The following is a 57,671-nucleotide window of genomic DNA, read 5'->3' as shown; positions in this document are numbered from 1 at the left end:
AAAAATTGCGGTTGCAAATTCTGATTCTTTACGTCGTCAACGTGAGGCTGAAGCTGAACGTGTGGCTATAGCTGCTGAAAAAGTACAAAGCGCAAAAGCACTTCAGGAATCGTATGCTGCTGAGCAAGATGCTGAAACTGCAAGAGCAGAACGTGAGCGTTCATCTCAAATGGCTGATGTTATTGTTCCTGCTGAAATTGACAAACGCAAAGTAGAAATTGATGCTGAAGCTGAAGCGGAACGCATCAGAAGAAAAGCCAAAGGTGAAGCAGATGCCATCTTATTTAAAGCTCAAGCCGAAGCGCAAGGTCAGTTTGAAATCTTAACCAAACAAGCTGCTGGTATGGAACAAATTGTAAAAGCTGCTGGAAATTCTAGTCGTGATGCTGTATTATTATTAATTGCAGATAAGTTACCTGAATTGGTCAGACTTCAAGCTGATGCCATTAAAAACATCAAAATAGATAAAGTAACTGTTTGGGAGAATGGTGCAAATGGAGAAGATGGAAAATCATCTACTGCAAACTTCCTGTCAGGAATGTATAAATCAGTTCCTCCTTTACAAGAAATGTTTAATATGGCTGGAATGGATTTACCTGAATATATAAAAGGTAAAGACAAGAAAGAGGTTGAAGCCGATCGTGATGAAATTGATAAACCAGACGAAAAATAAATCCTTAATGTCAAATTGAGCGTCATCGAAATTTCAATACAAGATTTCTCGACTACGCTCAAAATGATAACTAAATAAAAAACCACCTGCAAGCAGATTTTTTAATTGAACTTTGTTCTCAATTACGTTGTTAAAAAACAATTCATATTTACGACTCAGTTTTTAGAATTTAATAATTTTAAATTTTATTTTTGACCTATGAGCGAAACAAGACACAATTGGACTAAAGAAGAAATTCTAGAGATATACAATACACCATTAATGGAATTGTTGTACAATGCTGCAACCATACATCGTGAACATCATGATCCAAATACGGTTCAAGTATCAACATTATTATCTATAAAAACTGGTGGTTGTCCAGAAGACTGTGGCTATTGTCCGCAAGCTGCAAGATATCATACAGATATTGAAGGCAATGATTTAATGACAGTTCAACAGGTAAAAGCTCAGGCCTTAAGAGCTAAATCTTCAGGAAGTTCTCGTGTTTGTATGGGAGCAGCTTGGCGTAATGTTAAAGATGGTAAAGAATTTGATCAAGTCCTTGAGATGGTTCGAACTATTAACAAACTAGATATGGAAGTGTGTTGTACATTGGGCATGATTACCGAAAATCAAGCACAACGTTTAGCTGAAGCCGGATTATACGCTTATAATCACAACTTAGATTCTTCCGAAGAATATTATAAGGAAGTTATCTCTACGCGTGGCTATGAAGACCGTTTGCAAACTATAGATAATGTTCGTAAAACCAATGTAACGGTATGTTCTGGAGGTATTATTGGTATGGGAGAACATGAAGCAGACAGAGCAGGAATGTTAGTGGCTCTATCTACACTTAATCCACAACCAGAATCAGTTCCAATTAATGCCTTAGTAGCCGTTGAAGGGACTCCTCTTGAAGACCAAAAACCAGTGTCTATTTGGGATATGGTTCGTATGGTTGCAACTACCAGAATTGTAATGCCAGAAACCCAGGTGCGACTTAGTGCTGGTAGAACAGAAATGACAAGAGAAGGTCAGGCAATGTGTTTCTTTGCAGGTGCAAATTCTATTTTTGCAGGTGATAAATTGTTAACCACACCAAATCCTGATGTTAATGAAGACATGGAACTATTTAAACTTCTTGGTTTAAATCCGCAAAAGCCATTCATCAAAAAAATGCAACCAGAATCGGTTGAGGCTAAAGATTCTCAATACCAGCCGCTTGGAGAAAAACCAAAATGGTCACGACCAAAACACACTATTGAACGTAACGAAGAAGCTAAATTAAAAGCTAAAGCAATTAAATAAAAAAAGTACTAATCTGTTTTAAACGACAGGCATAGTGAATGAAATATAACATGTCGATTATCGTTTCCATCATTTTTATAGTCTTAGGAATTCTTATTAAATACGGTAAGATGTATTTTTTAATAGCAGGTTATAATACCATGCCTAAAAAAAAGCAAGAAAAGTATGATATTGAAGGGATAGCTAGTGTATTCAGAAATACCATGTTCGGGATGTCTTTTATTATGATTATGGGATATTTCATTTCAAAATGGCTTGACAACCCTAAGATTGATATATATGCGGTTTTTGTCGCAATAATGATTGGGCTTCCTTACCTTTTGATTGTCTCTAACTCCAGCAAAAACAAGATTAAAAAAGATAATTAAGCTATTTTGGGACATCTAATTGCTCGTGTTAAAGTTTAAATTTTAACAAACAATTTAATTCGTTTCGCAACGTTTTCTTAACTTTGAACCTTATCATTTTCTGATGTCAACACTGAATCTTCAAGACATTCCTCGTGTGAAAAACATCTCTAAAGAGGAATTTATTTCAAACTACTATAAACCACAAAAGCCTGTGGTTATTGAACGCTTTATTGAAGATTGGCCAGCATATACTAAATGGAGTTTAGATTATATGAAAACGATTGCTGGTGATAAAATTGTTCCCTTATATGATGACAGACCTGTTGACTATAAAGATGGTTTCAACGATCCACATGCCAGGATGAAAATGAGCGACTATGTCGATTTACTCAAAAGTAAACCTACTAAGTATCGTATTTTCCTTTGGAATATATTAAAGGAAATTCCTCAATTACAAAAAGATTTCAGCTATCCGGATTTGGGTTTAAAACTCATGAAAAACTTACCAATGCTGTTTTTTGGAGGCAAAAACTCACATACCTTTATGCATTATGATATTGATTTGGCTAATATTTTTCATTTTCATTTTGAAGGTAAAAAATTATGCATCTTGTTTGACCAAAAACAAAATGACTATCTCTATAAAATACCTCACTCATTAATTACAAGAGAAGATATTGACTTTTCAAATCCTGATTTCAATACATGGCCAGCTCTTAAAAATGCTAAAGGTTGGAAGTGTGAACTAAATCATGGAGAAATTTTATACATGCCTGAAGGCTACTGGCATTACATGAAATATATAACTCCAGGATTTTCAATGAGTTTACGTGCTATCCCTAGACGTCCAAAAAATTTAGGAAAAGCAATTTATAATGTTCTAATTATGCGTCACTTTGATAATTTTATGAGACAAATCAAAGGGCAAAAATGGATAGACTGGAAAAACGAACAAGCAATTTCTCGCACGAATAAGAGTTTTTAAAAGAATTGTTTCAGTATTAAAACTTATATATATTTGCAAACTCAAATTTTAGACATTCACTATGAAAAAATTATGTTTTATTATCGCTTTAGTATCTGTTTCAATAGTAAATGCTCAGGCATTTAAAGGAAAAGGAGATCAAAAGTTTCAAGTTGCTGCTAACTTTCAAGATGAGGCTACAGGTCTTAATGTAAGTTATGATTATGGCTTAGGAGAAAACATTTCCGTTGGTGTATCATCAACCTATGCTTTAGGTATTGACAGTAGATTAGATGCTGATTTTGGTGATCGTTTTGACTTAGAAGCTAGATTTAATGCCAATTTAGGTAATGTGATTAATGTGGATGACAATTTTGACGTTTATCCTGGGTTGAACCTGAGCTTAAAAAACTTTGGAGGTCATGTTGGAGCGCGTTATTTCTTTTCTGACGGATTTGGAGTCTTTACTGAAGCTAATTTTCCATTGGCAAAATATAGCAATGATAAATCTGAAATTAGCTACTATATTCATAACCAATTTACGTTAAATATTGGAGCGACGTTCAGTTTATAGGACATATAAATAGAAGCGACAGTTTAGTGTTTACTTGAATTATTGAGGTTGTTGTTACCAAAAAGCACATTATAAGGTTGGTAAATTAATTACCTGTTTTATATTTTCTGTAAGATTAATTCACTTTGCAATCCAACCGATAAGTCTGTATCATATTTGATTATGATTAAAGATGTTTACATTCTATTATTTATGTTATTATCTAATGTGTAAGTCTTCTTTAAATGCACATTTATTATATTTCAAAGTGTAATTTATATTGATACGGGTATGATACGGGTATGATATTAATAAAATACAACTTGATGTTTTCGAAAATTAATAATTGGTTGAAAGTTGTTTTTATAAGTTTATTGTGCAGCGTTGGATTTTCTCTTGTTTTGTTGCTTTTAATGTAGTCTTTTACGGAATTAATTCTTGAATCTTATCGTAAACCAATTGGCTTTCCCAACCTCTGTAAAACAAATAATTGGCAAGTTTTTTTCTTCGCTTTTGAGAGTTAGTTTCTTTAATCATTTCGAGTTTTTTTTCAGCCAATTTATTAAATGTATGGTAATAGTCGTCTAAATTGATTTCTTTTAAAGCAATTGCAATAATGGTTTTGTTAATGTCTTTTCGTTTTAACTCTAATTGCAATCTTTGTTTTCCCCATTTTTTTATTCTGAATTTTCCACGAACAAAGGCTTTTGCAAAACGTTCTTCATTTAAAAAATTATGCTGAAGTAAATGCACAATAATTTGATCTCTAGCTTCTGGAATCATATTCATGTCATACAATTTTTGAGAGACTTCTTTATGACAACGCTCCTGATAAGCGCAATAATGCTCAAGCCGTTTTTGAGCTTCATCTACTGTATAGGTTTTCTTTGGAATCATTTCACAAAATTATAACATTTTGTTAATAAAAGTCATCGCTTAAACCGCTCATTTATAACTATTTTTGCATAAATTTGTAAGCTTACCAATTTGGTAATTAATTGAATTAATTGATTATCCCTATGAAAAGAAATTACGTTCATATCATTATCACATTTTTATGTGGTATTCTGTTTTCTTATGGACAAGGCTCTGAAACTTTTACGAGTCTTAATGCAACAACAGGAGGTTATACAAATAACTCTTACATTGGTGATAATGGTTTAACGTGGACATACGCTAATGCCAGAACCGTTAATAGCACTTATAATATAACTGGAAGATCTATAGGTTTTGCAGGAACTACTCCAATAACGAAAACAGTTACGACTACCACTGATGCTAATGGTGTTGGTGATTTAACCTATAGTGTTAGATCTTATTTTACAGGAGGCGACGAAGCTGATAGAACTATGGAAGTGTACGTAAATGGGACTTTATATGACTCATACACCCTTGGTTCCATGGGAACGGTGTACACTAGATCTTTTACTGCTAATGAAACGGGAGCCGTTTCTATTGAATTTAGGGCTCCATCTGGCACAAGACAAATTGTATTAGATGATGTATCATGGACAGCTGCTGCATTACCAACAAATACACAAGTAGAATTTGTTTCTGCATCATCAACCCTTCTTGAAAATGGCACTTCAATAGCTATTTGTGTTTCAATTATTAATCCAGATCCAGCACCTTCATCTGTAGATATTACCTTAGATCCTTCTAGTAATGCAACTAACGGTATTGATTATGATGATGGGACTTCAACAGCAATTTCATTTCCTCAAACATTAAATTTCCCTTCAAATAGTGCTACAAATGAGTGTTTTACCATTTTTATTTCTAATGATGACTTGATTTACGAAGGTGATGAAATTATCGTTTTAAATTTAACAAATCCCACAGGAGGAAATGCCATTAGCCTTGGTAGTAACACACAGCATATTCTTACAATTCTTGATAATGAAACGCCAGTAATTGCAGACGTTATCATTACAGAAATCATGTATAATTCTACTGGCACAGATGACGAATGGATTGAAATATGTAATACGACTGGAATTTCTCAGGTACTTAACGATTATACCATTGAAGTCAATGGTAACACTAGATTTGTCTTTCCATCTACAGGAACCGTAATCAATAGTGGTGATTGTATTACCATTGCTTTAGGTGATAGTGGTGATGCAACTTTTAATCCTGATTGCCCTTTTACGCCAGATTACGCTAACGCATCTAGCTCAGGAACTTTACCAAATTCTAGTGCTAATATCTCTATTGTAGCTAACGATGTTGGAACGACAATAGTTGATACAGTAACCTATAATTCTAGTGATGGAGGCAATACAACGTCCTTGCATGTTACAGATGATTCCCTTGATAATTCTGACACTGGCACCAACTGGCAAAATGTTATTGATGGTGGAAGTCCTGGTTTTAATACTTTAATTTCTCAATGTTCTACGTTACAACCTGAAATTAATGTAGAAGGTGATATTAATACTTTTCCTGATATTTCTAATAATGATATAACACCTAGTTTTTTTGACAACACTCAGTTTTCGAGTCTTGAACTAGGTACTCCTGAAACCAAATCGTTCAGAATTCAAAATATTGGTACAGCAGATTTGACAATCAGTAATATAGAAATTGTTGGTGTTGATGCAATAGATTTCTCAGTTACACTACCATCTGGTTTACCAATTGTAATTACTGATATTAGTACTAATCCAGCTAATCTCATAGTTTTTGATGTCACTTTTACGCCTTCCGTAGTCGGAGTTCGAAATGCAACTGTTAGAATTACAAACGATGATCCAACTGGCAGTGAAAATATTTTTGAATTTGCTATTAGTGGAAATGGGTTTTGTACAACAGCTGTAAATCTAGTCACACCTCTGAGTGGTCCGGACAATACGATAGTTACTATAAGTGGAAGTGATTTGGGAGGATCAACTTCTGTAAATTTTGCAGGTTCTTCAATTGCTCATACTGTGATATCTCCTACTGAAATTGAAATCACAATTCCAGATGGTTCTATCTCTGGAAATATTGTTGTAACAAATAATATTGGATGTCAAACCTCTGATTTATTTACAGTTATTGATAATACCATTAGTTCTTGTGAAGGAACCGCTGGACTAACACCTAGTGATTTATTTATATCTGAAGTTACTGATGCTCCTGTAGGAGCACATACCTATATAGAAATTTTTAATGGCACTGGAGCTCCAGTTAATTTAGCCGATTATGAAATTAGAGTTCATAATAATGGTTCTAATAATGCTGGTGGAGCTATTGTTGACTTATCTGCAGCCTATACTATGCCTGATAACTCAGTTTATGTGGTTGCCATTGGAGGTACTAGTGCAACAGACCCAGAAGGTGGCTATATTGCTAATGAGTTCTCTGCTATACCTGCTTTAAATGGTAACGACAATATTCGTCTTTATACCGATGATGGCACAACAGAAGTTTGGATTGATGTTTGGGGAGATACTGCTGGAGCACAATTTACAACAACTACTAGTGGTTATACGTATAGACGTAAAAACACTGGTATTACGGTACCTAGAATAGCTTCTTGGTATGCGCCAGACAATATGCAAAATGATTGGGATGCCTTAACTCCTGTTGATTACAGTGATATTGGCCTTTTTGATTTTTCAACTGGAATACCACCAACGATTACCTTAGAACCCGTTGCACCTGCTAATGCATGTGATACTGCAGCATCTTTTACAGTTGCTGCTACCGAAGGTTTTACTGGAGGATTATCTCTAGCGTACCAATGGTTTGTATCAATTCCTGGTATTGATGGCTGGTCTGCATTATCTGATGATGCAACATATAGTGGAGCTACTACTGCAACATTAAGTATTTCAAATACAGTTGGTCTTTATAACTACCAATATTACTGTCAGGTTAGAGAAAATTTAAATACTTGTTTTACTGCTAGCGAAGCTGTTAGAATCAAAACTCAAAGTACATCTTGGGTATCTCCTGGTAATTGGAGCAATGGTACGCCAGATATTAATACCATAGCAACTATAGATTTTAATTATGACACTTCTACTCACGGTGATATTAGCGCTTGTTCTTTAACCATCAATTCAGGGACTTTAAACATTAGAAATGGAGGTTATGTTGAAATAAATTACGATTTAACTGTCAATAGCACTTTAGATATTGAAACTGAAGGGTCTTTGGTAATGATAGATGATACTGGTATTGTAACCAATAATGGTACGACTAACGTTCGTAAAACTACTACAGATATGGAAACATACGACTATACTTACTGGTCTTCTCCTGTAGATTATTCCATTTCGGGTACAAGTATCCAAACTGTATTAGGTGGTTTTTTTACCACTAAAATTTACAGCTTTAACACCTCTCTCTTTTTTGATGTTCAGGATCCTGATGGAGTTCCTGGCGCTGATGGTTTTGATGATAATCAGGATTCATGGACTAATCATTATGGTTTTATGGAACCTGGAATTGGTTATGCTGCCATGAGTAATGGTGTTGGAGTTCATCAACGAAACATCACCTTTAACGGAACACTAAATACAGGTACTATTCCAGTTAGTGTGGCTTTAAGTCAAAATAATGCTGCTACAAATGACGACTGGAATCTTTTAGGGAACCCATATCCTTCTGCAATTTCTGCAGATGACTTTGTTGCTCATAATACCAATTTAGATGGTACAGTATACCTATGGACTCATGAAGATGATATTTTAATCACTAATCCAGGTCCTGATGCTTACAATTTTAGTTCTAATGATTATGCCATGTATAATACTGTTGGAGGTGTTGGTACAGCTTCAACTGGAACTGTAGTTAGCAACATACCTACTGGTTACATAGCTTCTGGTCAAGGTTTTTTTATTGATGCTGTTACTGCTGGTACAGTTGAATTTACGAATGCCATGCGCAGCAGAACCTATAGTAATAATGACTTCTTTAGAAATTCAGAATCTAATTCTTCTGCTTATACTGAAAAAGACAGAATGTGGATTAATCTGACAAATCCTGATGGTGCCTTTAGCCAGATATTAGTTGGGTATATGGAAGATGGAACTTTAGGTAAAGACAGACTTTATGATGGTATTCGATTAGAAAGTTCTAACTATATCGATTTTTATTCAAAAGATGAAACAAACCTATATAAGTACGGTATTCAAGGAAGACCAACATTTACTTTAGATGATGTAATTCCTATAGGTTATGATTCTGAAATACTAGGAGAGCTAACTATTTCTCTATATCAAACCGAAGGCATATTAAGCGAAGTAACAGTATATCTGAAAGATCATGTATTAGGGACAATACATGATTTAACAACTTCTGATTATACTTTTTCAACAGAAAATGGAAATTTCTCTAACCGCTTTGAAATCGTTTACCAATCTGAAGCACTCTCAATTGGAGAAAATGAGATTAACTCAAACCAACTCTCAATTATTGAATTACAAAATGGTAGTGTAAAGTTTTCAGTGGGTAATAATTTAATCATAGATACCATTGAAATAATGGATCTTTTAGGAAGAACGCTTTACAATTTTAAAGGTCATAATTCTACTGAAATATTTGAATTGCACAGTTTAAGTCAAACAGCATATGTGGCTAAAGTTACATTATCTAATGGACAAACGATAGTTAAACGTGCTATTAAACGTCACTAAAAATAATACTACAGATATAGGCTTCTACTATAACGTTGAGGTCTTTAAATTATAAGCTATATTTCAAAGACACGATCAGATTTCTGCCTGGAGCAGTTATACCTGAAGAATAGGTTAAGTATCGTTGATCTGTAATATTTTCTAATGCAGCTGTAATAGTTACCGCTTTAGACACTTGGTATTGGGTTCTTAAATTAAGAGTATACCATGAAGGCGCATAAGGATTACCGCTAGCATCTAATGCGTAAATATAATCTTTAGATTGTTCAGAAGGGGCTAATTGCTGAAAAGACAATTCATTATTATACTCTGCAAACGCATCAATTTGGAATTTATCATTCTGCCAAACAAAATGTGTATTTCCAAAGTTTGGCGCGACATGTCTTACAGGAAGTTCATAACCATTATCTTCTTGAGTACCTCCTATAATATTGTACTGGGAAACCAGCTTCAAATCTTTAGACACATTCACTTTAATGCCTGCTTCAAAACCATAAATACGCTCTTGTGAGGCATTTTGTATGGCTTGAACGTTACTTAATTCACCATCATATACAATTTGAGAATCTCCATCTACAGTAAAATCACTTCGTACTAATGCATTATCTAAAAAGGTATAGTAAGTTGCCAGATCTACAATACATATGTTATCAAAATTAAGCTTTAAGCCTAGTTCTGCTCCATAAGCATATTCAGCTTTTAAATTAGGATTAGGCACCACCACAGAACCTGGTTCAGAATCAAAAACTTTGCCTATATCATCAATATTTGGCGCTCTGAATGCGGTTGATGCGTTTAATTTCCATTGTATCATTTCACTTGGAATCCAGCTGATTCCAGCTGTTCCAGTTAAAGCACCAGTATCAATGTTTGCGTCATCAAAAGGCAAATTTAAAAAAGTATTATTTTCAGTAAAATCTGCATTAGCAACAACATAATTATACCTTAAGCCAGATTGAAATACAAAGTTTGGATTAGGCTTATATTTATAACTCGCGTAAGCTGCCACTGATTGCCAATCTGAACCATTAGGATATCTTGATACCGTTAAGGTAGATTCATTTGTTAAGATATTTTCAGTTGAACCTATTGATTTGACTTTATTATAAACGTATTCTAAGCCGTAAAAAAGCTCGCTTTTACGACTCAACTGTTTTTCAAAATCTACATTTAAAGAATAAGCATCTACAGCCTCTTCCCTAACGTTTCTTAAAATCGATTGAAAATCACGATCAAATCTACTTTCTTGAAAATTCTGGTAAGCGAGAGTTGCCTGAATTTTATCATACAAATTAGAACTACTACTTAATTTAGTAACCTGAAAATTACCCATAAACCAGCGTTGTGGCCCATAACTCCATTCTGCAGAACGCAATTCATCTCCTCTATATCTTATTAATCTATCATATCTTGAATAGGAAGAAGTAGAAGTATAATACAATCCCAAATCAAAACTCAAATTTTCTTTCGGTTCATACCTTACTTTTTGCAAAAAATTAATCTGATCATAGCCTGTAGGTACCTGAACTCTTGGGTTATCATTTTGCACAATAACATCTAAGCCGTTAATGGTTTCTGCATATTCTGGTCTCAAATAATCATCAGGACCATATTTTCCCATTCTCAAATCATCAAAATCGGTATAACTTATACTACTTAAGAATGCCCATTTTTTTAGACCAAAATTAAAATCTAAATGTCCCGTTTTTTCTTTGTTTGCCGAAGCATATCTTGCTATAGCATTTGCACTAAAATACAAAGAATCTTTATAAGATAATTGTGGTTTTTGAGTATAAAAACTCATAACACCACCAATGGCATCACTACCATAGACAACCGAACCTGCACCTAAAGTAATCTCTGTGTTTTGAATTGTAAACGGATCAATGGAAATGACATTTTGTAAGTTACCACTTCTAAATATGGCATTATTCATTCTAACTCCATCAACTGTAATTAAAAGTCTATTAGTAGAAAATCCTCTTATAATTGGACTTCCTCCTCCTAATTGACTTTTCTGAATATACACATTCCCTGTTCCTTCAAGCACATCTGCACTGGTTTGAGGATTTACAAACTGAATATCCGCAGAATTTATATTTACTATTGTTTGAGGGATATCACGTTTACTTTGCTCAAACTTAGAGGCAGAAACCACAACCTGATCTAAACCTTCTACATTAGGTTTTAACAAAACAATATTATTGTTTTTCAATATAGACGACTTTTTAGTAGTATGCTTAATGTAGAGGATGCTTTGAAAAAATAGTATTTCATTAGTATCAAACTGGTCTAATACAGCTTTCCCATCTATATCTGTAATAACGGATTTATCTTTATTAGAATTATAAATAGTAACTCCCACAACAGGCATTTGAGTCTCCTGGTCAAGCACTTTGATCTCCTGAGCATTGGTGCTAAAAACAAGACATAAACAAATTACTAGTGTTTTAATTAACTTCATAAAAAGTAAGGATATTTTCAATTGAATACTTGATTAAATACTTGCAGAGATTTAGGTTTTTTAAAACTGCCCAAATGTAATTCAAAATACAACAATACTAAATTTAAAAAAGATTGTCTTTGTTTTGAATTAATCTTAATTGTATTTAACTCATCAAAATTTATGCCTAACAACCGTTTTAAAAGTATTAAATTTTCTCCTGAAACGGAGTATGTATTTGAGCTTTGAGTTTCAAACAATCCATTTGAAAGGTTAAAATACGGAGCATCGATAGTTGTTGTTTCAGGATAGAACCCTAAATATTGAGTTAAGTTTAGTAAAAACAATAAGTGAAAGTTTGAAAATTCTTCTTGATAGTCTAACCATTTAAACGTAACTTCAAGATATTCATAGAGTTGAAGGTTTTGCTCCTCCTCTTTTAACACAGTAGCTAAAATTTCTGCCAAAAACATAGCTATAGAACTCTTAAAAACATTAGTGTGGATGCTTTTGTATATATAATCACTTTTGACCTCTTGAATATATTGCAGTTTTTGATTTACCTTAGAATTTTCTTCTATTTGAAGTTGAGACAATAATTGAAAGTATACTGCTTTAGATGACTTTTTACTACTTTTTAGGGCACCACGAACTAAATAGGAAACTAAACCTTTTTGCTTGGTAAAACATGTCACAATAAGATCATTATCGCGATATCTAACTTTAGAAATAACAATAGCTTTGTTTTTTATGAGCATCGTAAATATGCAGTAATATTACCTTACAATAAGTAATTTTAATATTTTGGTTTCAAAAGAATCTAAATCAGAAATAAAAATAAGGTAAACACCAGTAGCCACGATGTTATTTGCCATATTTTTTCCATTCCAAATAGCCGTTCCTCCATCAATTGCAAAATTGTAATTCGTACTGGATGATCTTTGATTAATACCAGATTGTGCTTCTGCAACAAGATTGCCTTCAATATCTGTTATTTTAATATTTACATTCTCTGTAATGTTAGAGATTTTAACTCCGTTATTAATATCATTTAAGTTATTAGATCCGAGAATATTATATTCTGGTCTAACAGGGTTTGGATAAACAAACGCTTCTTCTAGAGTTTCTTCAGGTTTAGTTCCTCCAGATGAGAATGAAAGCAGACCATTAGATGTTGCGATATAAACTTTTCCTGTAGATGGATCTATGGATACTTCATTTATATTATTAGTTGGTAAGGGTGAATTGTCTTTAGTGAACTGAAAAATTGTTTGCTGTCCGTCTGGAGAAAAATAAAATAATCCAGAATCTGAGGTCCCAACCCATTTATTGTTTGAACCATCAACAGCAATTGTTGTAATTAACTGATTAGAAAGTAATTCTTTAGGAATGCCTTCTTCTAAAATCACTATATTATTGATGACTGGATTGTCAAAAAAATTAGCTGGATTAAAGAGTATTCTTAATCCTTCTTCAGTTCCAATCCAAAGTTGGCCATTATTATCGATTGCTAATGCTTTAACATAAATAGAGGGCATGTTATTCTCTTCTCCACTTAAAAAACTTATCAACTCATCTCCTTCTCCATTTTCATTAAAACCAACAACTCCAAAAGAAAATGAACCTGCAAACTTATTATCTTGATTATCAACAACTAATGTTGTAAACCCAAGATTAGTATTGAATGGAGGTACAGGAATAATTGATGTAAAATCATAGGAGGTCCACTCTCCATTTTCAAACTTATTTAAAGGACGAGGATTACGAGCATTCAGAACCCATAAAACACCATTTCTATCAAATACTGATGACGTTATAAGTTTAAAATTACCTGCAAAAGGCGTCAAAGTACTATTCGCCTGATTATAGAGTGTCGTTGGTACCTCATTATTAAACTCGATTAATCCAGACCAATATGACCCAATGAACACTTGATTGTTATCAAAAGGGTTAATAGCTATATTAGATAGAAATAATGGGTTTTCAATAACAGAGGCAATACTATCATATGGTGTGTTTATCCATTCTTCATTTTTATAATGACTAACTCCTGCTCGTCTTATACCTCCATCAAAATTAAAGGTTCTTGAGTATCCACCAAAAACAGCCCAGATTTCATTTGGAGGTGTTTTAATTGAAAACACGTTATTATTTAGTGGTCCTTCTGGATAAATCTCATCAAAAGCACTTGTGTTACTAAACGATGTTTTTAATACTCCTCGACCAGGTTTACCATCATTGACAATACCTGAAGTCCCAATAAATATATCACCTTGATTATTTATAGTACTGGCAATAAACCGAATACCTAATGCCGCATCATTATTAACAGTAGCTATAAGATTAAATAAACTGTCATAAACATAAACCGCATCTTCAGTAGTAACAATTAGGTCTGAACCTATACTTCTCATATCATTTGGCAGTAAAGGATATTGAAATATTTGAACAAAAGGATCTACAAGAACATCAAAAACAGCTCTATTAAATGCAATCGCGTAAATTTTATTATCAACATGTTCAATAGCCTTAAAATCACCGCTTCTTATCGTATTCCATTGATTAAAATCGATAAGGTTTGGGTTTAACAGGTCTGCTTGCTTGATACCATTGCCGTTACTACAAGCTGCATAAACAAATCCATTATAGATAGTGGTTTGATTTACGGTTATTTGTGAACCACCTGAACCTATAAAATAAGTATCTCCAAATTCAAGTCGCTCTAAATCATATACAGATATCCCATAATCTGTAGAAATATAAAGTAACCCTTCATGTTCATAAAAATGATTGATATTTTTTTTATCTGGAGGTATGGTCACTTTATTCAAAATATCGATTACCGTTAATACCTCATTATCGCTTAATACAATATCGATTAAACCAGTATTATAACCAATAATTAATAGATTATTATCTTCACTATGATGCACACTGGATATACTACCTCCAGACAAACCTTCAATTGTACTTATTTTATCAATTTCATTAGTATTGTAATCAAAAGTAAAGACAGCATTTTCTGAAGCTGCATATAAGACATCCTCACTACTTGATAATCCTGTGATATTGAGGTAAGAAAAATGGCCTTCCCACAAACTAGAAAAATCTTGACCAAAAACTGGACTGGTAATTATTAAAAATAAAATAACTCTTAATTGCGGAATGGGCTTCATTAAAATAGTGCTTTGAGAGGCTTTAATATTAACCAAAAATAACATATTTTATTGTATATTCGACTTTCGTATTAAATTAAGAAATGTTATTTAGCAGTCCTATTTTCCTGTTCTTATTTCTACCTACAACTTTATTAGTCTATTATCTTATTCCTAGGAAATTCAAAAATATTTTTCTCCTTTTAATGAGTTTAGCATTTTACAGTTGGGGAGAATATAAACTTGTACAACTTATTATCCTTTCGGCTATTGTAGATTTCTTTTCTGCATTAATAATTGAAACTGGCAAAAAAAAAACAGGGTTATTCTTATCAATGCTTTTTAATATAGGGATTCTAATTTACTTTAAATATGCTGATTTTGCATTTACTAATTTAGTTGCTTTTCTTAGTAACTTTGATATCAGTGTCGAAAATGCTACCAGATTCTCTAATGTTGTCTTACCTCTTGGAATTAGTTTTTATACATTCCAAACTATGTCTTATACCATTGATGTCTATAGAGGTCATATAAAAGCAGATAGAAATTTTATAAATTTTGCTACCTATGTCACGCTGTTCCCACAATTAATAGCTGGTCCAATAGTTAGATACAAGGACATACAATTAGAACTTAAAAGTCGTAAAACTACAGTCTCACTGTTTACTGAAGGTGTTGAGCGTTTTATTATTGGTCTAGCAAAAAAAATGATAATTGCCAATAACTGCGCTTTTTTGGCAGATGGTGTTTTTAGCATGCCTAGTGATGAAATGTCTTCATTAATTGGCTGGCTGGGTGTAATTGCTTATAGTTTTCAAATATATTTTGACTTTTCAGGTTATTCTGATATGGCTATTGGTCTTGGAAAAATGTTAGGTTTTAATTTCCCAGAAAATTTTAATTACCCATACATTTCAAAATCAATCCGAGAGTTCTGGAGACGTTGGCATATCACCTTATCGCATTGGTTTAGAGATTACCTCTATATTTCTTTAGGTGGAAACAGAAAAAGCAACGCAAGAACATATATTAATCTTATTATCGTGTTTTTTATAACAGGCCTATGGCATGGTGCCAACTGGACATTTATTGTTTGGGGATTAATGCACGGTTTTTTTATAATAGTTGAACGAATTAGTTTTAATCAAACTCTAAATAAATGTCCAAAAATAATAGCTCATCTCTATGTTCTCTTTATCGTTTCAATTTCTTGGGTGTTTTTTAGAAGTGAAACAATAACAGATGCTGCAAATTTCATAAAAGCAATGTTTTCTTTTGAAACGCAAACTAATACAGAGTTTTTATATTTTTATTTTTCAAAAGAAACCTTTATAGTTCTCATTTTAGCCATCATATTCTCAACCCAATTACCCAGAAAAGCAAATCAATTTATTATGTCAAGACTTAGCAGTAACCCAAGTCTTTATACAATATCAAAATATTCTTGTTTAATTTTAATATTTATAGTAAGCTGTATTTATATATCAGTAGACTCTTATAATCCTTTTATTTATTTTAGATTTTGAAATACGACAGACAAATAAAATTACTGTTTTGCATCCTGTTTTTGGTTCTTTTAATTGTACCAAACGCTATTTTATTTTCTGATGACAGAAATAAACTTCCTGCATTTAATATTGACAATCCAATTGGTTCTGTTATACGTTTTAAAAATTCTTATAAGAATAATTTTTTCTTTAAACCTGAAATGGTCGATTCCTATTTAAAATTTAAATTAGACATTTTAGATGATGTTCCTCTTAAAAACACAGTTATCACAGGAAAAGATGGCTGGTATTTTTTAGGAAACGAATACAACCAGTTGCTTAATGATGGTTTTGGAAGCTATCCTTTTTCAGAATTTGAGCTTATAAAAATCAAAAATAGTCTTAAGCGTATTATAGATACGTTAACCTCTAAAGGAGTGGCTTTTTATATTGTGGTACCTCCAAACAAACACAGGGTTTATCCTGAAAAATTACCCTATCACATTAAACAAAAACCTACCAGGTTAGAAGTATTAAATTCCTATTTAAAAAAAGAGATTGATTTTGAAATATTAGATTTGAGAGACACACTTGTAGCTAATAAAGGAAAAGAATTACTTTATTATAAAACAAATACTCACTGGAATGATCTGGGAGCTTTTATAGCTTATCACAAAACACTTAATACTTTACAGCTAGACCTTCCTAAAGAAGACATTTCTAATTATACATTTGATTACAAACCTATTCAAAGAGGTGACATTACTGAAATGATTAATTTAAAACTAGAAGAAAATGCTATTTTCTTAAATAAAAAAATAAGTTCAGAACTCATCCCTTTAAAAACAGAACACCATCACCTTCATTTTAAAAACCCAAATAGAAATAAAAAACTAATCATGCATAGAGATTCTTTTTCGAATGCCTGGATTCAATTTTTTAATGAAAGTTTTGGAGAAACTATCTATTTTAGAAATTACTCTATTAGACCTGAAGTCATAGATAAAGAAAAACCAGATGTGGTTATATTTGAAATTATTGAACGGGAATTAAGTACTGTTCTGTTGAATTTATAAAGTAAAAAAGGTCTTCGTAAATGAATACCTTTTTTAGATACATTTTATGTATTATTCTAAACAACACCTTGTGCCAGCATGGCATCAGCAACTTTCACAAAACCAGCAACATTTGCTCCTTTTACGTAGTCTACATAGCCATCTTGTCTTGTTCCGTAAGTCACACATGATTGATGAATATCATCCATGATTTTATGAAGTTTAGCATCTACTTCTTCTCTGGTCCAGTTCATTCGTAATGAATTTTGGCTCATTTCTAATCCTGAAGTAGCAACACCACCTGCATTTGATGCCTTACCAGGTGAAAATAAAATTTTAGCTTTTTGGAAAGCTTCGATAGCTTCTGGTGTCGTTGGCATATTTGCACCTTCAGCTACAACTTTAACATTATTATTGATTAAAACCTGAGCTTCTTCTCCATTTAATTCGTTTTGAGTAGCACATGGTAATGCTATATCACAATTTACAGACCAAGGTCTTTTTCCTTCATGGTATGAAGCAGATGAATACTCGTTAACGTATTCGCTAATTCTTCCTCTCTTAACATTCTTCAGGTTCATGATAAATGCTAATTTATCGGCATCTATTCCATCTGCATCATGTATGTAACCACCAGAGTCAGACATCGTAACTACTTTTCCTCCCAATTGTGTCACTTTTTCACAAGCATATTGAGCCACATTTCCAGATCCAGAAATGACAACTGATTTTCCATCTACAGAATCACCTTTAGTTTTTAGCATATTCTGTGCAAAATAAACACAACCGTAACCAGTTGCTTCAGGTCGTATTAACGAACCTCCATAAGACATACCTTTTCCTGTTAAGATTCCGGTAAACTCATTTTGCAATCTTTTATATTGTCCAAACATGTACCCTATTTCTCTTCCACCAACACCAATATCACCAGCTGGAACATCTGTATTTGCTCCAATATGTCTGAATAATTCTGTCATAAATGACTGACAAAAACGCATCACCTCATTATCACTCTTTCCTTTTGGATTAAAATCTGAGCCACCTTTACCTCCTCCCATTGGAAGTGTAGTAAGTGAATTTTTGAAAACTTGTTCAAATCCTAAAAATTTAAGAATACTCAAATTTACTGATGGATGAAAACGTAATCCGCCTTTATATGGTCCAATAGCTGAGTTGAATTCAACCCTAAAACCTCTATTTACTTGTGTATTTCCTTGATCATCTATCCAAGGCACTCTAAAAATAATGGTACGCTCTGGTTCTACCATACGCTCTAATAGCATTTTTCCCTGATATTTAGGATTTTCTTCAATAAAAGGAATTACGGTCTCGGCAACTTCGTGCACTGCTTGTAAGAATTCGGTTTCATGACCATTTTTTTCTGTAACAAGATTTAAAAAAGCTTCAATTTTATCTTTCATCTATTAAATTATTAATAATCAATGTTGTTTTTTGTAACACAAAGATACATTATCTTTAAAATTTACGAATATTTTTTTTGATATTCTCAGTAGTAAAATTGGCAAAAAAAATATAATCCAGTCTAAAAATTGCATGAGGAACTACTTTTGTTTGGTAGTTAGGCCAGTTTTTATATATTTGTTAACAAATATGCCCTTGGTAATTAGAACTCTATGACGCTTAATTTTAAACAATTAACATTTGTATTCGTTTTTATGATGGGTATGAATGTAGTGTATGCTCAACTCGGCTTTTCACATGAAATAGGTGTTATTGCTGGTCCTGTAGCTTTTCAATCTGATTTTGGTGTCCGCAATGATTTCGAAACGAACTCTGGAAACACTGGTATTGGTATTGGTATTGTTCATTACATTAACTTTGCATACAGAGCAGATTGTAACTGTTATTCCACTGACACATTCTTTAATGATCATTTTAAACTTAGAAATGAGATTTCCTGGAACAAAACAACATTGAACCATTTTGGAGAGTGGGTAGATCGTGCATCTACGAATCTAGAGTACGAAAAATTACGACAACATTCTGGTATTGCTAACAACTTTGATATTGGTACGCAAATAGAATTTTTTCCTAAAAGTATTAGGTCATTTCAATCGTTTGGATATTCCTTTGCGCCATTTGTGAGCTTAGGAGTTCATTTTACCTCTTTCAACCCTTCTGTGGAAACTACTTTTGGTGACGGCAACATCAATAATGCGAATAATTTTTTCGGAGGTTGGGAAGGTGCTGCAGACCCTAACGTTAATGAAGATCCATTTTTATTTAATGAAAGTGGCACAGCCTGGTCTGTCGTTGGAAGTATTGGTACACGTTACAAATTAACAGTATTGTCTGATTTGATGATTGATTTAAGATGGCAATATTTTTTTAATGATAGAGTTGATGGTTTAGACCATAATTTACCTTCAAACAAAGCTAATGACTGGTTAGTTTGGTTAAACTTTGGGTACATTTACTATTTAGATTAAACTAGAAATAACTAATAACAAAAAAGACCAAGTTTTCACTTGGTCTTTTTTGTTAGAAACTTATCTTATTATCCTATTGCTTGTTTTAAATCTGCAATTAAATCTTCTTCATCTTCAATACCAACACTAAGCCTGATTAGAGACTCTACAACACCTGTTTTCTCTCTTTCCTGCTTAGGAATACTTGCATGTGTCATGCTTGCTGGATGACCTGCTAAAGACTCCACTCCTCCCAATGATTCTGCTAAAGTAAATACCTTTAGATTTTCTACAATTTTTATCGCTTCCTGATAACTATTCTCTTTAGTGGTAAAAGATACCATACCTCCAAAATCATCCATTTGGTCTTTAGCAACATCGTGATTTGGATGATTTTCGAAACCAGGCCAGTATACCTTTTCAATTTTTGGATGTTGTGCTAAAAATTCTGCTACAGCTCTTCCATTTTCGCAATGACGTTGCATTCTTAGATGCAGTGTTTTTATGCCTCTTAAAGCTAAAAAACTATCCTGAGGTCCACAAACTGCACCACTAGCATTTTGAATAAAATACAAACGATTTGCCAGATCTTTATCTTTAACAATTAAAGCTCCCATTACCAAATCACTATGTCCTCCTAAATACTTTGTGGCAGAATGCATAACAATATCTGCTCCTAAGTCTAAAGGTCTTTGTAAATATGGTGTTGCGAACGTATTGTCAACTGCCAGCAAAATATTATGCTTTTTAGCAATTGTAACCGTAGCTTTAATATCAATAATATTCATCATTGGATTTGTAGGCGTTTCCACCCAAATGAGTTTTGTCTTTATATTGATATAATTTTCAATATTTGATGCATTCTTCATGCCTACAAAATGAAATTTGACACCAAATTTCTTGAAGATACTAGTAAACAACCTATAAGAACCTCCATACAAATCATTGGTAGAAATCACCTCATCTCCTGGCTCTAACAATTTAATTACGGCATCAATTGCAGCTAATCCAGAAGCAAAAGCTAATCCATGATTTCCATTTTCAATACTGGCAAACGCATTTTCCAGAGCATTTCTGGTTGGATTATGAGTTCTTGAATACTCATAACCTTTATGACCTCCTGGAGTCGATTGCGCGTAAGTAGATGTTTGATAAATTGGAGGCATTACACTTCCATAAGCTGGATCATGTTTTTGTCCTCCATGTATTGTTTTTGTATTAAACTTCATAGGTCTTATTTTTATGAAAATATTAGGTCGTCATGAAACTAAAATCGTTTTAACTCTATACTGTGTGCAACAAATTTAATCTTTAATTCGTTGTATTCAATTGTATGTAATACCTTTATTGAATGTTTAACAAATTGAATAAAACTTTGAAAAAACACCTCCTTTATATTATTATTTTAAGTTTCTTTTTTTCTTGTAAAGAAGACGTTAAAATTGAATTTTCAGAAGCAAATATAGAAACCTCTGAAGATGCAGACATATCTATAAACTTTCCAAAAGCGACAGGCAACAAAGACGCTTCAGAACTCATAAACAGTACCATCCAAAATTACATTATAAGTCAAACGAACTTGAGTGAAGATTCATTAACCAATCTTACAATTGAAGATGCTGTTAAGCGTTTCAATACTGAGTTTAATAACTTTAAAAACGACTTTCCCGACAGCCCTCAAAAATGGGAAGCCTTTATTGATGGTGAAGTTACTTATCGTTCTCCTGAGGTGATATGCATTGCTATAAATACGTATTTAGATACTGGTGGAGCACATGGAAATACGAATATAAAATTCTTCAATTTTGATTCGCAAACAGGCAAATTATATTCTAAAGCAGACCTTATAACTGATGTACAGGCGCTTTCAGAAATAATTGAAAATACCCTTAAAAATCATGTTAAGTCAGATTCAGGTGAATCTATGGAAAACTTTTTCTTCGGAAAGGATTTTCAATTACCTGAAAGCATTGGCTTTAGTGACGAAGGACTTATCGTTTTATATAACCCTTACGAAATTGCGTCTTATTCCCAAGGCATTATAGAATTTACGATTTCGTTTGAAGAGATTAGCTCGTTTTTAAACATTAATTAATCAGCACCTCTAGATAATCGTTTAATAATAGGTTCAACCGTTAAACCTTGTCCAATAATTGAAAACACCACAATAATGTAAGTAACTACTAAAAATAATTCTCTGTGCATATCTTGAGTAAGACTTAAAGCCAATGCAATAGAAATACCTCCTCGTAGTCCTCCCCAAGTCATTATTAAATTGGTATGTTTTACGAATTCTAATTTTTTATCAAAGAACTTAATAGGCATCCATAAAGACACATACCTACTCAATAACACAAGAGGCACTGCTATTAAACCTGCTAATATATATTCGAAACTAAACGTAAGTACGAGCATTTCCATCCCAATCATTACAAATAGTATGGTATTAAGTAGTACATCTAACAATTCCCAGAATTTATCGACATACATTTCCGTAATTTGAGACATTGAACTTTTTCTAACGGTATCATTACCAACAATAAGTCCAGCAGTAACCATTGCAAGAGGTGCCGATAAATGCCAGTGATGTGCCAATAAACTTCCTCCCATAACTGTAGCAATGGTAATGATAACTTCAACTTCGTAATCATCAATAGACTTAAGCAACTTATAGGTGATGTATCCTAAAATAAGTCCGAGACCTATTCCTCCTAAAACTTCCTGTCCAAACAACTTAGCTATTTCGCCAAATTCAATTGCTGCATCAGGTTTTGCCGCAATAGCAAAAATGGTTAAAAAAACGACGACACCTACTCCATCATTAAATAAAGATTCTCCAACTATTTTAGTTTCTAATTTTTTAGGTGCTCCTGCCTTTTTTAAGATTCCCAAAACTGCAATAGGGTCGGTTGGAGATATTAAAGCTCCAAATAACAAACAATATATAAAAGCCACATCCAGACCTAATATTTTAAGTAAAAAGAAGGTTAGAGTTCCCACTAAAAAAGTTGATACCAAAACACCCAGAGTCGCAAATACAAAAACTGGCCAACGTTGAATTTTAAGTTGGTTAAAATTGGTGTGCAAAGCACCTGCAAAAAGCAGAAAACTTAGCATAATATCAAGCAATACTGTTTTAAAATCTATTTGAGAAATAAGCTCTTTTTCTCTCAATAATAAGGTATCATCAAATTGTCCTATAGCAACAACAACTATTGTAAACACAATAGTAATAAGCATTAAGCCTATTGTTATTGGCAGCTTTAAAAACTTAGCATTGATGTAGCCAAAAAGAGCTGAAAGAACAATTAAAACAGATGCAATAGCATAATAATCCATGAGCTTTGATTTTTTTTTTAAAAGTAACTAATTTTCTTTTTAAATCTAAGTACCTTGCACGAATTAAACCATCAACTTAGAGCATTTTACAACCATGAAAAAAGTGTATCATCTCAAAACCTGCAATACTTGTGACCGAATTATAAAAGGATTAGACTTCCCTAATGATTTCGTTTTTCAAGATATAAAATCTGAAGATATTACAGTAAAACAGATTGAGCAACTCGCTAAATTAGCAGGTAGTTATGAAGCCTTATTTAGTAAACGTGCCAAACTTTACAAAGAAATGGGATTAAAAGATCAAAACTTAAGTGAAGCTGATTATAAACACTACATTTTAGACCATTACACATTTTTAAAACGTCCTGTTATTGTTGTTGATGACCAAATATTTATTGGAAACAGTGCTAAAACTGTAGAGGCTGCAAAAGCTTTTATCCATGCCGATGAATAGTAGAAAATTTGCTCTCCTAGCCGTTTTTTTAGTTCAACTTTTATATGGACTAAATTACACTTATGCCAAGTCTGTTATTAATGAAGGCTTTGTTCAGTCTTTTGCATTTGTACTTTTAAGAGTTGTGGGAGCAACCATTCTATTCTGGCTTTTTAGCTTTTTTTTTAAAAAAGAGAAAATTGATAAAAAAGATTTTGTGACCATATTTTTTGCTGCACTTTTTGGTGTATGCATTAACATGCTTTTATTTTTAAAAGGTTTAGAGTTAACAACACCAATTCATGCTTCAGTAATTATGACAATTACTCCAGTAATCATATTGGTTTTATCTATTTTCTTTCTTGATGAAAAATTAACCAAATTAAAAGTTTTTGGGATTATTCTGGCGTTTTCCGGAGGTGTCTTACTTACCGCTTTAGGGAAATCTACAAGGGTTGGAGATAATGTAGCTTTGGGTAATTTATGCATTTTTATAAATGCTATTTCTTACAGTATCTATGTGATTATCATTAAAAGATTAACTGCCAAATACCATCCATTTACCTTTATAAAATGGCTGTTTTTATTTGGTGTTATTCTCACCTTACCTTTTGGATATCAAGAAACATTAGAAATTCAATGGCATACGTTTACACCTTACATCTGGTTTTCAGTGCTATTTGTTATTGTAGGAGCCACATTTGGAACCTATCTTTTAAATCCTCTTGCATTGCATTCTTTAAAAGCATCTACTGTTGGAACATTTATTTATTTACAACCTGTAATCGCTGGACTATTTGCCATCATAATGGGAGTTGATGCTGTAAGTCCTATTAAATTAGGAGCAATGATTCTCATTTTTTCAGGAGTGTATCTCGTTACTAAAAAACCCAAAGTCTTAGCTTAAATTTTTTGGGCTTTTTCCTGGTACTCTGGTGTCTTCCTTGGTTAAAAGTTTAAAGTGCTTTGTCTTCGGAAAAGCTTCAGATCGTTTTAATAAAAGTTCAGGTAAGACTGTTAATTTTCTTGAATTTAAATCTATCCAAGCACCTAACATATCACTTGACGCTAAGTGTCTTCCTTTATCATCATATAAATTGTGTTCAAACTTGAAAAACATACCATCTTCACTTAAGCCTGAAACTTCAACAGTAACCGTAATTGGTTTTCCTATAAAAGATTCTTTATAATAATACGTATGCTCATAAAACACCACTGGACCAATACTAAAACTTGATAGGTCTTTCATTGAAAAGCCATAAGTCATGAAAAATCCCATACGAGCATGGCTCATAAAATTTGTATAAGCTGAGTTTGCTAAATGACCATTAGCATCTATGTCACTCCATCGTATTTCAAATTCTTTTTTGTACATATTTTCACTTTTAAGTCTGCAAAGTTATCGTTTTTTATAAACCTAAACGATCCGCTTTAAAACGTTTTGATTTTCATTACCTTTGTGCAACTTTTTTAATTCGCATATGATACAATCAATGACTGGTTACGGAAAATCTGTAATTCAACTTCCAACCAAAAAAATATCCATAGAGGTAAAATCTCTAAACAGTAAAAATTTAGATCTTAATACAAGAATGCCTTCATTGTATCGTGAAAAAGAGCTAAGTATTAGAAAACTCATCGCTTCAAAGTTGGTAAGAGGTAAAGTTGATTTTTCATTATATATGGAAATTACTGGTGAAGAGACCTCAACACAAATCAACAAAACAGTTGTAAAACAATACATCAAACAGCTTAAAGATGTTGTAGATGGTGATGAAACCGAATTATTAAAAATAGCCATCCGTCTTCCAGATGCTGTCACTACCGAACGCGATGAAATTGATGAAGATGAATGGTCTCAAATTGCGGAAGAAATTGACAGTAGCTTAGAAAAAATACAACAATATAGAATTGATGAAGGCAAAAGTCTTGAAGATGAATTTATCACTCGTGTGCAAAATATTTCAGAGTTATTAGATGAGGTCATTGAAATGGATCCTGAACGTATTGATGGTGTTCGTGAGCGCCTTAACAAAGGGATTTCTGAAATTAAAGAAAAAGTTGACGAAAATCGTTTCGAGCAGGAACTCGTGTATTACATTGAAAAGTTTGATATCACTGAAGAAAAGGTACGATTAAAAAATCATTTAGACTACTTTCAAAAGGCATTAAAATCTGATGATTCCAATGGTAAAAAACTTGGTTTTATCTCTCAGGAAATGGGACGGGAAATCAATACGATTGGTTCAAAATCTAATTTTGCACCAATGCAAAAACTTGTGGTGCAAATGAAAGATGAGCTTGAAAAAATTAAGGAACAGTTATTGAACGTTCTCTAATTAGTTAGTGGGTAGTAAAATTAAAGCATACATTTAGTGTCAGAAATAAAGAATAAGAATAGAGGAAAGTTAATCGTGTTTTCAGCACCTTCTGGTTCTGGAAAAACCACAATTGTAAGACATTTACTCAAACAAAAGGAACTTAATCTGGAGTTTTCTATTTCAGCTACATCCAGAGAAAAACGTGGTGAGGAAATTCACGGTAAAGATTACTACTTTTTAGACATCAAAGACTTTAAAAACAGAATCAAAAATGATGAGTTTTTAGAATGGGAAGAAGTGTATCGCGATAATTTTTACGGAACTTTAAAAACTGAAATTGAACGTATATGGGGAAAAGGTAAAAATGTTATTTTTGATATTGATGTGTCTGGTGGATTAAGAATTAAGAAAAAATTTCCTGAAGAAACTTTAGCTGTTTTTGTAAAACCGCCAGATTTAAACGAACTGATTATCCGACTCAAAGAACGTGGTGAGGAAAGTCCTGAAAAAATCAGCATGCGTGTTGCAAAAGCACCTGCCGAACTAGCAACTGCACCATTATTTGATGAAATTGTTCTTAACAAAGATCTCGATAAAGCTTTGGATGATGCTTATAACCTTGTGTCAAATTTCATTAATTCATAATGTATGAAAATTGGATTGTATTTTGGAACGTTTAATCCAATTCATGTTGGGCATCTTACCATTGCAAACCATTTAGCAGAATACAGCGATTTAGATAAAATCTGGTTTGTAGTCACACCTCACAGTCCGTTTAAGAAGAAGAGTTCGTTGTTAGATAACCGTCAGCGTTATGAAATGGTATATCGTGCTACCGAAGATTATACCAAATTAGAGCCAAGTGATATTGAGTTTAGTTTACCGCAGCCCAATTACACCATTAATACACTTACATATTTGAAAGAAAAATATCCTGATTTTGAATTTGCACTCATTATGGGCGAAGATAATCTGAAGAGTTTTCACAAGTGGAAAAACTATGAACTTATTTTAGACAGTCATGATATTTATGTGTATCCAAGAATTTCTGAAGGTAAGATAGAAACACAGTTTGATAACCATAGTAAAATTCATAAAATTGACGCACCAATAATGGAACTATCTTCCACATTTATTAGAAAGTCTATTAAACGAGGTAAAAATGTAAGACCTATGCTTCCTGAACATGTTTGGGAGTATTTAGATGAAATGAATTTCTACAAGTAATTCAAAAGTGGTAATACGCATTTTCTAAATGTTCAATATCAAATTGATTTCCGTGTTTCACAATAGCAATAATATCAAAACGAACCTCAACATCTAACCGATTGGATGTTATATAATTATCGACCGCTTTTACAATTCTTTGAATTTGCTTCGGCTTTAAGAAGTCTTGCGGATTTCCAAAAACATTAGTAGAGCGTGTTTTTACCTCAACAATAGCAAGCACATCTTTCTTTTGAGCAATAATATCAACTTCTGCTTTTTGAAATGTATAGTTACGTTCAAAAATTTTGTAACCATTCTTCAGTAGAAATGCAACTGCTAAATCTTCTCCTTTCTTTCCTAAGTCGTTATGATTTGCCATACCATGTCTTCATTTTATATCTTGGAAACTTCCAATTTATAACCAACGCCATGAACATTCGTGATTTTTATTGATGAATCCTCTTTTAATTTTTTTCTCAATTTTGATATATACGTGTCTAAACTTCGACCTACAAAAACACCATGATCTTCCCAAACTCGTTTTGACAATTCATCTCTTTTAACAACATCATTAAGGTTATCACATAAAATCTCAAGCAGTTCACATTCCTTTTTTGATAACGCTATTTCCTTTTCTACATAAAGCAATTTACTTTGGTCTTTATCAAATTTATAATTTCCAATCTTATAATATATAGAATCAACTTGGGTTGTAGTTGTTTTCATTTTTTGGTTGTATAGAAACCCTAAAATCATAAGCAGTGGAATAATTAACCAAAGATAAATAAGTGAAGACTGTTTTTTATTTGTTTTAAATCCGATTTGAATGGTATAGCAATGAAGTGGCAAAATTCTTCCAGCACAAGGTATAATACGTTCTTCTTCTTTATATTTCATCTCATAACTATAAGCGACTTCTTTATCATTACATCGAATGACCTCAACAAGATAATGCTCAGGCAGTTGAGCTTTATTAATGCTCTCCTTTATAAAAAAGACAAGGCTATCGGGTTCTATAGAAAGTTTATTTTGAAAAGATAACGCATACTTTTCGGAATCGACTTTAATTACAGGTAAAATTAAAGATGTAGAATCCTTATGAGACAATAGCAGACGGTTTCCAATATCTCTTAGTGCAATCTTGGCGATTTCAGAATGTGAATCGTCTTTCTTACATGACGAATAAGCAAAGAGTATTGAAATCGTTAAAACTATATAAGCGTATCTTTTCATAAACACTACAAATAAATAGTAAATATGAGTGATATAGAACCTGTTCACATTTATTTTACACTTTTTTGACACTTTATTTTAGCCTTGGAGATCTTTTGTGCAGCAAGAAAATGAATACAAACCAAAAAGACTTTTTATTCGAATACTAATGTTGATTTACCTTTCTCCACCTTTAACTGAATCATTCTTCCTAAAACCATAGCTCGATTGTCGTCTTCATGACCTGCTGGCATGTTGAATGCAACAGGAAAATCATAATCTGCTAAAGCATCTAAAATGAGTTGTTCAACAGAAGTTCCCCAAAGCGTGGTGTTTTTTCTGAGTTTGGTCATATCACCAACAAGCACACCTTTACAATGTTCAAAATAACCTGCTCGCTTTAAACTTTGAAGCATCCTGTCAATATGGTATTTGTACTCACCTATTTCTTCAATAAACAAGATTTTTCCTGTCATATCGATACTGGTTTTAGACCCTAACATGGTATGAAGCATGGTTAGATTTCCACCTACTAATGGTCCATTTGCAACTCCTATTCTATTATAATCTGAACCCTCTAAAACATAGTTCACTGGATTTCCAAAAATAGTCGATTTAAATGTCGCTATCGTTTCTTTGATCTCATCTAAATCCTCAGTCAGGCTAACACACATTAATGCATGAATAGATTGATAACCTTCATTATGAATTTGATTATGCAAGGCTGTAATATCACTGTAACCAATAATCCATTTCGGATGTGCTTTGAATTTTGTGTAATCTAATTTATCCAAAATCCTAACAGTTCCGTAACCGCCTCTTGCACACCATATTGCTCTAATTTTCGGATCGTCTAATGCATTTTGAAAATCCTCACAACGCTCATCATCAGTTCCTGCAAAATGATTTGTCTGATTAAACACATGTTTACCAACAACAACATTCAAATCCCAACTTTTCAATAAAGCCACAGCTTGTTCTACTTCATCGGTTCTGTTTTTTAATATTCCAGCAGGCGCAACAATCGCTACAGTATCTCCAGTTTTTAAATAAGGTGGTTGTATCAAAGCAGTTTGGTTTTGTTGAATAGATACATCTTGAGCATGGCTATTTCCGAAGAAAAAAAGCACACAAGCCAAGAGTAAAAAATAATGAATTTTAGACATATTGTAAATGTACATTTTTTTTCTAAATCGCCTTCAAAATGTGTACTTTTGTGCCTTATTAAAACGAATACATTTGTCTTTGAGAACGAAGTGAAGAATCTGATTAAAATCGCTTCAGCTTCACTTAATTGTACACAATAAAAAAAATATGAATACTCCAAAACGATATACAATAACTGCGGCATTACCATATACTAATGGTCCGATTCATATTGGTCATTTAGCTGGTGTTTATGTGCCAGCTGATATTTACGCACGCTACAAACGTTTAACTGGAAATGATGTCGCTTTCATTTGTGGAAGTGATGAACATGGCGTACCAATTACCATTAAAGCAAAAAAGGAAGGTGTTTCGCCTCAAGATATCGTAGATAAATACCATACGATTATAAAAAAATCGTTTGAAGACTTCGGAATTACATTCGATAACTATTCACGTACATCTGCTAAAATTCATCATGATACAGCCTCTGAGTTTTTTAAAACTTTATATGATAAACACGAGTTTGTCGAGGAAGTTACTGAACAGTTGTATGATGAGGAAGCCAATCAGTTTTTAGCAGACAGATTCGTTACAGGAACTTGTCCAAAATGCGGAAATGAAGAGGCTTATGGCGATCAATGTGAAAGTTGTGGATCGAGTTTAAATGCAACTGACTTAATCAATCCTAAGTCAGCCATAACCGGAAATGCTCCAACGTTAAAAGAAACTAAACACTGGTTTTTACCTTTAAATAAACATGAAGACTTTTTAAGAGAATGGATTTTAAAAGGTCATAAAAAAGACTGGAAGCCTAATGTTTACGGACAAGTAAAATCGTGGATTGATGATGGTTTGCGTCCAAGAGCTGTGACCAGAGATTTAGATTGGGGAATTTCAGTTCCTGTTCCAGGAGGTGAAGGCAAAGTACTTTACGTTTGGTTTGATGCGCCTATTGGTTATATTTCTTCCACTAAAGAATGGGCTGCTAGAGAAGGAAAAGACTGGAAACCTTACTGGAAAGATAAAGACACAAAATTAATTCACTTTATCGGAAAAGATAATATTGTATTTCACTGTATTATTTTTCCAGCAATGCTGAAAGCTGAAGGGTCTTATATTTTACCAGACAATGTACCAGCTAATGAATTTTTAAATCTTGAAGGAAAGAAATTATCAACGTCTAAAAACTGGGCTGTTTGGTTGCCAGATTATTTGGAAGATTTTCCAAACCAGCAAGATGTATTGCGTTATGCGCTCACTGCCAATGCTCCAGAGAGCAAGGATAACGATTTCACCTGGAAAGATTTTCAGGCGAGAAACAATAATGAATTGGTGGCTATCTTCGGAAACTTTATCAATCGTGTGGTGGTTTTAACCAACAAATATTATGATGGTATCGTTCCTGAAGTTTCAGAGTTCTCAGACGTTGATTCTGAAACTTTAGCTGCTGTAAAAGCGTATCCTTCTGTGATTGAAAGTTCAATTGAACGTTACCGATTTAGGGAAGCAAGTCAGGAATTAATGAATTTGGCTCGTTTAGGAAATAAATATCTCGCTGACGAAGAGCCATGGAAATTGGTAAAAACTGATGAAGTTCGCACCAAAACCATCATGTATGTGGCATTACAAATCGCGAGTGCGTTAGCGACATTAAGTGAACCTTTTTTACCTTTTACTTCTGAAAAACTAAAAGGAATTCTTTGTCATTCTGCACTTGATACAGAAACCACATGGGCTGATATTTCAACAAAAAACATGCTAATTCCATCTGGACATAAAATTGGTAAAGGTGAATTATTATTCTCGAAAATTGAAGATAAAACCATTCAGGAACAACTCGATAAATTAGAAGCCAGCAAAAAAGCTAATGATGCTGCTAATAAAGCAATTGAACCTCAAAAGGAGACCATCTCTTTTGATGATTTTACCAAACTTGATTTGCGCGTTGGAAAAATTTTAGAAGCTGAAAAAATGCCAAAAGCAAAAAAGCTGCTGGTTCTAAAAGTCGATACAGGCATTGACGTAAGAACCATTGTATCTGGTATTGCTGAAAGCTTTACAGCTGAAGAAGTTGTTGGAAAACAAGTGACTGTTTTAGTGAATCTAGCACCAAGAGCTTTAAGAGGTGTGGACAGTGAAGGTATGATTTTAATGACTGAAACTCCAGAAGGTAAACTGGTATTTGTCAACCCAGATACTACTGTTAATAGTGGATTGCAGATAAGCTAATAACGCTCTAAAATTTCGGTCTAAGTCAATAATTAAATCTTTTGTATCAATTACATTTAAGGCGGTTTCATAATTTTGAAGAAATTCGAGATTATGAAAAACCTTATAGTAATAGCATTAGCAATTTGTTTAGTGTCTTGCGGATCTTCAAAAACTGTAAGAGCATCTAAAAAAGTAATTAAAGGCAATTGGAGCTTAAGTTCTGTAGACTACAGCAAAACGGGTTCTTATAACGTCACACTATTTAACGATACTTCTAAAGATTGTTTTATAAACAGTACGTGGGAATTTATTCCAAATAACAACACAGGAACTTATTCAATAACAAATAGCAATTGTAATACAAGCACACGTCATTTTGTATTCACTATTCAGGAAGTTGATGAAGACACAGGGCTTTATGATTTTTTATTAAAGCCTACAAATGACAAAAATAAATCTGAAAGTAATCAAGGCTTTCGGTTAAAATTAACAACATTATCAGATACCCAAATGCAATGGCAACAAACTGTCAATGTTGATGGTTCGCCCTTTCTAATTAACATGAACTTTATAAAACTATAAACATTATGAAAACAGTATTAAATAAAATAGGAATTGGTGTCTTTACACTATTACTAGCTTTTAGTCTAGTAAACTGTAAAGCCACTAAAAATGCAAATAACAAACAAAAAGGTGCTGTTATTGGTGCTGCTGGTGGAGCCGTTTTAGGAGCTATTATTGGTAACAATGTAGGCAAAGGCGGAAACGGAGAGCTTGGAGCTGTTATTGGAGGTGTTGTTGGTGGTGGTGCAGGAATTCTTATTGGTAACAAAATGGACAAACAGGCTCAAAAAATTGAAGAAGAAATTCCTGGAGCCACAGTAGAACGTGTAGATGATGGAATTGTTGTAACATTTGACGAGAACAGTGGTGTTTATTTTGACACTAATAAATACAACATCAATAATGCGTCTCAGGAAACATTAAATAAACTGGCAAATGTATTTGTAGAGTTTCCAGACACAAACATTCTTGTCGTTGGTCATACAGATAATGTTGGTGCCGAAGATTACAACATGACTTTATCTAAAAACAGAGCCTATGCAGTGACCAATTACCTTGTTGGTAAAGGGTTGAATAGTGGCAGATTTACAACCAATTGGTTTGGTGAATCACAACCTATGCATGACAATTCAACAGCAGAAGGTAGAGCTAAAAACAGACGTGTAAATGTTGCTATTTTACCTAATGAACAAATGGTTCAAGAAGCGAAACAACAAGCTGGACAAAACTAAAAAATTATTTAGAAATCATTCGACAATTTCAGTTGAGTTAAATATATTACAGACCTTATACAAAATATGTATAAGGTCTTTTTTATGATAGCATATATACAACAAAACACAAAACTCCCAAAAGACAGTATTACAAATACAGTTCATCTACTGAATCAAGACTGCACCATTCCGTTCATCTCCAGATACCGAAAAGAAGCCACTGGTAATTTAGATGAAGTTCAAATTGGTGATATTGTAAAATTTAAAGCCCTTTTCGAAGCTCTAGACAAACGAAAAACTACCATTCTAAAAGCTTTAGAAGAGCAAGATGTATTGACGTCAGAATTGAACGCAAAAGTAAATGCTTGTATCGATAGTACAACTCTTGAAGACTTATACCTTCCTTATAAAAAAAGCAAAAAAACCAAAGCCGAAACAGCTCGTAAAAATGGATTGGAACCTTTAGCGAAAATCATCATGAGCCAAAATGCAAACGACATTGCATCCATTGCATTAAAATTCGTAAAAAAGGATATTGAAACACCTGAAGAAGCTTTAGAAGGCGCGCGACATATTATTGCGGAATGGATTAACGAACGTATAGATATTAGAAATAATCTTCGACATCAGTTTGAGCGTTATGCTAAGATTTCAACAAAAGTTGTGAAAACTAAAAAAGAGGATGAAAACGCACAAAAATTTAGAGATTATTTTGAATGGGAAGAAGCATTGAGTCGAATTCCATCACACCGATTACTAGCCATTTTAAGAGCAGAAAACGAAGGTTTTATAAGAGTAAAAATCGAAATTGATAATGAGCGAGCTCTAAATCATATTGAACATAGAATCCTTAAAAGTCAAAATGCTTGTACTGAACAAATTGAACTCGCTATTTCTGATGCTTATAAACGTTTGTTATTTCCATCCTTAAGTAAGGAAGCGCTTCAAAAAGCTAAAGACAAGGCTGATGACGCAGCCATTTTGATTTTTGCAAAAAACCTAAAACAATTATTGCTTGGTTCACCTTTGGGAGAAAAACGTGTTTTAGCTATAGATCCAGGAATTAGAACAGGTTGTAAGGTGGTTTGTTTAGATGAAAAAGGGGATTTAAAACACAATGAAACCATTTATCCGCATCCTCCAAAAAATGATCAGAATGGAGCTATAAAAAAGATTAGCTTTTTAACTGAAGCACATCAGATTGAAGCCATTGCCATTGGAAACGGAACAGCTTCACGTGAAACTGAAGCCTTGATTAGAAGAATTAGGTTTAAAAAAGATGTTCAGGTTTTTGTCGTTAGTGAAGCTGGAGCAAGTATTTATTCGGCATCAAAAATTGCTCGTGACGAATTTCCTAATTATGATGTAACGGTTAGAGGTTCTGTATCCATCGGAAGGCGATTACAAGACCCTTTAGCCGAATTGGTAAAAATTGATGCCAAATCTATTGGTGTCGGTCAATACCAACACGATGTAGACCAGACTAAACTCAAAAAGGAATTAGATGTTGTGGTTGAAAATTGTGTGAATTCGGTTGGTGTTAATATCAACACAGCAAGTCACAGTTTATTGAGTTATGTTTCAGGTATCGGTCCTAAATTAGCTGAAAACATTGTCAACTATAGAAGTAAGAACGGTTCATTTACAACAAGAAACGACATAAAAAAAGTACCACGTTTAGGCGATAAGGCTTTTGAGCAAGGCGCTGGTTTTTTGAGAATAAAAGAGGGTAGAAATCCGCTAGATGATTCTGCAGTGCATCCAGAAAGCTATGCTATCGTTAAAAAAATGGCAAAAGATGAAGGTGTAGCTCTTTCAGAATTAATTGGAAACAAAACCATTCTTCAAAAAATCAATCTAAACAACTATTGTACAGATACTATTGGGTTATTAACACTCAAAGACATTATAAAAGAACTTGAAAAACCTGGCTTAGACATACGTGAACAAGCCAAAGTATTTACATTCAATCAAACACTAAAAACTATAAACGATTTAAGAGAAGGTCAGTTATTACCAGGAATCGTCAACAATATTACTGCATTTGGTTGTTTTGTTGACATTGGAATTAAAGAAAGCGGATTAATCCATGTGTCTAATTTATCTGATGGTTTTGTAAAAGATGTAAATGAACACGTGCATCTGCATGAACAAATAGTTGTAAAAGTTTTGGATGTTGATATCCCAAGAAAACGGATTCAATTAAAATTGCATAAACTCTAAATGCTAAAAATAGCATATCATTCTGTTTACAAACACTCTTTACCAGAAGGGCATCGGTTTCCCATGCTCAAATATGAGTTATTGCCTGAGCAACTAATTTATGAAGGAACATGTTCGCAGGATCATTTTTTTAAACCTAAAATTCCACTTGACGAACATATTCTGAGAGTACACACGGAAACTTATGTTCAGGATTTAAAACAATTAACCTTAAACAAAAGAGCTGCTAGAAAAATTGGTTTTCCGTTAAGTCATGCTTTAATTGAACGTGAAGTCATCATTGCAGATGGCACTATAAAGGCCAGTGAGTTTGCTTTGCAACATGGTATCGCTATGAACATTGCTGGTGGCACTCACCACGCCTATACAAATCGTGGTGAAGCTTTTTGTTTGTTGAATGATCAGGCTATTGGTGCACGATACCTTCAACATAAAAAATTAGCTGATAAAATTTTAATAGTAGATCTTGATGTACATCAAGGCAATGGTACTGCTGAAATTTTTGAAAAAGACACATCTGTATTTACATTCTCTATGCATGGTAAAACTAATTATCCGTTCAAAAAGGAAATAAGTGATTTAGATATTGCTTTAGAAAATAATACCGATGACGACACATATTTAAACACACTTTACAAGATACTGCCTAAATTAATTCAACAAGAACAGCCTGATTTTATATACTATCTATCTGGTGTTGATGTAATTGCCACTGACAAACTTGGTAAATTAGGCATGACTGTTGAAGGTTGTAAAGCTCGTGATTGTTTTGTTTTAGAAATATGTAAACATCACAACATTCCTGTGATGTGCAGTATGGGAGGAGGTTATAGTCCTGATATTAAAACCATTGTTGAAGCACATGCTAATACCTTCAGATTGGCACAGAACATTTTCTTTTAAAAGAGATTTAATTCAAATACGCCTCTACCATTTTATTTATCTGTTTATCTGCTTATCTTTGTTTAAAACAAGACGTTATGTTATCAAAAACTATTGAAACTGCATTAAACAAACAAATACGAATAGAAGCAGAATCCTCTCAAGTGTATTTAGCAATGGCTATTTGGGCAGAAATAAAAGGCTTAGAAGGAATCTCTAATTTCATGTATGACCAATCTAATGAAGAACGAGAGCACATGCTTAAACTAGTCAAGTTTGTAAATGAACGTGGTGGACACGCACATATTTCAGAATTAAAAGCACCAAATATCACCTTTAAATCGTTTAAAGAAATGTTTCAAAAATTGTTAGCACATGAAATCTTTGTTTCTGAAAGCATTAATGATTTAGTTCATATTTCTTTGGAAAACAGAGACTATGCGACCCATAATTTCTTACAATGGTATGTTTCTGAACAAATTGAAGAAGAAGCTACCGCCAGAACCATATTAGATAAGGTAAATATGATTGGTGATGATAAAGGTGGCTTATACTTATTTGATAGAGATATTCAACAATTAACTGTTAATTCAGCGGCACAGGAATCTGGAGTTTAATTGTTAAAATTTATTTAGATTTAATTTAAATAATTATTTTTGCACTATTGATTATCAGCAAATTCGATGGGTAAAAAGAAAAAGAAAAAACTCAAGAAAGAACATGTGAAAGTTCTTCAGTCTTCTGGGTTTAATACTTCAGGTAAAGTAAAATCTAAGTGCTGTAAGAAATTCAAAAAATCTGAATTTAAACGCTGTGAAAAATGCCCATGTTTTGATTTAATTGAAAAAGTGGCATGATTAAGAGGTTTTTTGAATTCTTTCATTGTTCAAAATTTATTTTTGTATCATACCACTCATTAAATTTTAAAGCTTTTTTTCTTAATTTCCTGTCCTCTCATCATCCTTGCTCATTCTTATTTTTTTGATACCTGCATACCTGTCTATTTATAATCATTACATTTGTAATATTAACTTTTCAAATCAAAATTATGTACAGTACTCTTCAAATGATTCATTCTTATTGGGCTTATTTAGTTTTAACCATGATTATTGTAGCCAGTTTTAATGCGCTAGCAAAATATTTTGGCGGAAAGGAATTTCATGCGATAGACTTTAGAATAGCGTTATTCACTCTTATTGTATCACATATTCAATTATTAATCGGTTTGATACTCTATTTTGTATCTCCTTTTGGAATTAAAAACATTAGTGCTAATGGAATGGGAGGTTTAGACTCATTTGGTAGATTATTAGCTGTAGAGCATCCATTTGTTGGAATACTTGCTGTTGCATTTATAACCATAGGCTATTCAAAACATAAAAAGAAACTCACTTCAAAACCTAAATTCAAAGCACTTTCTATTTTTTATACGCTAGGTTTGGTATTGGTATTATCCAGAATTCCTTGGTCAAACTGGTTTTAATCTAAAAATTAACTACAAAAAAAGGAGCAAAGTTGAAATTTGCTCCTTTTTTTGTAACATACTAATTAATCTTATTGTTCTTCAACTTCTCTAATGATATAGACATATACCGGAAAGTGGTCACTAAACCCATCTGTAAATCCGCCATCAGCAAAACTTCGTAATGGATAACCTTTCCATCGTCCTCTAGGATTCGTAAGATATACCTTATTATAAATTCCAGATTTATAGAATCTAAAAGAAGAATAGTCATCCTTTTCAATAAGTGGTTTCGTAAACATGATTTGATCAAACAAACTCCATGCATCTCTGTAAGCAGTTGTTCCAAAACCATCTTTTCTAAACATGTCTTCATAAGGATTATAAATGCCTTTCAAACCAACATCTTCTTTATCGCCTTTGGCCTTTAAAACTTTTTTAACGCTATCGTTAGTTGGATCGTCATTTAAATCTCCCATGATAAAAATCTTAGCATAAGGATCTATAGATTGTAAAGAGTCTGTAAGTCGTTTAGTTACCGTTGCTGCCGCGACACGATTTGGTCTGCTTTTAGCTTCACCTCCACTTCTAGATGGCCAGTGATTTACAACCACATGAATAAGTTCTCCATCTAGTTCTCCAGAAACAAGTAATTGATCTCTTGTTTCTTTACGTTCACGAGTTTTATTATCGTAGATTTTGACCTCATGAGAACTATGACTTATCGGTCTGAATAATTTCTTTTGATATAATAAAGCGACATCAATACCTCTCACATCAGGAGATTCGTAATGAATAATACCATAATCTCTCCCAACTAACAAAAGATCATTTACCACATCAACCAAAACTTGTCGGTTTTCAACCTCACAAACTCCAATGATTGCAGGAGAATTTCCAGTAATATCAGCACCAATATCAGCAATAACTCTAGCCATATTATGTACTTTTTTGAGATAGACTTCTTCTCTGTTAGTGTTCATTTCCATAATTGGACTTCTCTCGTCAAATTTGGTAGTGTCGTTTATGGTATCAAATAAATTCTCTAAGTTGTAAAATGCAACTGTATGAATTTTAAAGCGTTTTTCTTTTTTTTCTTCTTGTGAAAACCCACTTATTGTGAATAAAAAGCACAAAAATACTAAAGGAAAATGTTGTAATTTCATAGTGTAAATATTATGTTATTGTTATATCTAATCAAAACTTGCGCCAAAAGTATGTATTTATTATAAATAATGTAAATTTGCACGCCTTAAATAACTATTATTTAATGCACATTAATTATTAACTAAAGATTAGGCATGAAAAAAAGTTTATTGATTTTTTTATTCGGAATTTTTTCTGCGTTTACAACTTATGCTCAAGAAACTATTGTTAAAGGTAGTGTACTTGATGGTACAACAGGAGAACCTATTCCAGATGTAACAATTACCATTGAAGGAACGTCTATTATGACCTCTACTGATGCTAATGGTGAATTTCAATTTAAGACGATTGTTCCCTTAGGAGAACAGGTTCTTAAAATCGAAAAATTAGATTACGTTACAAAACGTTATCCTATTGTTGTAAACGAAGGTCAAACCGTTGATATTAGCGGAATGACATTAGAATACGATTCTAGCGATAAAAAAGATTTGTTTATTATCTCTATCTCAGATGATAATTTAAACAGTGAAGATGATGGTTTAACAGATAACGTATCTGGTTTACTTCAATCATCTAGAGATGTATTTTTAAATGCTGCTGCATTTGATTTTAGCGCCACATTTTTTAGACCTAGAGGTTTAGATAATGCTAATGGTAAAGTACTTATCAATGGTGTGGAAATGAATAAGCAGTTTAATGGTAGACCACAATGGGGAAACTGGGGTGGAATTAATGATTTGCAGCGTAACCAAGTATTTACTATGGGTATGTCTGCAAACGATTACACCTTTGGTGATCTTGCAGGTACAAACAATATTATAATGAGAGCTTCCAAATATAGACAAGGTGGACGTGTATCGTATGCAAGTGCAAACAGAAGCTATACTGGTCGTATTATGGGTAGTTATAGTACTGGTCTAATTGATGGTGGCTGGGCGTTTTCCGTACTGGCATCAAGACGTTATGGTGATGAAGGGTTTATAGATGGTACACTTTATGATTCCAATTCATTTGTAGCTGTTATTGAAAAACAATTAGGTGATAATCATAGTCTTAACTTTACATCTATTTATGCTCAAAATAGACGTGGACGTTCTACAGCAATTACCGAAGAGGTAGAAAACCTTAAGGGAAGAGAATACAATCCATTTTGGGGAGAACAAGATGGTGAAATTAGAAATTCAAGAATTAGAGAAATTGATGAACCAATCTTAATGCTAAATCATTTTTGGGACATTTCACCAAAAGTAAAATTAAATACTAACGTAGCCTACCAGTTTGGTGAAATTGCAAATTCAAGAATAGATAATAATGGTTCTCGTTTAGATGCAATAAATAATGGACAATATGGAGGAGCTCGTAATCCTACTCCAGAGTATTACCAGAACTTACCTAGTTATCATCTTGATGATCCTAACCCAACAGCTTATGATTATCAATTAGCGTATTTGGCACAGCAAGAATTCATTAATGATGGGCAATTAGATTGGAATGAACTTTATTATGCTAATTCTATAAATAATTATTCTGTATATGCACTTCAATCTGATGTGATAGAAGACAAACAATTATCTTTGAATACTATACTTGATGCAGATTTGGCCGATAATATTAGATTAAATGCTAGTATACGTTATAGAACATTAAACAGTCAAAACTATGCACGTATTGACGACTTATTAGGAGGACCTGGTTATTTAGATATTGATTCTTTTGCTGAACAGCAAACTGGACAGCAAGAGTTGGGAGAAGCACAGAGTGATATTAGAAATCCTAATAGAGTCGTTACAGAGGGAGATCGCTATAAGTACAACTACGATATAGACTCAGATGTTATTAGTGGTTTTGCTCAAGTTCAATTCAAATACAATAAGATAGATTTTTATGCAGGCGCAAATATTTCGCAAACTACATACCAAAGAGATGGAAAGTATGAAAATGGCTTTTTCCCTGGTCAAGGTTATCAAGAGGGTTTTGGTGATATTAGTTCGTTTGGTAAGAGTGAAAAATTAGAATTTTCAAATTATGGTGTTAAAGCTGGTTTTACCTATAAAATTACAGGAAAACACTTAATCGATGTTAACGGAAGTTATTTTACTAAAGCACCAAACATTAGAAACTCATTTGGTAATGCAAGACAAAGTAACCAAACCGTAATTGGATTAGAAAGTGAGAAAATTCAATCTGTTGATGCTAGCTATATCTTTAGATCACCAACTTTAAAAGCTAGACTCACTGGGTTTTATTCAGGATTTCAAGATGGTACAGATATAGGTTTCTTCTTTACTGAAAATTCAAGTAATTTTGTGCAAGAAGTACAGACTAATATAGAAAGACGTCATATTGGTGCTGAGCTAGGAATTGAAGCTCAAGTTACACCAACTATTAAATTAAAAGCTGCGGCTTCAGTTGGCCAATATACGTTTGCAAACAATCCAGATTTATATTATACAGCTGCAGATTTTGAAAATATAAATGGAGACAAAACCGTTTTAACTTATGGTGATGGAACAACTGCTTTAAAAGATTTACATGTATCTGGTGGACCTGAACGCGCATTTCAAATAGGATTTGAATATCGCGATCCAGATTACTGGAACATTGGTGTAACATCTAACTTCTTTTCTAATGCTTATGTGGACGCGAGTGCTTTAAAACGGTCTGCTTCATTTACTCAAGATGTTGATTTAATCCCTACTGATCCTATTTCTGGTAACGTAATTGTTCCTGAAAATGGTAACTTTAGTGGTTATACAATTAATGATTATGATGAAAACGTTGCAAAAGAATTATTAAAACAAGAACAATTTGATGACTATATGTTAGTTAATATAGTAGGTGGAAAATCTTGGAAAGTAGGTGATTATTTCCTAGGATTTTTTGCAACAATCAACAACGTCTTCAATCAAGAGTACAGAACTGGTGGTTTTGAACAATCAAGACGTGTAGATTACAGAAGCCAACTCGATGAACAAAATAATGATAATGGTCCAGTATTCGGAAATCGTTACTTTTTTGGTAACGGTACAACATACTACCTTAACGTGTACGTAAGATTTTAAAAAAAGCTATTGAATAACAAAATAAAACATTAAAAATGAAAACTTTAAAAATTAATAAATTAATACTGCTACTTATAGGTTTAGTAGTAGTTAGTAGCTGTGTTCAAGACGATGATTTTGACACACCAAACTTAACATTTCAAGAACCAGATATTACAGATGTAAGAACAATAGCGTCTTTAGCTGGTGACTTAGCACAAGAACAAAGTGCCAATGATGGTATCTTTGAACCTCAACCCTTAAATTATTCAAATGAATCTGATGTAGTTTCATATGAGTTTAATGAAGATGATGAGTATATTTCTGGATATATCGTATCATCTGATGAAGCTGGGAACTATTTTGAAGAATTAATTATTCAAGATGACTTTGAAAACCCAACTATTGGGATCAAACTTCTTATCGATGTAAACCCACTATTCACTAAATATGAAGTTGGAAGAAAAGTGTTTATAAAAATTAATGGTTTAGGCGTAGGGATTACTAATGGTGTATTGACACTTGGAGCCATAAATGGTAGTGAAGTAGACAAAATTCCTATGTCTCAAGAAACTGCAGTCATTCAAAGATCTAATGAAGTCGCTACCATTGTTCCATTACCTTTGGCTTTTTCTGAATTTTCTAATGATAAAACAAATTTAATGGTGCAATTGCAAGATGTTCAGTTTAACAGAAACCAAGTTATTAATGACTCATTTACTTATGCTTCTGGAGAACTAGATCAATTTGATGGAGAACGTATTTTAGAGAGTTGTGCGACTTCATCATCTGTGATATTTAGCACAAGTACTTTTGCTGATTTTAAAGGCTTAACTTTACCTTCAGGACAAGGTAACATTAATGCTATTTTATCTAGAAATTTTGAAGGTGATGCTTTTATAGTTTCAATAAATACTCCCGAAGACATTAATTTTGGTGGTGAAGAAAACAGATGTGATCCAGATTTCTTTGAGTGTACTACTCCTTCTGGTGGTGGTTCTAATATTTTCTTTGAAAACTTTGAAGGGTTTGGCAATTATACTTCTGAAGGATGGACAAATATTAATGTGAGTGGTACTGACACAGATTGGTTTATCAGTAGTTTTAACAATAATAACTATTCTCGTATTTCTGCTTTTAACTCTAATAACTCTGAAGCTGATGTATGGTTGGTAACTCCAGATATCGATTTAGACGCAACTACTGGTGAAGAATTATCTTTTAAATTAGAAGCAGCATATGATACTGGAACTATTTTAACTGTTTTAATTTCTGAAGACTATACAGGAGATGTGACTACTGCAACATGGCAAGTATTAGATGTTACAATTCCAGTTGGTCCTTCCAATGGTTTTGGAGGTTTACAACCTGTTGGCCCTGTTAATATTTCTTGCTTAAATGGTACTGTCAATGTAGCGTTCTTTTATGAAGGTTCAGATCCTAGTGCAACTACGCGATATCACTTAGATGACGTAAAAGTTACAGGCAACTAATTTATTAAACTTTAAAATTAGAAGCCACATCTTAAATAGATGTGGCTTTTCTTTTATCAAACTGTTTTATATGACAACATTTGATTCTATTTTTTTTAGCGTTTTTAAACACTATAAAACAACGTACAAACAAAAAGCCAATAGTATTGCTATTGCTTATCTTTCGCTCTTGCAAATCGCCTTAATTTTAGTTTTAGGCGTATTCTTCTCTATCTTTTTAGAACAAATACACGTCAATACATTTTCAGCATCTAAAGGATGGACGCTATTTATAATGACAAGCATCTTTATTTACTTTAGAAATTGGATTGTATACAGTGGTAGAAAACGAAAAGTATTAAATGCTAAAACTAATAAAAGTAAACAAACAACTTATAGTATTTGGTTATTATGGTTGCTATTATTGGGCTGTATTTCTTTAGCTGTTATTTTATTAAACGCATAAAAAAAAGCCTCTATGTATAGAGGCTTTTTTTATGGGTATGATCGTTATTAATTTTCTCTTTGGATATAAATCCAAGCGCTTCTTGTTTTACCATTTTGATATTCCATAGTATAGAAATATGTACCAACTGGCAATTCATCACCATCATCTGTTTGCCCAAACCATTCGTTAGTATAATTCTTTTTAGAATATACTAAGGTTCCATTTCTATTAAAAATTTCCAATTTGGTAACTCCATAACTACTTAAATCAAAGGTATCATTAATCATATCTCCATTTGGAGATATTCCTTGAGGTATCACACAGTTTTCTAATTCAATCACAGTAATGGTTTCTTCATTTGAACAACCAGTATCATTAAATACTACTTCAATGGTATAATCACCAGCTTCAAGAACTGGAAGTGTCAATCCATTTTCATCTGCTATTAAACCGTTATCTAAATACCAATTGATAGTGACTTCACTTTCATTATAGTTTTCAGGTGTTGCCGTAATTGTAATTGGTGATGTTGCATTAGGACATACTTCATAATCAATAGTATCTGTAAATGTTGTTTCAGGTTCTGTACCAATAACCAAGTCAAAACTGTTAGTTACATAACAATCAGGATTAATTATTGTTTCAACTCTAACAAATACAGTTGCTCCCGAACTATCATATGGACTAGCTAAAGCTCCTGTAGCGCTATCTGCATCAGCTTGAGAAGTATGATATGTTACAATAAACTGTGATGCATCTTGACCATTTAATACTTCTGTATCATGATTAAAAAGATCAAAAGAGGCAATACCATCGTCATCATTATCACATCCAATGAGCTCAACACTGTTGGCAGTATGTGTCGGACTTGAAATAGATAGTGTAAAACTCGTCGTTTCAAAACAACCTGTACTATTATCTTCAATTCTTACATATATTGTTTGAGGGTTAGAAGTATTGATATAAGGCGACATTAAGCTATTGCTTCCTGAGTCGGCATTGGTTTGAGACTCATGATAGGTAATTGTAAAATCAGCAGCATTTTGTGTTCCCAGGACAACACTATCGTTATCATTTAAATTAAATGCAGCTTGATTAGTCGTAGAACATTCTGAAAGGTCATCTGGAGTATTTGCTATAACTGGGTTAGGTAAAAACTCAATTAACACTTCATCATCAATAATACAAGTAGGTGAAAAAATAATTTGAACAGTATATGTCCCTTCTTCAGTAACGGTAAGTGTAGACCCTATCTCTCCATCAATAACAAAACCATCTTTATACCATACATGATTGACATTTGGAGCTGAAGTATCTAAAATAATCGGTTCATCTTCACAAACTGCATTTCCACCTGCAATTGTGATATCACCACCTAAATCTACTTCTCCAATATCAAAACTACCTGCTTTTAAATAAACTCCTGAATCCCAAGAACTATCTCTTGCATCTGCTATAACTAGTTTTATGTGGTATGTTTCTCCAATATTTACAGGAGAAAAAGCGGTAAACACTGCTGTTCTACCATCAAATGAAATTGGAGGTAAGTTATCAGGTATATACTCTCCAAAATATTGCTCGTTTATAGCAGGACAAGATCCATTATCTGGATGAATGTTAGTCACTAAAATTGGGTCTGTAGTTCCTGGCACAACTGCGAGATTGGTAGTTACACCAGCTTCATCTGTCAATAAGAATGCAAAAGCATCTGAGAAATCACATTCAAAAGTACCCATATCATATTCTTCAGAAGCCATAAGAAAATCAAAACTCAATTCATTATTTAATGGTACAAAATCAAACTCGACAATGGTAGCATTATTAGAATCTTCTCCTATCAAGCCTTCTAGAAAAGGATCTCCTGGCCATGCAGTACTTCCTGATGATACAAAATTAGTATTTGGTCCAGCAGCTTGGCTAGCATCTCCTGTGGTTAATAATAATCCTTCTTCAAATGGGAAGCCACCATCTGGATTAGAAAAATAGCCAATACCATTATCTTCTCCAAAATCGGTACCTGTTGAAAAGGTAATATTTGAGATTTGGGCACAAGGACTGTTAATTAGCACTTCTTCAACTAATTGTGTAACAGTATAAGTCGATTGATCTACAAGTACATTTCCAGAGCCAGGTCTAATACATAAATCAAACGTATAATCAACTGGTTCATTATCTGCTGAAAACACTCTAACGTAGTAAGTATTTCCTATAGTTAATACTGGTGTTACACTTGCTTCGGCATCAGAACAATACAATTCTACAGGACCATTACAAGTGCCTTCGTAAACAGCATGATCTATGTTTTCAAAGAAACCTCCACTATCAATATTTAGTAAAGAAATAATTTGAATATCGTTTAATGCTGTAAATTCAAACCATACATCATCATCAGCATCACCTGTACAACTTCCATTAGGTACACCAGAAGGTGTAGCTTCCAATAAAGTTCCTGAAGTTATTAATGCACAACTATCATCAGCATTAACCTGAGCAACAGTGGCATTACACGGATTGTCATTATCAGGCGGACAAGCCAATAACTGAATTGCTGAGCTGTTGATGACACAATTCACATCTTGATTATTACTCAAAGTTATAATTACGTCTACTCCAAAAGGAAATGGACCTACTTGATAAACTCCTGTAGTCAAGACATCGTCAACAGTTGTTGTATCAATATTATTAGAAATTGTTAATGACGTTGCATCACCTAAAGTTGAAACGTTAACGTCAACTAAAAACTGTTGACCGTTATCACAATCATCAATAACTTGGTAAGTTGCTGCTGGATTGATACATGTAGCACATGCCACAGTGAAATCTACACCATCAGGAAATGCTCCAGATTCACAACTTACTGAACCATCTGATGTAATTTGTATAGTAATAGTATCTCCTGGCGATTGAAATGTTAAGCCTGATATATCTCCATCATTTCCTTCTCCATTATAAATTTCACCTTCAGGTGTTCCACTTCCATCTGTAACTAATAAGAAATCGAATGGATCTCCTTCTATTTCTCCTGAATTAATTGTTAAATTAAGAGGTGATCCGTCTGAACTTGTATATGTTAAAGTAACTGAGTCGTTATTACCATAACATAGAAAACCTGCTACTGGTCCTGAAGCACAATCCACTACTGTATCTAAACATAGTTCTTGAGTTAGTGCGTTACTTGATACTTCACAATTTACATCATCATCATTACTAGCTGTAATGATTACTGGAGTATTATTAGCATAAGGACCAAAAGTTAAGACTCCTACTGCACTTGTTGTTTGTGGTGTGCTTCCTTGATTATCTGATACAGTTAATGAAGTTGCTGAACCTAAATCGGTAACATCTACATCAACAAAAAATTCTGGACCAACAGCACAATTTGAAACAACACTGTAAGATGCTACGGGATTTACACATGTTGCACATGCTACGGTAAAATCTATACCATCAGGAAATGCTCCAGATTCACAACTTACCGAACCATCTGATGTGATTTGAATTGTAATGGTATCACCAGGTGATTGAAACGTTAATCCTGATATATCACCATCATTTCCTTCTCCATTATAAAGTTCACCTTCTGGTGTTCCACTTCCATCTGTAACTAATAAGAAGTCATATGGAGCTCCTTCAATTTCGCCTGTGTTAATTGTTAAATTAAGAGGTGATCCATCTGAGCTTGTATATGTTAATGTTACTGAATCATTATTACCATAACACAATGATTCTGTTATTGGTCCTGCTGTACAATCTACTACTGTATCTAAACAAAGTTCTTGAGTAAGAGTACCACTCATCAATTGACAATTTGCATCATCATCATTAGTTACTGAAATGACAACTGGAGTATTATTTGCATATGGTCCAAAAGTTAATATTCCTGCTGCACTTACTGTTTGTGGAGTACTAGCTTGATCATCTGAAACAGTAAGTGATCCGGCAGAACCTAAATCTGTTACATCTACATCAATAAAAAATTCTGGAGCAACAACACAATTTGAAACAACAGTATAGGTTGCTTCTGGATCAACACATGTATTCTCTGTTATAGTTAATGTATAAGCAACAGATTGTGGAGGTGCCCATGTTGATATCACGATATAGTAGGTTTGACCACCTGTTACCGAGAAGTTATCAATTAAAATATCATCTGTAGAGAATGCATTAACAGCACCTGTTTCGCACTCTATCCCTATGTTAGCACAATCTGTATATATAAAAGCACCTGCATAGTTAGCCGAGAGATTTGATAATTCAATATCTATAGATGTATCTGCTGTTGGTGAATATGCGTATACAACATCATCTCCATTGAGATAGCCAGATCCTGAACCACAATCCGTTCCTGCTGTACCACTATAATCATCTCCATAATTTGAAGTATCATCTGTGGTAACATATGGCAATGGAGTAGTAACCGTTATAGCAGATTCACAAAGCTCTCCTGGGCCACCTATTCTATATCCAAAAGGTCCAACCCAAATACTTGTTCCATCGGCACCACAATCTGCTTTAATATAAAATTCATAATTAGTGCCTTCCGTTAAACCTGTAACTGTGTAAGGTGTCGTCAATACTGGAATTCCTGAGTCAGCATCAGTAGGCACAGGACCTCCTGCAACTTGATTAATAATTTCCCAAGCGGTTTCAGTGCCTCCTGCAATCCAACTTAAATCTGCAGTAGTTGAAGTTAAATTAGTAGCATTTAAGCCTGAAGGAAAATTACAAGTAGAATTATATACCTGAACATTATCAATCAACCAGTACCATGCCCAAACATTACCGTCATTATATGTAAAACGTATTTGCATTGCTGCATTAGAATAAGCCGTAATATCAATATGCTGCTCATCTGGATCATTAAACGCTCCTATTGTTGCGGTTTGATTCAATACTTCTATCCAGTTAGTACCATCAAAAACTTCTACAACAGCAAAATCTGCTCCTATGTTTTGATAAAACTGATCAAAATCTAAGAAAAGTGCTGTAGCTCCAGTAGTGTCAAATGCTGGCGAAGTAAGCGTTTCAATAAGTTCTGCTCCTGCTCCATTAGCATCACTATCAACAATAGCAGCATTGGAGCCATTTAAACTATTAGCGCCTCCTTGTTGGCCAGAAACCCATGAATCTCCTGTAGCACCTCCTGCATCAGTTATTGTCCATGTCGCAGGAATTTCAGTATCAAAATTTTCTTGAAGATATGTTTGTGCCTTCAAACTAGTTGAAAGTATAAACAGCATACCTATAAATATAATTTTTTTCATTTGATTTAATTAAGGTGGTTAATCATTTTCTCTTTCTATAAAGCATAAAAAGCCCTGTAATAAAACAGAGCTTTATGGTTAGTTGTTAGTCATGATAAGTACTAATTATTTTGCTTGTGGTCCTCCACTAACAATGATAAATTCTGATCTTCTATTCATTTGATGATCTTCTTCTGAGCAATTTGAACCACAATCTACTTTTGGTTCACTTTCGCCTTTACCCATTCCAGATATTCTAGATTTATCTATTCCTTTAGAAATCACATATTGAACCGTTGTTTTAGCTCTTCTATCTGATAATCTTTCATTGTATGATGCCGAACCTCTATTATCTGTGTGAGATGTTGCGTTAATAACCATTTCTGGATATTTATTCATAACCTGTACCAATTTATCTAATTCAAAGGCTGCTTGAGCTGTTATATTTGATTTATCGAAATCAAAATAAATTGGATTAAGATTTACTGTTTCTGGTCCTACAATAACTTCAATAGGTTCTAGCATTATTTGAACTTTCTCTTCTTCATTTTCAGAAGCATTGATTGTTAATTTTTGACTCACATAGCCATCCATAACAACTTCTAATGCGGATTCCTTTCCAGCTTCAACGATAAAATCAACGGTACCATCAGAATTAGTTACTTTAGATAAAACTTTATTTCCCTGATCGTCATACAGGGTCACACTTGCTGCGTTTACTGGTTCTCCTGTTTCAGAATCTACTACAGTTCCAGCGATTAGTACATCATTTAATGGTTGTAATCGTTTTATAGCATAAATATCATCACTCCCTAAACCACCATCTCTGTTTGAAGAAACAAATCCTTCTTTAGTTTCTTCGTCTAAATTGAAAGCAAAATCGTCTGCATTGCTATTAATTGGAATACCAATGTTACGTACTGGTCCTGTTTTTCCATCGACAACTTTGGTATGAAAGACATCAAGACCTCCTAAACCTAAATGACCATTAGAAGAAAAGTATAGGGTGTTATTACTACTGATAAAAGGAAACATTTCTTGTCCTTGAGTATTAACTTTTTGACCTAAGTTCATCGGCTCTCCTAGAGAACCATCGTCGTTAATATCTACTTTATATATGTCAAACATTCCAAAACCACCAGGCATATCGGAAGAAAAGTATAATGATTTACCATCTGGACTTACAGACGGGTTTTTAACAGAATAGTTTTCGCTATTGAGATCAAATCCTTCAACATTACTCCAAGTACTTCCTGATTTTGTAGCTTTAAAGAGGTGTAATAAGCTGTATCTTACTTTTGTAATAGAATCTTTTTCGTATTCTTTTTCAAAGTAACTTTCTCTTGAAAAATACATGGTTTTACCATCAGGTGAAAATGACACAACTCCTTCATGATATTTTGTATTCACCTTATCTTCAACCATTGTGGCTGCCTGGTAAGTTCCATCGTCATTTTTTGTTAGCTCATAAATATCTAAAAATGGTTCGTCATTCCACCCATAAGTTCTACGTGATGTGTTTCTTGCAGAAGTGATATAAAGTTTTCCGTTTTTTAAAGTTCCTCCAAAATCTGAATATTTTGTATTAAACCCTAAACTTTGAATATTAAACTTTTTACCTTTTTCTAAAATTTTTGGTAAATAATCTGGATTGTTAGTATAAGCTATAGCACGATCATCACTTGGACGCATTTTAGCAAACCTTTGCATCCATTCATTTGAAAGTTCGTATTTTCCATTAGCTTTTAGCATTTCTACGTACTTAATTATTAATTCTGGATCTTGAGATGTTTCAAGTGCTTTATAGAACCATTTTTCAGACTCTTCAGAATTATAAACATTGTAATAAGATAATGCTAATTGCTTGTATATGTATTCACTTTCGTCACCATCTTCGACTAATTTATTATATTCTTCAGCTGCCTTAACAAATTCTAATCTATTAAAATGCTTATCAGCTTTTTTAGTTTTTCCACTCTGTGCAGTTAAGCTTAAACTGCTTATAAGAGTAATAATTATTAGTATTCTTAAATTTTTCATTTTATTTAGCTTAAATGGATTAGAAATATCTTGGTGAACGTGAAACTTTTCTTGGGAAGTTCAAATCAAATAACAGCATGAATTCGTGTGATGCAGGAGCATATTTTTTAATATCAGAAGTAATAGCATCGTATGCGTATCCAATTCTTATAGTTGGAGTTATTGCAAAGTTAACCAGTCCTGAAAACGAATCGTCTAATCTGTAAGAACCTCCTATTTCAAATTTCTCAAAAAACAAAGCGTTTAAGTTAACATCATACGACGTAGGGGCATCAAATGACGACTTTACTAAAAATGAAGGTTTTAACTTTGTATTAGGAGATAATTGAAACACGTAACCACCTGTTAAAAAATAATGTGTTGCTTCAGTACCTAAATTATAACCGTCTGCATCTAAGTGTACCGAATTTAAAATATTAGGCACTGAAAAAGATAAGTAATAATTATCTGTATAATAAAAGAATCCAGCACCAACATTAGGAGTTGTAGAGTTAATGTCCTGAAATAAAGGGTCAGTCTCATCTATTAAATCTATACCATTCAATCCAATATCGTGAAATGTAGCACCTGCTTTAATACCAAATGCTAAACGGTGTGCTCCTCCTAATCGTAATGTGTAAGAAAAATCTGCGTATGCATTTGTTTCTTTTACAGGACCTATTTGATCTGCAATTACAGACAAGCCTATTCCTACTTTTTCACCAACAGGAAGATGACCAAAAAACGTACCTGTTTCTGGAGCACCATCAATACCTGTCCATTGGGTACGATATAATAATCCAAACGAAAGGTTTTCTCTAGATCCTGCATAAGCTGGATTAATCACATTCATGTTGTACATGTACTGTGTATATTGTGGATCTTGCTGTCCATACATTTGTGTTGCAATGAGAAATACAACAATAATATAAAGTTTTTTCATCTGATAATTTTTAGTTGTTTTTTAGTTGTTGGATTAAATTTGTACAGTATTTATCAGCTTTTTTTAAGACAAATACTGTACGTCTTAATATTAATTAGTTGGTTTTAATTTTCTCTTTGAATATAAACCCATGCTGTTCTTTGTTTACCGTTATCATACTCCATAGTGTAAAAATAGGTACCAACAGGAAGCTCGTCACCATCATTACTTTGCCCATACCATTCGTTAGTATAGTTTTTCTTAGAATATACTAAAGTTCCATTTCTATTAAAAATTTCTAATTTACTCACATTGTAACTACTTAAATCAAAGGTTTCATTAATCATATCTCCATTTGGAGAAATACCTTGCGGAATTACACATGTATCCAATTCAATAACTGTCTGCTCAACTAGATCTGCTATACACTGAGTTTGATTGAATACGACTTCAATTTCATAGAGCCCAGCTTCTGTTACTGAAAGTTCTAAACTATTTTCACCTGGAATCAAACCTCCTTCGAAATACCATCTGATGGTTACATCACTTTCATTATAGTTATTGGCAGTTGCTGTAATTATAAGTGGAGCAGTTGCATTAGGACATAATTCATAATCAATACTTGTTGTAAATGTTGTATCTGGTAACGGATTTACTTCAAGCTCTAACATTCCTGTAGAATAACAACCTGAAGACACAATACTTTCAATTCTTACAAAAAGGGTTGTTGAAGTGCTACTGTATAAAGAAGAGCTATCAATTGCTCCTGTATCTCCATCTGCATCAGCTTGTGTTTCGTGATAGGTTACATTGTAATTAGCAGCATTTTGTGAACCAAGTACATTTCCGTCTTGAGAAGCTAAGTCAAACAGGGTCTCTCCATCTAAATCGTCATCACATTCTGAATACACCACATTATTTACTGTAGGTGTAGGCCCTGAAATATCCAAATTAAAACTTGATAATACATAACAAACTGGAGCTGTAGCATTTTCAATTCTTACATATATCATTTGAGGATTAGATGTATTTGTATATGGAGATGATAAAGCTCCTACTCCATTTTCTGCATCTGCAAAGGAGAAATGATAGGTGACATTAAAGTCTGCAGGATTTTGAGTACCTAAAACAAATTCTGTTTGCTGTTCTAGATTGAAAGCTTCAACACCATCATCCGAAGCATCATCACATGTAACAAGGTCAGTTAATGTAAATGATGAATCTGGTGATAGATTGACTACAAGATCCATAGTAGTAGTTGCATAACAATCAAAAGCTAAAATACTTTCTACTCTAACAAAAATGGTTGCTGCTGGACTGTTGTATAAAGTAGAGGTATCTATTTGATCCATAGAACCGATACCATCATCTGCTCCTTGTTGGGATGTATAATAGGTTACAGTAAAATCTGCTGCACTTTGCCCATCAAGAATATTTACATCTCTAGATGGTAAATCAAAACCTGCAATACCATCTTGATTAGTATCACATTCTGGATACACATCTGAGGTTGCGGTTGGTGTGGTGCCTGAAACATCTAAATTAAATGAAGTTAACGCAAAACAGCCTGGCGCATCAGCATCTTCAACTCTAACATATATCGTTTGAGGATTAGATGTATTTATATAATCTGTTAAAGGTAAAGGGTTCAAGCCTTGTCCTGCATCAGGAGGACTCACGTGATAAGTCACATTAAAATCTGCTGCATCTTGAGTGCCCAGAATTGCTGCTGTTTGATCTTGTAAATCAAATTCTTCAAAGCCATCTGCTGATGCATCATCACAAGTAATCATATCTGCAACTGGATTTGCAACAGCTTCTTCTCCTAAAGTTACAAGCACTGTAATTGAATACGAGAAGCCTTCACAAACGTCGCCATTAACCTCGACGAAATAACCTCCAGATTCTGTAACTGTTAATACTGGATCTGTTGCACCTATTATTGGAATATTATCAGCATCGTACCATTGGTAAGAATCTGCATAAGGAGAACTTGCTTCTAAATCAATAGAATCAATACCACATAATTCTATTGGTGCACTAAATCCAACATTCATTGGGTCTTCAGCCACTTCAGTGCCTTGGTATAAGATTTCTGCATCACATACTATCTCACAGTTTGTACCATCAGTGGGACCTGAATCTTGAGTAAAGGTATAGACTCCATCATCTTGAGAGTAATTTGTGATTAGAATTAAATAAACATCACCAGCCTGCACACCATTTAAGGTTATCGTTTCAACACTTACAAAGGAAAAACTACAATCTGCTACGTTCTCAGGTAATAAATTATAACAACCTTCTGGCTGATCATTAAATGGTCCCCATACTATGAAGTCAACGTCATTTCCAGTTCCATCTAAACCTGTTTGTTCAAGAGTAAACACATAATCTCCTGCTTCATCAAAATAAATAGAATTCCAGATAGGATCTGGTTGAGAACCTAAACAATCATAGTCTAAATATGGAGGTGCAATCTCATCTCCGATAATACTAGGGTATTCTAAATCACTTGCACATATTGGCAATGCGTCTAAACAGAACGTTGGCGGTCCTAATGTATTAATACATAAGTCAAATGTACTTGTTTCACTAGCGTTTCCTCCAGAAAACACTCTGACATAATACGTATTTCCTACGACTAAACTAGGTGTTAAAGCATTGTCATCTCCTGTACAATATAGTTCTGTTAAATTATTATTACAATCTCCTTCATACAGAGCATGGTCAATATTAGTAGTACCTCCATTAATATTGGTAATAGAGATTATTTGTTGTTCTCCTAATGCAACAAACTCAAACCATACATCATCATCAGGGTTTCCAGTACAACTTCCATTTGGAACACCTGAAGGAGTTGCTTCAACTAAAGTTCCTGGTGTTGTTAAATTACAACTCTCGTCGGCATTGACGACAGCTACAGTAGCATTACAAGGGTTATCATTGTCTGGAGGACAGGCTAATAATTGAATCGGGCTACTATTTATTACACATTGTGTGTCTTGGTCGTGACTGGTAGTAACTATCACATCTACTAGAAATGGGAATGGACCGATTTGATACACTCCTGGAGCAGTTACAGGAACTGTGGTAGCATCAATATTATTAGATATTGTTAAAGATGTTGCATCACCAAGCGATGTAATATTAACATCTATTAAAAATTGGTTACCACTAGCACAATCATCAATTACTTGATATGTCGCTATCGGATTTACACATGTTGCACATGAAACAGTAAAATCCCATTCTAACCTAGCTTCCGATTCACAACTTACAGAACCATCACTATCCACTTCCATAAATATAGAATCACCAACAATCGAATCGAATGTAAGACCTGCGAAATCAAACACTCCATCTGTATCACTGTTAAATAGTACGTTTCCTGTATTATCTGTACCGTCATATATGGTTAACTCATCGAAACCTGCTTCTATGGTTCCAGAACTAAATGTTATTCTTATTGGACTTCCGTCACTAGAAGTGAATGTCCAGTTTGTTGTATCATTATTTTGGTAACAATAATTTATTTGTGTAGGTCCTTGAGTACAATCTATATTAAAAACAGTTTGAATAGTTGTTGTAAAATTAATAGGCCCAGCCCAAATACTAAAAGTTCCTCCTCCACAGTCTGCCCTTACCCAAACTTCATAATCTGTAGAAAAATCTAGTCCTGTCTCGTTAACTGTTGTTGCTCCAACTGGTGTTCCTGACCCACTTGGCTCACCTGTTCCTGCTGGCACAACTACATATTCCCATGAGGTTTCACCATTATTAGCATTCCAGGTTATATCGGCATTTGTTCCGCCTACGTTAGAGACCACAATACTACTTGGGGCTATGCAAAAAGATCCGCAAGTTTCAACTCTCACTAAATCTATGGCCATATCACCTTCAAAATCACCTATTCCAGTATGACTAAACTCTACATATATCACTTGTCCTAAGTACGCGTCTAAATTAATTCCTATAGGAACCCAAGGATCATCACCTGAAGTCTGAAGATCTCCAGCCCACGCAAACTCATTAGAAAACGGACCTGTTGGAGATGTTGAAACACCTACATTGAGCGTCCCCATACCAGCTCCAAAAGCATGCATATAAAATGACAATTCTGCACCATCAACAGCAGTGCTTAAATCTATTGCTGGACTAACTGCTGAAGCTGTATCTGAACTTGGACCTGAAGCTTCATAATGCATATAGTTTGCACCACTAAATGCTGCGTTTGGTCCAGTAGCTCCTGAAATGGATGTTCCTGGAAGAAGCCATGTACCATCGCCTCCATTAATATTTCCTGTCCAACCATCTAAACTATCAAAATCGGCTGTATATATAAATGATGAACTTCCCGATACACAAGTCACTCCAACTGGTGGAGGTGGAGGTGTATTAAAAGTAGTAAATGTAACTGGACCTGTCCAGCTACTTAATCCTCCTGCTCCACAATCACCACGAACCCAAACTTCATAATCTGTAGTTGCAGTTAAGCCAGTTGCCGTGTATGGATTATTTGTCGTCACTGCACCTGGACCAGTTGGTTCTCCCGTTCCCGCTGGCTGCACAACAACTTGCCATGAGGTTTCTGAGTCTCCTGGAGTCCAACTAATATCTACTGAAACATCTGAAAACGAATCTATTGTTAAATTTAAAGGCTCTGGACATGTTGGAGGAGTTCTTACTCTAAATTTACCAACGTGAAAATCATAATCTTCTGTATCATTAACCGCTCCATCAGAAGCCCATATTGCAAATTGCACATTTGTACCTGTTACTGCACTTAAATCCTCTATGTATTCAGTACCTCCAACAGCAGGTTCGTTTGCAGCATTCCAAGTTGTTAAAGTGGTCCAAGTTGCACCACCATCAATACTTTGTAATAATTTCACCTCATCATCAGATCCCATGGTGTCATCTGTAAATCCACCGTTCCAGTTTGTTACTGCAACATTGACTTCCAGTTGATATCCACCAGCAGATAAATCAAAAAATGGTGATAACAACCATTCTCTATCGGTATTTCCAAATAGGTTGATAGCATTACTAGCGCCAAAAGCATAATCTGTACCATCACGCCAATCTGATGTACCAGAACCACTAGGCCCATCGGCTATTTCACCATCGTTAGCTTCATCCCAACAGGCGTCAGGAACATTAACTGACATATCAGCATTATAGTCTGGTGTTATGGCTCCACAAGGCGTAATAAAATTAAAAGGTCCTACCCAACTGCTAAATTCGCCACTACAATCTGACCGAACATATACTTCATATTCTGTGTTTGCAGTTAATCCTGTAGCTGTATATGGATTATTTGTAGTAGCTACACCTGATTCTGTTGGAGCACCTGTACCTGCTGCTTGAACTGCAATTTCCCAGTTTGTTTCTATTCCACCAGGAGTCCAAGTAACATCTGCTGTAGCTGCTAAAATACCAGTCACTGTGATTCCAGATGGCTCTGGACAAGAAACCTCAAATATATTTATCGAATCAAAAGCAACTCCTTCATCTTGTACACTGCCGTCTGATCCAAATGCAAATCTCAATATAACATTACTTTCTCCGGCCAATCCGACTAATGCATGGCGAGCTACAACCCAGCCACCTGAGCCATTGTTGGAAGAATTTCT

42 protein-coding genes (2 of these 42 running past the window's edge) are annotated in these 57,671 nt (G+C 33.6%); 25 read left to right on the top strand and 17 right to left on the bottom strand.

Going from position 1 to position 57,671, the window contains the following annotated elements:
- From ACRHNM_RS02725 to ACRHNM_RS02705, 5 genes are all read left to right on the top strand, one after another.
- Positions 1–673 carry the 3' portion of a flotillin family protein gene (locus ACRHNM_RS02725; protein ID WP_431133401.1) on the top strand. 752 nt of this gene lie to the left of the window's left edge, so the window shows 673 of its 1,425 coding nt (coding positions 753–1,425); its start codon lies off the left edge, out of view; its stop codon occupies positions 671–673.
- 198 nt (positions 674–871) lie between these two features.
- A complete protein-coding gene (gene bioB / locus ACRHNM_RS02720; RefSeq protein ID WP_431133399.1) occupies positions 872–1,966 on the top strand; it encodes a biotin synthase BioB in 1,095 nt (364 codons plus the stop codon).
- 38 nt (positions 1,967–2,004) lie between these two features.
- Positions 2,005–2,334 (top strand): DUF3784 domain-containing protein, encoded by a 330-nt coding sequence (locus ACRHNM_RS02715; RefSeq protein ID WP_431133397.1) that lies wholly within the window; start codon positions 2,005–2,007, stop codon positions 2,332–2,334.
- A gap of 103 nt (positions 2,335–2,437) precedes the next feature.
- Positions 2,438–3,301 (top strand): cupin-like domain-containing protein, encoded by an 864-nt coding sequence (locus tag ACRHNM_RS02710; RefSeq protein WP_431133395.1) that lies wholly within the window; start codon positions 2,438–2,440, stop codon positions 3,299–3,301.
- A 61-nt stretch (positions 3,302–3,362) separates the two neighbouring features.
- Positions 3,363–3,854, top strand: a complete 492-nt coding sequence (locus tag ACRHNM_RS02705; RefSeq protein ID WP_431133393.1) for a DUF6646 family protein — start codon at positions 3,363–3,365, stop codon at positions 3,852–3,854.
- Positions 3,855–4,256: 402 nt separating this feature from the next.
- Here ACRHNM_RS02705 and ACRHNM_RS02700 read toward each other — a convergent pair whose 3' ends face one another.
- Positions 4,257–4,730: a regulatory protein RecX gene (locus ACRHNM_RS02700; RefSeq protein WP_431133391.1), complete on the bottom strand. Its 474-nt coding sequence runs from the start codon at positions 4,728–4,730 to the stop codon at positions 4,257–4,259.
- A gap of 122 nt (positions 4,731–4,852) precedes the next feature.
- Between ACRHNM_RS02700 and ACRHNM_RS02695 the strand changes: the two genes are divergently transcribed.
- Positions 4,853–9,460, top strand: a complete 4,608-nt coding sequence (locus ACRHNM_RS02695; RefSeq protein WP_431133389.1) for a lamin tail domain-containing protein — start codon at positions 4,853–4,855, stop codon at positions 9,458–9,460.
- Between the two features lie 49 nt (positions 9,461–9,509).
- On the opposite strand, the gene ACRHNM_RS02690 is transcribed toward ACRHNM_RS02695, so the two are convergent.
- Genes ACRHNM_RS02690 through ACRHNM_RS02680 form a run of 3 tightly spaced genes read right to left on the bottom strand, consistent with a single transcriptional unit; the run spans position 9,510 to position 15,115 of the window.
- Complete coding sequence (locus tag ACRHNM_RS02690) at positions 9,510–11,924, bottom strand: TonB-dependent receptor (RefSeq protein WP_431133387.1); 2,415 nt, start codon at positions 11,922–11,924, stop codon at positions 9,510–9,512.
- 17 nt (positions 11,925–11,941) lie between these two features.
- A complete protein-coding gene (recO, locus tag ACRHNM_RS02685) occupies positions 11,942–12,661 on the bottom strand; it encodes a DNA repair protein RecO (RefSeq protein ID WP_431133385.1) in 720 nt (239 codons plus the stop codon).
- An 18-nt stretch (positions 12,662–12,679) separates the two neighbouring features.
- The gene (locus tag ACRHNM_RS02680) at positions 12,680–15,115 is read right to left on the bottom strand and encodes a two-component regulator propeller domain-containing protein (protein WP_431133383.1); all 2,436 of its coding nucleotides are present in this window, start codon (positions 15,113–15,115) and stop codon (positions 12,680–12,682) included.
- Positions 15,116–15,264: 149 nt separating this feature from the next.
- On the opposite strand from ACRHNM_RS02680, the gene ACRHNM_RS02675 reads away from it, so the two are divergent.
- On the top strand, positions 15,265–16,584 hold the full coding sequence (locus tag ACRHNM_RS02675) for an MBOAT family O-acyltransferase (RefSeq protein ID WP_431133381.1): 1,320 nt from the start codon (positions 15,265–15,267) through the stop codon (positions 16,582–16,584).
- A complete protein-coding gene (locus tag ACRHNM_RS02670; protein ID WP_431133379.1) occupies positions 16,581–17,621 on the top strand; it encodes an alginate O-acetyltransferase AlgX-related protein in 1,041 nt (346 codons plus the stop codon). Before ACRHNM_RS02675 ends, ACRHNM_RS02670 begins: the two co-directional genes overlap by 4 nt.
- 56 nt (positions 17,622–17,677) lie before the next feature.
- Here the strand turns inward: ACRHNM_RS02670 and gdhA are convergent, their stop codons facing one another.
- Complete coding sequence (gene gdhA / locus ACRHNM_RS02665; RefSeq protein WP_431133377.1) at positions 17,678–19,021, bottom strand: NADP-specific glutamate dehydrogenase; 1,344 nt, start codon at positions 19,019–19,021, stop codon at positions 17,678–17,680.
- 213 nt (positions 19,022–19,234) lie between these two features.
- On the opposite strand from gdhA, the gene ACRHNM_RS02660 reads away from it, so the two are divergent.
- A complete protein-coding gene (locus ACRHNM_RS02660) occupies positions 19,235–20,050 on the top strand; it encodes a THC0290_0291 family protein (protein WP_431133375.1) in 816 nt (271 codons plus the stop codon).
- A 68-nt stretch (positions 20,051–20,118) separates the two neighbouring features.
- Here the strand turns inward: ACRHNM_RS02660 and ACRHNM_RS02655 are convergent, their stop codons facing one another.
- Positions 20,119–21,258, bottom strand: coding sequence for a cystathionine gamma-synthase (locus ACRHNM_RS02655; protein WP_431133373.1), 1,140 nt, complete (start codon positions 21,256–21,258; stop codon positions 20,119–20,121).
- Between the two features lie 146 nt (positions 21,259–21,404).
- On the opposite strand from ACRHNM_RS02655, the gene ACRHNM_RS02650 reads away from it, so the two are divergent.
- The gene (locus ACRHNM_RS02650) at positions 21,405–22,124 is read left to right on the top strand and encodes a DUF3298 and DUF4163 domain-containing protein (RefSeq protein WP_431133371.1); all 720 of its coding nucleotides are present in this window, start codon (positions 21,405–21,407) and stop codon (positions 22,122–22,124) included.
- On the opposite strand, the gene ACRHNM_RS02645 is transcribed toward ACRHNM_RS02650, so the two are convergent.
- On the bottom strand, positions 22,121–23,368 hold the full coding sequence (locus tag ACRHNM_RS02645; RefSeq protein WP_431133369.1) for a cation:proton antiporter: 1,248 nt from the start codon (positions 23,366–23,368) through the stop codon (positions 22,121–22,123). The two genes, ACRHNM_RS02650 and ACRHNM_RS02645, sit on opposite strands and share 4 nt — an antisense overlap.
- Before the next feature lie 94 nt (positions 23,369–23,462).
- On the opposite strand from ACRHNM_RS02645, the gene ACRHNM_RS02640 reads away from it, so the two are divergent.
- Both ACRHNM_RS02640 and ACRHNM_RS02635 read left to right on the top strand, forming a co-directional pair.
- The gene (locus ACRHNM_RS02640; RefSeq protein ID WP_431133367.1) at positions 23,463–23,822 is read left to right on the top strand and encodes an arsenate reductase family protein; all 360 of its coding nucleotides are present in this window, start codon (positions 23,463–23,465) and stop codon (positions 23,820–23,822) included.
- Positions 23,815–24,708 carry a DMT family transporter gene (locus tag ACRHNM_RS02635; protein ID WP_431133365.1) on the top strand — a complete coding sequence of 298 codons (894 nt, stop codon included), beginning with the start codon at positions 23,815–23,817 and terminating at the stop codon, positions 24,706–24,708. The genes ACRHNM_RS02640 and ACRHNM_RS02635 overlap by 8 nt, the downstream gene beginning before the upstream one ends.
- On the opposite strand, the gene ACRHNM_RS02630 is transcribed toward ACRHNM_RS02635, so the two are convergent.
- The gene (locus ACRHNM_RS02630) at positions 24,700–25,176 is read right to left on the bottom strand and encodes an acyl-CoA thioesterase (protein WP_431133363.1); all 477 of its coding nucleotides are present in this window, start codon (positions 25,174–25,176) and stop codon (positions 24,700–24,702) included. The genes ACRHNM_RS02635 and ACRHNM_RS02630 overlap by 9 nt on opposite strands.
- 106 nt (positions 25,177–25,282) lie before the next feature.
- Between ACRHNM_RS02630 and ACRHNM_RS02625 the strand changes: the two genes are divergently transcribed.
- From ACRHNM_RS02625 to nadD, 3 genes are read left to right on the top strand one after another with little or no spacing between them, the layout of a single operon-like run.
- On the top strand, positions 25,283–26,140 hold the full coding sequence (locus ACRHNM_RS02625) for a YicC/YloC family endoribonuclease (RefSeq protein ID WP_431133362.1): 858 nt from the start codon (positions 25,283–25,285) through the stop codon (positions 26,138–26,140).
- A gap of 36 nt (positions 26,141–26,176) precedes the next feature.
- Complete coding sequence (gene gmk / locus ACRHNM_RS02620; RefSeq protein ID WP_431133360.1) at positions 26,177–26,767, top strand: guanylate kinase; 591 nt, start codon at positions 26,177–26,179, stop codon at positions 26,765–26,767.
- 3 nt (positions 26,768–26,770) lie between these two features.
- Positions 26,771–27,349 (top strand): nicotinate (nicotinamide) nucleotide adenylyltransferase, encoded by a 579-nt coding sequence (gene nadD / locus ACRHNM_RS02615; protein ID WP_431133358.1) that lies wholly within the window; start codon positions 26,771–26,773, stop codon positions 27,347–27,349.
- A 1-nt stretch (position 27,350) separates the two neighbouring features.
- Here nadD and ACRHNM_RS02610 read toward each other — a convergent pair whose 3' ends face one another.
- The 3 genes from ACRHNM_RS02610 to ACRHNM_RS02600 form a co-directional block, all read right to left on the bottom strand.
- Positions 27,351–27,710, bottom strand: a complete 360-nt coding sequence (locus ACRHNM_RS02610; protein ID WP_431133356.1) for a YraN family protein — start codon at positions 27,708–27,710, stop codon at positions 27,351–27,353.
- A gap of 14 nt (positions 27,711–27,724) precedes the next feature.
- Positions 27,725–28,564, bottom strand: a complete 840-nt coding sequence (locus ACRHNM_RS02605; protein WP_431133354.1) for a winged helix-turn-helix domain-containing protein — start codon at positions 28,562–28,564, stop codon at positions 27,725–27,727.
- A gap of 134 nt (positions 28,565–28,698) precedes the next feature.
- Positions 28,699–29,709 (bottom strand): S66 peptidase family protein, encoded by a 1,011-nt coding sequence (locus ACRHNM_RS02600; RefSeq protein ID WP_431133352.1) that lies wholly within the window; start codon positions 29,707–29,709, stop codon positions 28,699–28,701.
- Positions 29,710–29,857: 148 nt separating this feature from the next.
- Here ACRHNM_RS02600 and metG point away from each other — a divergent pair, with 148 nt between their 5' ends.
- The 6 genes from metG (at position 29,858) to ACRHNM_RS02570 (ending at position 36,902) form a co-directional block, all read left to right on the top strand.
- Positions 29,858–31,921 (top strand): methionine--tRNA ligase, encoded by a 2,064-nt coding sequence (metG, locus tag ACRHNM_RS02595; protein ID WP_431133350.1) that lies wholly within the window; start codon positions 29,858–29,860, stop codon positions 31,919–31,921.
- A 93-nt stretch (positions 31,922–32,014) separates the two neighbouring features.
- On the top strand, positions 32,015–32,485 hold the full coding sequence (locus ACRHNM_RS02590; protein WP_431133348.1) for a lipocalin family protein: 471 nt from the start codon (positions 32,015–32,017) through the stop codon (positions 32,483–32,485).
- Positions 32,486–32,490: 5 nt separating this feature from the next.
- On the top strand, positions 32,491–33,198 hold the full coding sequence (locus ACRHNM_RS02585; protein WP_431133346.1) for an OmpA family protein: 708 nt from the start codon (positions 32,491–32,493) through the stop codon (positions 33,196–33,198).
- Between the two features lie 84 nt (positions 33,199–33,282).
- Positions 33,283–35,403 carry a Tex family protein gene (locus ACRHNM_RS02580; RefSeq protein WP_431133343.1) on the top strand — a complete coding sequence of 707 codons (2,121 nt, stop codon included), beginning with the start codon at positions 33,283–33,285 and terminating at the stop codon, positions 35,401–35,403.
- The gene (locus ACRHNM_RS02575) at positions 35,404–36,306 is read left to right on the top strand and encodes a histone deacetylase family protein (RefSeq protein ID WP_431133339.1); all 903 of its coding nucleotides are present in this window, start codon (positions 35,404–35,406) and stop codon (positions 36,304–36,306) included.
- A gap of 77 nt (positions 36,307–36,383) precedes the next feature.
- Positions 36,384–36,902, top strand: coding sequence for a ferritin (locus tag ACRHNM_RS02570; protein ID WP_431133336.1), 519 nt, complete (start codon positions 36,384–36,386; stop codon positions 36,900–36,902).
- 116 nt (positions 36,903–37,018) lie between these two features.
- Here the strand turns inward: ACRHNM_RS02570 and ACRHNM_RS02565 are convergent, their stop codons facing one another.
- On the bottom strand, positions 37,019–37,168 hold the full coding sequence (locus ACRHNM_RS02565) for a hypothetical protein (RefSeq protein ID WP_431133334.1): 150 nt from the start codon (positions 37,166–37,168) through the stop codon (positions 37,019–37,021).
- Between the two features lie 165 nt (positions 37,169–37,333).
- Between ACRHNM_RS02565 and ACRHNM_RS02560 the strand changes: the two genes are divergently transcribed.
- Positions 37,334–37,768, top strand: coding sequence for a hypothetical protein (locus tag ACRHNM_RS02560; protein ID WP_431133332.1), 435 nt, complete (start codon positions 37,334–37,336; stop codon positions 37,766–37,768).
- Positions 37,769–37,839: 71 nt separating this feature from the next.
- On the opposite strand, the gene ACRHNM_RS02555 is transcribed toward ACRHNM_RS02560, so the two are convergent.
- Entirely contained in the window at positions 37,840–38,913 is a 1,074-nt protein-coding gene (locus ACRHNM_RS02555; RefSeq protein ID WP_431133330.1) for an endonuclease/exonuclease/phosphatase family protein, read from the bottom strand.
- Between the two features lie 135 nt (positions 38,914–39,048).
- Here ACRHNM_RS02555 and ACRHNM_RS02550 point away from each other — a divergent pair, with 135 nt between their 5' ends.
- From ACRHNM_RS02550 to ACRHNM_RS02540, 3 genes are all read left to right on the top strand, one after another.
- On the top strand, positions 39,049–41,955 hold the full coding sequence (locus ACRHNM_RS02550) for a carboxypeptidase regulatory-like domain-containing protein (RefSeq protein ID WP_431133328.1): 2,907 nt from the start codon (positions 39,049–39,051) through the stop codon (positions 41,953–41,955).
- A 35-nt stretch (positions 41,956–41,990) separates the two neighbouring features.
- Positions 41,991–43,427: a DUF5689 domain-containing protein gene (locus tag ACRHNM_RS02545; RefSeq protein WP_431133326.1), complete on the top strand. Its 1,437-nt coding sequence runs from the start codon at positions 41,991–41,993 to the stop codon at positions 43,425–43,427.
- A gap of 70 nt (positions 43,428–43,497) precedes the next feature.
- The gene (locus ACRHNM_RS02540; protein ID WP_431133324.1) at positions 43,498–43,872 is read left to right on the top strand and encodes a hypothetical protein; all 375 of its coding nucleotides are present in this window, start codon (positions 43,498–43,500) and stop codon (positions 43,870–43,872) included.
- A gap of 47 nt (positions 43,873–43,919) precedes the next feature.
- Here ACRHNM_RS02540 and ACRHNM_RS02535 read toward each other — a convergent pair whose 3' ends face one another.
- The 4 genes from ACRHNM_RS02535 to ACRHNM_RS02520 form a co-directional block, all read right to left on the bottom strand.
- A complete protein-coding gene (locus ACRHNM_RS02535) occupies positions 43,920–49,118 on the bottom strand; it encodes a choice-of-anchor L domain-containing protein (protein ID WP_431133322.1) in 5,199 nt (1,732 codons plus the stop codon).
- A gap of 105 nt (positions 49,119–49,223) precedes the next feature.
- Positions 49,224–51,137, bottom strand: a complete 1,914-nt coding sequence (locus ACRHNM_RS02530; protein ID WP_431133320.1) for an OmpA family protein — start codon at positions 51,135–51,137, stop codon at positions 49,224–49,226.
- A 19-nt stretch (positions 51,138–51,156) separates the two neighbouring features.
- Positions 51,157–52,059 carry a PorP/SprF family type IX secretion system membrane protein gene (locus tag ACRHNM_RS02525; protein ID WP_431133318.1) on the bottom strand — a complete coding sequence of 301 codons (903 nt, stop codon included), beginning with the start codon at positions 52,057–52,059 and terminating at the stop codon, positions 51,157–51,159.
- A gap of 104 nt (positions 52,060–52,163) precedes the next feature.
- Positions 52,164–57,671, bottom strand: partial view of a gliding motility-associated C-terminal domain-containing protein gene (locus ACRHNM_RS02520; RefSeq protein WP_431133316.1) — the 3' portion only. Its footprint extends 474 nt past the window's final position; the window shows 5,508 of its 5,982 coding nt (coding positions 475–5,982); its start codon lies off the right edge, out of view; its stop codon occupies positions 52,164–52,166.

The organism is Psychroserpens mesophilus (assembly GCF_050617655.1).
Classification (GTDB): domain Bacteria; phylum Bacteroidota; class Bacteroidia; order Flavobacteriales; family Flavobacteriaceae; genus Psychroserpens; species Psychroserpens mesophilus_A.
Note: the sequence above shows the minus strand (reverse complement) of the source record. Positions and strands in the feature narration are given on the sequence as shown.

Bases quoted from the DNA above. Each gene is read 5' to 3' on its own strand.
- ACRHNM_RS02625 (WP_431133362.1), top strand. From the start codon at position 25,283: ATGATACAATCAATGACTGGTTACGGAAAATCTGTAATTCAACTTCCA.
- ACRHNM_RS02600 (WP_431133352.1), bottom strand. From the start codon at position 29,709: ATGTCTAAAATTCATTATTTTTTACTCTTGGCTTGTGTGCTTTTTTTC.
- ACRHNM_RS02580 (WP_431133343.1), top strand. From the start codon at position 33,283: ATGATAGCATATATACAACAAAACACAAAACTCCCAAAAGACAGTATT.
- ACRHNM_RS02570 (WP_431133336.1), top strand. From the start codon at position 36,384: ATGTTATCAAAAACTATTGAAACTGCATTAAACAAACAAATACGAATA.
- ACRHNM_RS02530 (WP_431133320.1), bottom strand. From the start codon at position 51,137: ATGAAAAATTTAAGAATACTAATAATTATTACTCTTATAAGCAGTTTA.
- ACRHNM_RS02585 (WP_431133346.1), top strand. From the start codon at position 32,491: ATGAAAACAGTATTAAATAAAATAGGAATTGGTGTCTTTACACTATTA.
- ACRHNM_RS02540 (WP_431133324.1), top strand. From the start codon at position 43,498: ATGACAACATTTGATTCTATTTTTTTTAGCGTTTTTAAACACTATAAA.
- ACRHNM_RS02560 (WP_431133332.1), top strand. From the start codon at position 37,334: ATGTACAGTACTCTTCAAATGATTCATTCTTATTGGGCTTATTTAGTT.
- ACRHNM_RS02705 (WP_431133393.1), top strand. From the start codon at position 3,363: ATGAAAAAATTATGTTTTATTATCGCTTTAGTATCTGTTTCAATAGTA.
- ACRHNM_RS02655 (WP_431133373.1), bottom strand. From the start codon at position 21,258: ATGAAGTTTAATACAAAAACAATACATGGAGGACAAAAACATGATCCA.
- ACRHNM_RS02555 (WP_431133330.1), bottom strand. From the start codon at position 38,913: ATGAAATTACAACATTTTCCTTTAGTATTTTTGTGCTTTTTATTCACA.
- ACRHNM_RS02645 (WP_431133369.1), bottom strand. From the start codon at position 23,368: ATGGATTATTATGCTATTGCATCTGTTTTAATTGTTCTTTCAGCTCTT.
- ACRHNM_RS02695 (WP_431133389.1), top strand. From the start codon at position 4,853: ATGAAAAGAAATTACGTTCATATCATTATCACATTTTTATGTGGTATT.
- ACRHNM_RS02610 (WP_431133356.1), bottom strand. From the start codon at position 27,710: ATGGCAAATCATAACGACTTAGGAAAGAAAGGAGAAGATTTAGCAGTT.
- ACRHNM_RS02550 (WP_431133328.1), top strand. From the start codon at position 39,049: ATGAAAAAAAGTTTATTGATTTTTTTATTCGGAATTTTTTCTGCGTTT.
- ACRHNM_RS02660 (WP_431133375.1), top strand. From the start codon at position 19,235: ATGACGCTTAATTTTAAACAATTAACATTTGTATTCGTTTTTATGATG.
- ACRHNM_RS02710 (WP_431133395.1), top strand. From the start codon at position 2,438: ATGTCAACACTGAATCTTCAAGACATTCCTCGTGTGAAAAACATCTCT.
- ACRHNM_RS02640 (WP_431133367.1), top strand. From the start codon at position 23,463: ATGAAAAAAGTGTATCATCTCAAAACCTGCAATACTTGTGACCGAATT.
- recO (WP_431133385.1), bottom strand. From the start codon at position 12,661: ATGCTCATAAAAAACAAAGCTATTGTTATTTCTAAAGTTAGATATCGC.
- ACRHNM_RS02545 (WP_431133326.1), top strand. From the start codon at position 41,991: ATGAAAACTTTAAAAATTAATAAATTAATACTGCTACTTATAGGTTTA.
- metG (WP_431133350.1), top strand. From the start codon at position 29,858: ATGAATACTCCAAAACGATATACAATAACTGCGGCATTACCATATACT.
- ACRHNM_RS02675 (WP_431133381.1), top strand. From the start codon at position 15,265: ATGAGTTTAGCATTTTACAGTTGGGGAGAATATAAACTTGTACAACTT.
- ACRHNM_RS02565 (WP_431133334.1), bottom strand. From the start codon at position 37,168: ATGAAAGAATTCAAAAAACCTCTTAATCATGCCACTTTTTCAATTAAA.
- ACRHNM_RS02635 (WP_431133365.1), top strand. From the start codon at position 23,815: ATGAATAGTAGAAAATTTGCTCTCCTAGCCGTTTTTTTAGTTCAACTT.
- ACRHNM_RS02630 (WP_431133363.1), bottom strand. From the start codon at position 25,176: ATGTACAAAAAAGAATTTGAAATACGATGGAGTGACATAGATGCTAAT.
- ACRHNM_RS02575 (WP_431133339.1), top strand. From the start codon at position 35,404: ATGCTAAAAATAGCATATCATTCTGTTTACAAACACTCTTTACCAGAA.
- ACRHNM_RS02535 (WP_431133322.1), bottom strand. From the start codon at position 49,118: ATGAAAAAAATTATATTTATAGGTATGCTGTTTATACTTTCAACTAGT.
- ACRHNM_RS02590 (WP_431133348.1), top strand. From the start codon at position 32,015: ATGAAAAACCTTATAGTAATAGCATTAGCAATTTGTTTAGTGTCTTGC.
- nadD (WP_431133358.1), top strand. From the start codon at position 26,771: ATGAAAATTGGATTGTATTTTGGAACGTTTAATCCAATTCATGTTGGG.
- ACRHNM_RS02700 (WP_431133391.1), bottom strand. From the start codon at position 4,730: ATGATTCCAAAGAAAACCTATACAGTAGATGAAGCTCAAAAACGGCTT.
- ACRHNM_RS02525 (WP_431133318.1), bottom strand. From the start codon at position 52,059: ATGAAAAAACTTTATATTATTGTTGTATTTCTCATTGCAACACAAATG.
- gdhA (WP_431133377.1), bottom strand. From the start codon at position 19,021: ATGAAAGATAAAATTGAAGCTTTTTTAAATCTTGTTACAGAAAAAAAT.
- ACRHNM_RS02715 (WP_431133397.1), top strand. From the start codon at position 2,005: ATGAAATATAACATGTCGATTATCGTTTCCATCATTTTTATAGTCTTA.
- ACRHNM_RS02690 (WP_431133387.1), bottom strand. From the start codon at position 11,924: ATGAAGTTAATTAAAACACTAGTAATTTGTTTATGTCTTGTTTTTAGC.
- bioB (WP_431133399.1), top strand. From the start codon at position 872: ATGAGCGAAACAAGACACAATTGGACTAAAGAAGAAATTCTAGAGATA.
- ACRHNM_RS02605 (WP_431133354.1), bottom strand. From the start codon at position 28,564: ATGAAAAGATACGCTTATATAGTTTTAACGATTTCAATACTCTTTGCT.